Below are 57,671 nucleotides of genomic sequence, written 5' to 3' on the forward strand. Positions count from 1 at the left end.
GGTGATTGTTTCACAGCGTGATTACTCCTGTCAAATTGGCGGCCTATTTTCAAGAATAAAAATCTGCGCAAATCCCATACCAAACGGCAGGGGTAACCAACTTAATTTAAAGTAAGTGCCATTAGGCTAACGCCCCGGTTCTGCTACTTTGCTAAGTAGAATTCGAATCCAGAAGCGTTAGCCACGTCCCGCTGTGCCTTACCCTTTGATCAATAACGGCTGACGATTCGCTTTTTGATAGAGATCTTTCCACTCTTTTGAACCATCATTGGGAACCAGGCGTGTGTCGACGCCGCGTTCGAAGAAGGGCACATTGCCATCGCGGGCCGGGTTGAGGACGAAATTCACTTCGCCCGTATTGCCGAAATACATCTTCCGTCCGTCTTTCCATGTCGTTTCGATCAGGCGCGGCGGTTCCGGGCGGGAAGCCGGTTTTTTGACGCGGAGCTTTTCAATCAGATCACGATCCAGCTCATACCCCAGCCCCGGCTTGTCCGGGATTTGGGCGAATCCGTCTTTGACGACAATCGGTTCCGTCAACAGATTGTGTTTGTAAAGCTGGTGACAATTCACAGCCGGCCAGGTCGCATGACTCAACACCGCGCCGAACTGCAGTGAAAAGGCAGCGGTAATACCCGTACCGACCAACTGCAACCAGAACGGTTTGTCCGCCATCGCAGCGACTGCGCCCGAGGCCAGCAGCGCACTGGCACCATGTCCGATCACGAATCCATCGCAGATATTTTCGCGAATCGCAATCAAAGGCTCGGGAGTACCATAATGCATGGCGATATTCACATCGGTGGCCGCCATCAGCTTTTTGTTGCCGGCGATGTCATCCTGAAAGATCGGCGATTCAAAAATATCGACCTGCGGGTACTTCGCCAGGTCTTTCAGAATCGGCAGGGCACGCTCTGCATCCAGCAGCGTATCGTTGAAGTCCATATCGATTTTGAAGTTCTGCGGCACCACTTTGGTCGCTGCTTCAACCTGCGCCCAGACATCGAACCAGGGTCGCCCCTTGGTTTTGTAGGACATGTAGCCTTGCCTGTAAGCCTCGGCACACTCCAGAGCCATGTCTGCTACAGACGTGTCGATGTTCCACCAGGAGAGAGGCGTCTGCTCGTAAATCTTCTCGCCCAGCAAGGCATGCACCGGGACCTCGGCTGCTTTCGCGACCGCATCGAACAACGCCATCTGCAGGCCGGCACCCAGGTCGTCATCCCACATCATCGTGGCGGCATTTTTGCCTTGTGCTTTCTGGACGGCCTCGTCGGAAGTGGCATTCCACGTGTAATACAGCAGTGTCTCTCCGAAGCCGACGTGCCCCGATTTTAAATGCACTTCGACAATTTCAGTATACGCCCAGTGCGGCAGTTCGCGGGCCATGTTCCGGGCGGGCACTTCGCGAAAGGGAACTTTCACCGTGGTGCGCTCGATACGTTCGATTCGTAAATGTTTCGGCGACGCTTTTTGTTCTGCGGCCTGCACAGAACTGGAAATCAGAGCCAGCACTCCTGTACCTGCGACTCCGGCGAGACTTTTGCCCAGGAAATGTCTGCGGGAGATTCGGTTCGTTGCTGTCGTCTTGTTTTGCGTTCGCACCAGGTGATTCCTTTATTCGGGATGACTGATTGGGGAGGGACATCTTGAGAGGAACCGGAAACGACTCCAGCACCATCGCACATCCATCTTAACATCAATAACCCCCTATACGTCCAGCGCCCCGCGATGTTTTCTGGTATTTCTCGACACTACTGATCATTTAAGTCAACACGCCATTCCAGGTCTGAGATGACACTACCAAAACACGACTCCAGTCGCTAAGATCGCGGAATCGCTCTGATCAGAGCAGGCAGAGCCCCCTGAGCCAGCCGTAACTTACGTCGGTCGCAGACTTAATATCACTCGAGACTCTGATCAGTCACCTGGAAATGATCACATAAGCAGGAAGGTTGCATCCCGTATGGGTAAACAACTGATTCAAACCCATCAGTTTTCAAACGGACTGACGCTGGTCGCTGAAACCATGGACGATGTCCAGTCGGCCGCCTTTTCTATTCTGGTCCCCAGCGGCAGTATTTACGATCCCCCCAACAAGCGCGGCACCGCCAGTATCCTCTCCGAACTGGTCACCCGCGGGGCCGGTCCTTATGACAGCCAGCAGCTTTCGTGTGCCCTTGATGATCTCGGCGTGCAACGACACGAAGGTATCACCAGCGGACACATCACCTTCAGCGGAGCGACGCTCGCCGGCAACCTGGCCGAAACCCTCAAGATCTACGGCGAGATCCTCAAGAACCCGCATCTGCCGGTCAACCAGTTTGACGCCGCCCGCGCCGGAGTCGCGCAGGCGCTGCTGTCAGTCGAAGATGATGCCCGGCAGAAAGCACTCGTCGAGCTCAAACGGCACGCCTTTCCCGCTCCCTGGGGACTGCCCAACGACGGGGAACTGGAACACCTGGAATTCATCACCATCGACGATGTCCGCACGCTGTATGAAAACTGCTTCCATCCCAACGAAACCATCATCGGCGTCGCCGGCAATGTCGACTTCGAACAGGTCAAGCAGATCATCGAAGAACTGTTCGGCGACTGGAAAACCAGTAGCATCAGCGAAGAACCCGCCATGGTCTTTGCCGACGAGAACCGGTTCTTCACCGAACAGGATACCACACAGACGCACCTGGGCATCGCGTACGACGCCGTCCCGTACGGCCATCCCGAATATTACGCCGCCTGGGCTGCCGTCGGCATCCTGAGTGGGGGCATGAGCGCCCGGCTGTTTACCGAAGTCCGCGAGAAACGCGGGCTGTGCTATACGGTTTCCGCCTCGCTCTCCGGCATGCCGGGACTGGGCCGCGTGCTCTGTTATGCAGGCACCACGTCAGAACGGGCCCAGGAAACTCTCGACGTCACCCTCTTTGAACTCACCCGCCTGGGTGACGGCATTGAAGAATCCGAACTGGAACGCTGTAAAGCCCGCGCCAAAAGTTCGCTGATCATGTCGCAGGAATCGACGTCGTCCCGCGCCAGTTCGATTGCCCGTGACTGGTTCTATCTCAAACGCATTACCACACTCGACCAGATCAACGACGAAATTCAGCAGCTGACCACCGACCGCGTGTTGAATTACATCCACGCGCACCCCGCAGCGAATTTCACCGTCTTAACGATCGGCCCCCAACCATTAGAGGTTCCCAGTGATATTTCATAAAGCACAATTAGACAACGGCCTGCAGATCATCGCCGAGCTGAATCCGAGCGCGCACAGCCTCGCCATCGGTTACTTCGTCCGCACCGGCTCCCGCGATGAAACCGACGCGGTGTCCGGCGTGAGTCACTTCCTCGAACACATGGCGTTCAAAGGGAACGAAAAATATTCCGCCGACGATGTGAACCGCATCTTCGATGAGATCGGCGCGAACTACAACGCCTCCACCAGCGAAGAGATCACACTGTTCTACGGCTCCTTTTTGCCCGAATACGTGGAAACCGCGATGGAGCTGCTCTCCACGCTGATCTATCCCACGCTGCGTCAGGAAGATTTCGACATGGAGAAAAAGGTGATCCTGGAAGAGATCGGCATGTACGACGATCTGCACAGTTTCACCGCGTATGAAAAAGTGATGCAGGCCCACTTCCAAGGGCATCCGCTGGGACGCAGCATCCTGGGTTCCGTGCAGTCGATCACCGATCTCACCGCCGAACAGATGCGCGACTACCATGCCAAACATTACCTGGCAGGCAACCTGACGCTGGCCATCACCGGCAATGCCGACTGGGAACAGATCCTGGAACTGGCTCACAAACTGTGTGACCACTGGCCGGCAGGCAAGAGCGAGCGCCCCATCGACGAAGCGCAGCCCAGCACGGGCACGCAGACGATCATCGAGAAAGCCATCCAGCAGCAGCACATCATGGAACTGGGCCCCGCACCCGCGGCGCAGGACAATCTGCGGCTGCCGGCAGAAGTATTGTCGGTGGTGATCGGCGACGATTCCAACAGCCGCCTGTACTGGAAGCTGGTTGATACAGGTCTGGCCGAATCCGCCGAACTCGGCTTCAACGAATACGACGGCAGCGGTACCTGGCTGACCTACCTCTGCTGCGACCCCGAGCTGACCGAAGACAACCGCAAGCTGATCGAGCAGATCTTCGACGACGTGAACGAGAACGGCATCACCCAGGAAGAACTGGACCGCGCCCGCAACAAAATCGCGTCCCGCCTGGTACTAAGAAGCGAACGCCCGATGGGCCGCCTGTCGTCATTAGGAGGCAACTGGGTCTACCGCGGCGAATACTTTTCCGTCGCCGACGACCTGAAACTCCTCAACAACATCACCCTGTCCGACATCCAGAAACTACTGGAGAAATACCCGCTGGGACACAGTACGACCGCGGCGGTAGGGCCGCTGACGAGTGTGGCGGAGTAGGGTATCGGAACACATCAGATCCATTAAAAGCAGGCCTTTGTGCCTGCTTTTTTTACATTAGCTTACGAGTAAATCAGTGAGATAAACAACCGATTCTCCATAAGAAAATTCAAGGAATTATCAAACACTCTGATGTAATTTCATTAGTTCTGTAGCTTACATTGATACGGAGCAGGCAGGGCTTTACACTAAACACATACACACACGTATCACTAATATTTTGGAGCTTCTGTAAGTGATTAAATCAATCAAATTGAAATTCGGATCAGCTCCTGGAAATACACCCGTTGAATTTAATATCGCTCCTATAACAATCTTTGTCGGTCCAAATAATTCTGGCAAGAGTAAAGTTTTGAGCGAAATCAAGGATTTCTGTAATCGTGGAATTTCACATCCAGATAATTTGATTCTTGATCACATCACGTTTGATGAAAACGTTTCTGATCCTAATACTCTTTTGCAAAGTATTAAACGTCCACCCAGACCACGAGATAGTATCGATCCAACGAAAATATATGTAGGAAATGAAAACAGCCAAATTCAAGTTCACGAAGACCGGATCTTATCGGTATTAAAAAACCCAAACTCAGATCCGGATCTGTTCTGTAGAGCATATTTTTGGTACCAAGTATTAAAGATAGACCACCAAAACCGAACGGGATTAATTCGAGATTCCTCTATTCAAGATCCTCAAGGAAAGATCAATGACGTAGCTAATACTTTATTTAATGATGACAATAAGCGAGAAATTCTTCGTGAAATGTTATTTAGAACATTTGATAAATATATAGTCCTTGACCCAACTTTACTTGGTTATCTCCACATTCGTTTTTCTGACGCACGACCTAAAAATCACTTAGAGGAACGAGGATTTCATGAGGAAGCTGTACAATTCCATAAAAGAGCAAAACGTCTTGAAACTTATAGCGATGGAGTAAAAGCATTCACAGGTATTCTCGCCCAAATAATCGCAGGTGATCCAAAGGTAATTATGATCGATGAGCCGGAAGCATTTCTCTCTCCCACATTATCATTCAAACTTGGTAAAGAACTTGCCCTCTCAGCATCTTCTTCAGATAAACGACTATTTGTATCAACACACAGTGCAAATTTTGTGATGGGTTGTATTCAATCGGGCGTTCCAATAAACATCGTGCGACTGACCTATCATAACGACGTACCAACTGCCAGAACCTTACCTAACGAGATGCTCCTTAAACTGATGCGTGATCCACTCTTTCGTTCTACCGGAGTGCTGGAAGGTTTATTCTTCGATGCCGTAATTGTTACAGAAGCCGACTCGGATCGTGCCTTCTACCAGGAAATCAATGAGCGATTATTGCAACCGACTAAAGATCGTGGGATCCCCAATTGCCTGTTTCTGAACGCACAGAACAAGACAACGGTGCACAAAATTATTAAACCACTGAGAGAACTCGGGATACCAGCAGCTGGGATAGTAGATATAGATATCATCAAGAATGGAGGAAAAGATTGGACTGATTTCATGCAGAGTGGTTATCTACCAGAGGCGAGTCATCTTGGCTTAGGGCAAAATCGCTCAGCGATTGACAATAAATGCAAAGCAACTGGAAAGTGTATGAAGAGAGATGGTGGAATCGATATTTTAAATAATGCTGACAAGGAAGCAGCAAGTATCCTCTTCAAACAACTCGCTGATTATGGTTTATTTATTGTTGAAATTGGTGAATTAGAATCTTGGTTGAAATATTTAGGAGTATCAGGAAAAAAAAGGGATTGGCTTATCAATATTTTTGAGAAGATGGGTGAAGATCCTAATGCACCTGATTATGTCGCACCAAAGGCAGATGACGTCTGGGCATTCATGGATGTAATATCAGCATGGTTTAAAAACCCAAAGCGGAAGGGTATTCCTAATTAAAAGAATTCAAACTATGAGATAAATAGTAATGTGCGTATTAAGACTTTCAGGCCCATACAAAGAACTTTCATCTTCAATAGTCAACACATTCGCCGAGTTCACAGAAGCCATTTCAGCACGAAAAGATCGTGAGAGCGGGCGTACGACAGAACAGGATCAATCAACATTCAATTGCACAGTAAGCAACGAGAATGGTGATTGTGTTCCTGCTCAGATCACTGATGCCATCAGCTTTCTCACAAGACATCGGACTGACATCAAGGAATTGCGATCACGAAGTGGTGTTGAACAAGCTATCCTCGACTTTGCCTGGGATTTTCCCCGAGAAAGCACAGGGCAATTCAATCGGTTACCCTTGCTGCTGCTTGAGTTGTGTACTGAGTTACGACTGGAAATCAAGGTTACTGTATATGGTGTAGCTTCTTCACAACTCTGAATAAACTACAACACTGCTAACGACGGGGTAGCACTGTTGGCTTGCCAACAGTGTAAACAGGGGACCGCTCCCACCCGTTATATCTGACTGAAGCCACAAATACTTACCCGTTAATTTCTTTGGATCTGTCAGGTCAAATCAGATTCATCCGCATCGCCAGTCTGTTCGAATCGAAACAGACTCTAAATCAAATTCTCTATCACATTCTGCGTCAACTCCCATCACTGTTGGCAAGCCAACAGTGCCACCCGATTTGCCAACAGTGCCACCCGATTGCGTGAGATGATTGAGAATCGAACTGGATAGATTGCCGTACCTCAATCCCCGCTGACGCCCGCAAACACATATTCCACCGGCTCACCTTCCTTGAAGACAGTCAAGCAGAGGCTGGTTCGTTTGCCCGCCTGGCTTACGGTTGTTGTGCTTTCCTCGCAGAACTCGAAACGAAATGTGTGACTACTTCTGCTTCTCCGGCAGCAACTCAGCCGGGATCTGGTTGACCAGTTTCTGGGCTTTGATCTGCTGTAGACGCTTTAACTCGGCCTGGACGTCGTGGCCCAGTTGCTGGCGGCGTTTGAGGATCTGGATCTCCAGGGGGAGGATATTCACGAAGTAACTCTCCGCGTCGGCGGCACCAATTTTTTTCTCTGCCGCAAGCATCCAGTTCAGACATTTAATCTGCTGCTCCGTGTAGGAGAGGTTCTGATTTGCAATCAGCCATTTCTTCAAACCGCCGGCTTCAGCAAACGGTGATCCCTTCCAGACAGGCTTGGGGTGCGACTTCCCGTCCCGGCCTTTACGGGCATAGCCATACCGGGAATAACCTTTGGGTCGGTCCTGCAACTGGTACACCATATTCCAGTAACAGGCATCGCCTACTGCAAATCCGAGGTAATGATTGCGAAAAGGGATCGAAGGACGTTTGTCGTCCAGATGTTCCACTAACGCCGGGAAAGCCAGTTCCTTGTATTTAGACAGCTTTTGAAAGGCGTCGATGCAGAGATCCCACTCTTTTTCCCGGGCTTTCTCATCTTTGGAATCGATACTCTCATCGAACACCAGTTGCTCAATCAAAGCGCGAATCTGTTTTTCCTGCTGTGGCGTTGCTTTCGCCTTTCGCTGCCCCGTAGTGGCTGCCTGCTGCTTGACAGATTGCGCCGGAACCGATTGACTGCTCACCGCCTGCCTTTCTTCGGGAGGGGCAGCCATCGCCTGGCTTACAACAAACAGGCATTGCGTGAAACAAAGCAGACAGACTGCCAGCCAAAGCGGGGTACAGGAACGTTTCATAATTCTGATCTCCATTTCATGAATGAGCGGTTCTACCCATCATAAAACTTCTCTGAACGACAGTCCAGAGGAAGGAGAATTTCCTGCTGATCGATCAAGTTGACCTTTCAATCCCCGCTCACGCCCACAAACACATATTCCACGGGTTCACCTTCTTCATACACGGTCAGATAAACGGCGTGCCAGCGTTCGCAGAGTTCGTGCAACTTGCCGGACTGTTCGGCTGACTGGATCATGGCTCTGGTGGGTTGGGTGGTGCCGAACAGGGTTTGCAGTTGTTCGTCGCTGAGGGAGGTCGCCGCGCCTGATTGCGGGGTGGGGGAGATGTGCTGGATGTCGAGGATCGAATGTGTGCCGGCTGCGGCGCACTGTGCGAGCAGTTCGTCGATCGTGGCGGGGGGCGTGCTGCTGCTTTCCAGGGCTTCCCGGGCGGCGAAGACGAAGCCTTTCTTGTCGACCTGTTCGAGCAGCCTGCGGACATCGCGGGTCTGCTGCTCGGAGTCAACCGTATCTAAACCCAGGCCGCTGAGTGCCTGGTCCAGTTCCTGGCTGATCTTGAGCAGTTTCTGCAAATCATTGGTCCGCGGTGCGGCTTTCGCCAGCGTGGCGTCGTCAGTCCTTGCGATCAAATCGCCGGGCAGCGTGAACTCGCGGCGGTCAAACACGGCTTGACGCAGCTGCTGCAGACTGAAATTCACATCATGAGTATACGTACAAGAATAAAGCCAGCCGGTCGCTGCCATGTGTGCTTCTCCGTGTTGATTAAAGGCCCGCTCACGGGATTGACACCTGAATCTTAAATACACTTCTCTAAATCGGATTTCAAGCACGGATTTCCGGAAGTACAGAGAATTCATAATTTTATTGCTGCCACGAAAGACACGAAAACGCGCGAAAAACACTCTGGCCAAACACGTCTCCTCTACAGAGGACACTGTGCTGATTCGAGAGAAATCGTTTGCTTCGCATGGCGGGGCAGAGTATCGTAATGGTTCAGTCGCCTGCTCCTGCTTCAAAAGACTCCGGCGTTCACGGTCGCTGGTTGCAGATGTGCGGCGTTCTTTTGAGTTCATTGTTTGAGAGGGAAGATGTGATGCCCAAGGTTGTTTCACGCTGGCCGGCAGTTGGCGGGATGCTGTTGCTCTTGCTCTGTTTCAGTGGCTGCGGTTCTCACAGCGACGATTCCCGGACGGACACAGCGCAGGTCGTCCAGTTGCGTTCTGCTTCTGATAGTAAAATTGAGTTCGAGATTACTCACAGTCAGATCAATGCGGTGTCGCTGTATATTGGTGAGAAGAAATATGGCACTTATGGTAATCCGAATGATTCCCCTGCTGTTCGCCACAATCATTTGCGAACGCTGATCAGTCTGGAAGTCTCAGATAAGTTAAAACTGGAAGGGGGCGAAACAGGGTACGGCTTCATACTCACAACGACTTCGAAAAATGACAAAACGGGCGGGTCGGCATCGTGCACTTCTTATAAAGCGATTACAGAAACCGGGCCGCTACCTTACGGTCGGGTGAAGCTGAGAACACCGGATAACATCGTTCAGACTCCTGACAGCATCGGACTGGCAGATCTGGAAACTCCCACTGGCAGCCTGATTCCCATTTCGATCCGACTTTATTTCCCTCCCGTTCCGTCTGCCGCAGTTACTGCAGCAGTCCGGTAGTTCGATCCATCCCTTCGGGGAGCGGAGAAAAAGTCGTTTTATTGCTACCTCGAAACACACGAAAACCATTTACCGCGGTTGATACCAGCCTGGCTGGTGTGCGGCTCTGGCGGCTGCCTGGTTTTCGTTCCACCAGCGGGTCCAGCGGGCGTGGTTGCGGAAATAGTTGTCGCCAGCGAGTTCGACCAATGTGCTTAAAGCATGGCCTCGGGCGTGCGGTGTATACAGGTTGACGGGCTGATCGATCTGATCACAGGCAACATCGATGAGAAAAGGAACGCCGCGGAAGTCACCCAGCTGACATAAAATACGGGCGGCACTCACTCGAGCATAAATATTCTCTGACTCGTACAACTTGAGATAAGCCTCCGTCACCGCCGGTTGATTGAAAAAGTGATTGGTATTTAACATCAACTCACTGATCGTTGCAAATGTGTCTTCATCTCTGGCAGCCAGTTCGATTGTGGCAGCCGTGAACGCGGCGATATCGATCTGTCCCCATTTCTTCGACCACCAGATTTCGAATTCGACTGGATCCGTCGGCACCGTTTCCTGAAAATGGTTGGCATAGATCTTGCAAATAGGGGCCTGCTGCTCAGGTGTTACATTCTCGAATGTCATAAATTTATCAAGGAAGCGGATACTGATACCAAACACCAGTCCCTGGTGGAGGTAGTAGTCATTGTACAAGCTGTCAATCCAGTAAATGAGTTCCGGATCGTCAGTCTCGGCACGGTAAACCTGCAGTTCCTGATAAGCGATATCAGTACGAGTTGCAGCCAGGCCTCCCAGTAAAAACAGTTTCCGGTCTTTGTCCGTTTCATTCCGGCAGGCAGTAACCAGCGTGCGGAGCAGGGCCTGGGAAAGGAACTCGCTGCGAACTTCAAATTGAAAAGGATTGATTGAATGTTTAAGCTGATCCGGCGTCATCCGGCTCACGGGAGTGAGATCATAGTTTCCCCGTGTCCAGCGAACGTCTCCCAAAAGCGTCACGACATGCTCTGAGCCTTCCATAGTATTTTCCCGCATCTCATCCTGCTCTTCAGCCGACTTCTCGATGTACGCTGCCCAGGCTTCTCTGGTGTGTAATTTCACCCAGACCTGATCCAACAGATCACGGTTCTCAGTCAGTACCTTGCCGGGGGCCAGGATCTGACTTAACTCTTCCAGTTGACCGATACAGTCCCACTGCAGATTTTGAAATCGCAGCCTTTCAAACGACGAAGCCAGATAGTCCAGCGCCAGACGACGCTCTGCAGCGGGGACCGCTTTGTTCTGAGAGATCCGTGCCAGTTCAACGAGATAACCGACAGGGCAGCCCTGAGAGAATTCGAACTCCAGCTCTTCCTTCGCCGCCGGGTCCTTAGCCACTGCCTCATGGATCAGATATCGCAGATCAAGATTGGACTCAGGATAAACCTTACGCTTGATGGGTGATTCCAGATTGTCACAAGAAGACGCGGTACAGAGCAGCGCCAGCAAACCGCAGAGCAGGGTCATACGATGGATCAAGATGTGAGAGTGTATCGACATCCGATTGCTTTCGAATGGGAATTATGGTGTATCCGCGTTCCAGTATAACCGAAGTTGCCAGCACTGTCTTTCAGCGATACGAAGAAAAGGTATTTTAATTGATATCACGAATAATACGAACGGACACGAACATCAGCAGGGAGCACAATCGCTTCCATCTCTTCGATCCCGGTACTAATCAATGAGCATGTGTTCGGGAGATTCATCTCTGTTGAACCGGGTGACATCGGATAAGCTCGACTCGGTCTGTTTTATTTTCAAACCGGAGAGGTAACAGGAAATGTTCATTCAAAAATCGGATGAGAAGGATTATGGGGAAGGGCGCAGTGGGGTCAAGTCGATCTGGCGCGACATTGGCTCGGGAGTGGTCCTGTTTGCGGAAGATACGTCACGGATAGGGCTGTTACTGCGTGAAAAAAGAGCAAAAAGGGCACGTTTTCAGATCACCGGAGATGCGTGCCGCCGTCAAATGTGCTTGAAACGGGGGGCTTTTATAGTGCTGATCTCCCCAGGAGAACGGATCTGTCGTATGCGAAAAAACGTGCTACGCGCGCGACGCTTAGCGATGCAGTCTCGCCAGCGTCGTGCGGACGTCAAGAGGAACTTTGAGTAGTGGGATTTCGGCAGTGAATTGATGAATTTGCTGAATCGATTTATCTGTTGAGGAATACTGATATGATACGCATATGCAATGACTTTGGTTCTGTTCCCTCCAACGACACCCTCTTTTTGGGTTTAAAATTTCATGCTGTACTTACAAATCATTTTTCTACGAACAGGAATCACCTGTCTGGTGTCGTTCCTTCTGCTTGGTCTGGTGGGATGTGGGAAAGGAAATGAGGAGGCACATATGGATCAGAAATCGAAAAGAGAAGTGAATCCGGAAATCAAGCAATTTCATCAAGTCGTGAAAGAGGGGACACTGGCTGAACTGCAGCAGAGATTAGAGTCGGGGATTGACGTCAATGCAGAGGGTGATAGTGGAATGAACGCGTTGATGATCGCGTTGGAAGCCAAAGATCTGAAGAAGATGCAGTTACTGCTGACCAGGGGGGCGGATCCTGAATTGACTGACGATCATAATGCAACGGCTCTTGATTATGCTGTGAGCGAGGATTTTGCAGCGGGCGTGCAGGAGCTACTGGCGCGGGGGGTTGACCGGGGCTATCATCCCAAATATCCACTGAAGAAAATTGATTATGGTGAGGATACATTCGATTTCATCAAGATTAATATGCCGGAAGAACTTAAAGGAGAGATGTCGGAGGAAGAGTGGCTTGAGTCGTTCGAAGAGACGAAAGCCCTGATGGAGGAAATGGGACAGAACCCGACGGTGGAGCCTGCGATTGTCGGTGTTTACAGTGTCGAGGTTTTAAAGCTGTTTCTGGCAGCCGGCGATGATCTGAGCCTGGCGTCACCTGAAATGAAACGCCTGCTGCTGAAGCTGGATGATCAAGCCATGTTCCAGGCAACTCCTGCTGAGTATCTCAAGTACAAATCGCCGCGATTTGGAACGGCAAATCCGGAGCGGATGGACAACCCGTTCTGGTCAGACATGATTCAAATCGGCGGTAACGCCTACCAGGCGCGAGAGCACTTCCAGGATGGAACCGCATTTGAAAAGCCGGGGGTTGTGTGGTGTGCTGATCGTTTCGGTTCTTCGCTGACCCCTGTAAAAGAGGGACGCTATGTGCAGGTGGGCGGCGAGCATGAAGACTATTACGACCCGGATTTTTATATTTACAACGATGTCGTGATTTATGATGGCAAAGGGAGTTTTCAGATTCTGGGATATCCAAAAGACGTTTTCCCGCCCACTGATTTTCACACTGCGACACTGGTAGAAGACACGATTTATCTGATCGGCGGCGCGGGGTATCCTGAACAGCGAAAGCCGGGATTTACTCCCGTTTACCGGTTGCATACGGGCTCGTGGAAAATCGAAGCGGTGAAAACTTCAGGGGAGATGCCGGGGTGGATTTCAAATCATCGTACCCGTTATGAGCCGACGAAGAATACGATTCGAGTCGAAGCGGGAAAATTGAGCATCTTGAACGAAGATGAAGAGCTGGATCTGGTAACTAATCAAAGTGAATACGAGCTGGATCTATCAACACTTGTCTGGCGGAAGCTGAAGTCAGACTGATGAGTTTACTCAACGACTTCACCCAGTTCGCGGAGGTGTTCGAAAGTGAACAGGCCGGTATTGTGACCATCACTGAAGGTGATGCGGTAGGCGTAGTTGCCGGCGAGGCTCATCTTGTCGACCTGGACGGGCTGGGCTTCCAGTGGGGTGAGGATCGGGAGTTTAACCGGGTCGGCGGCGGCCTGTTTTTTCTCATTGCGACAGGTGACGCAGGGGCAGGCTTTGCGGAGTTCTCCGTAAGTGTAGCGCCTGCGCTGACCGTCATCCCAACCGATGAGCAGGGCGTTTTCGCCTTCGAGTTTCTTGAGTTCAACCGGAGTCGGATCCATGGAAGTATATTCTATTTGAAGACTGTTAACAGTGGTCTCTTTAGAGGACGGCTTGACTGTAATGAGCGAGCGGCGAATGCTCAAGCCAGTTGATGAATAATGTCAGCGATCTTTTCGCAAACATTTGTCAGCAATGGTCAGGATCACCAGGCCGATGAAGCCGAAGGAGAGAAACCACAGGGAAACCGTACTCATCCGCTGCACCCATGCTACTTGATTCGCGAGGTCTGCCGGAACGCGAATCTGATCAACGTGAAAGTAGACCCAGGCATAACAGCCGGGGCCGACGACCAGGCCAGCCAGAATGGTCAACCCGATAATTGTGATCAGAAACGGGTAGCGTGATAACATCCAGGCAGATTCCTTATTCGATTTCAGCGGACAACGGTTCGATCTGACTGGCTTAAGGGCACGATATAATACTCGATCCCATTGATCTGGTTGCGTCTCCAGTTTGGGGGAATCGCGGGTTTTTGCGGCAACGTCGGGATCACTCTCGGGGTACCTGACTGGGGCAGATGTATGCGAGGTGGAGAGGGCATTTGTGTTACCGGGAAGCGAAGGGGATTCGGTTTTTGTTCCAGTTCCCTGACGCGTTGTTCGAGTTGTTCGATCCGTTTCAGCATTTTTTTCACATCGAGGTCTGCATCTAAAATCGGTTTCTCTGCCTCCACGGCACTTTGCAGACTTCCTGCCATCAGACACAGCAGCACAACGATCATCGTCAGGTGAACAGACCAGCTTTTCATTCTGAATACTCCTTGCCACTTGGTTTACATAAATAACAACCGGAAGGTACCAGGTTGTCGTCTAGCAATCAGTAGGACGAAATGAGCTTTATGATAGTTCCCTGTAGATTACAGAAAAGGGCTTTCTCAGGATATTGATATATGAGTGATGATAGTATGTTGCAGCCGGCAATCAAGCCCATCTTGTACTGAGAAAAGATGCCTGTTCTATTTCGACTTTTAGTCCAGACTGATCATTCTGGATAAAAATCATTTTTATTTGTCATTCCCTGAAATCAGTTGACGGGGCGGACGTACTTTTTCCCCCCTTATTGGTCATTTCTTTGAGAGCATCACCATCTCTCATTTTCTGCAGTCGAGCCAGTGATTCCCGCAAAGCCTGCTTAGCTTCGGGTGTATCTAACTTGAAAACGAACATCGAATAGCCAACGTGTTTAAAAGGTTCAATGGAACGGAACGCTTCAAATGGATCATGGTCCATGTAGAGTCCATGCAGAAAACCGGCAGACAGCACCAGATATTTCCTCTGATTCAGGTTATCGAGTACATCATCTCTCAAGGGATGTACTTTGATCCCGTACGACTTAGGGAGTGCAGTTCCAAAATAATAAAGTACGCATTTTTCGCGATCTTCCGGGGGAAGTTCAGCGATCATTTTCTGCAAAGCAGGCAGGTCCTGTCCCCAGTCCAGATTGGAGTCCAGCAGGAGGAGATGCCCTGCTGACGGGCCACCGACAAAGGAATTGAAATAAGAGAGAAAATGTGGTTTTACGGAAGCGATTGAGACGACTTGAAATCCAACACAGAGAATACAGAGTAGAATGACCCTGTAAAAACGGTGTTGGTTCCAATGGCAAAACTGGTCGATGGTAAATAGAACCATCAGTGGATAAAGCGTCAAAAGATAACGTTGACCAATATTAATACGGCTGGTCAACAGCATTCCGAGCAGGACAAGGCCAGCGAGCAACCAGATAGCCGGAGCATGATAAGTTGCTGTCTGTGACCTGAGCGGAGAATATTCCTTAGGATCTGCAGAAATTTCGTCTATGAGTGTATTGCTGCTCAATTTCCAGGCGTGATACAAAAAGAACAGACTCAGAATCAGCCCGAGAATTGTCAAAAACAATTCGACTGGCGTACTCTTGAAGAACCAGGTCAATGGAAAATAGTACCACCAGCCAGATTCAGAAACCTCTCCCATCAGGTACGCCACATGGCCTCCCGAATTATGCTGAATCTGGAAGAGAATGCCAGCCAAAGGAGCAGGGTATTTCAGAGTACTATGTGAGACTTCCATAATCTGCTGCGCGACAGCGCCACGCCCCAGCACGCGTACCCATGCCGAATCGTCCGGTGTTTCTGCATAGGGAACGGCCTTTAGCGGCCCACCGAATTGAAACAGATGAAATGCCCAGGTCAACGGTAACAAAAAAACCAGGAATACAGAAAACACGAAGGTCACCTGTTTCATGTATCCCCAGAAGGACCTTCCGGAAAATGGTGACCCAGGTTTAAACGTATTGAAGACCATCACAATCAGCACGCAGGGCAGTAGAAATAAACCTGAATATTTTACAGAAATCGCAACTCCAACAGCCAGCGCCAGCCAGAACAGGTTTCTGAGACTGGGGCGTTTCCAGTAACAGGTGAGCGTTGCCAGCGCAATCAGCGCTGATAATGTGAAACAGGAATCCGTGGTTGCCAGTGAGAAATGGGCGATCATTGTCGGCGAAAACATAATCAGAGCGGCACCGAAAATCCCTGCAATATAACCTCTTCGTCTGTAGAGCCAGAAATAGACCAGAAGCATCGTCGGTATGCCAACCAGCAGCGAATTCATAAACCGAGCTTCAAATATCAGCTCGGCATCAGCAATACTTCCCTTCCAGGGTCTGGGACGTTCATCGCCTTCTGTACTCCAGACAACCGGAAGATAGTTCAGCAGCACCGGTAGGGGCGCGACTCCTGATTGACAGAGCCTTGGGTCAATCGTCCCCTGATTCACACTGGCCAAGGCAGTAGATAAATAAAACGTCTCATCAAAAACCGGACTTTTAGCAACTCGAAAGCTGGTTGTCAGATCCAGAATTAATGATGCAAATAGAACAGGAGTTCCCCAGACCAGAATGAAACGCAAAATCTTTTTGAGAAGACTATCTTTGATTTCTCGATTTCTCATTTAAAACATTCGTCTGACGCAGAGTTAAATTTTTCATACATGCAGTAGGGATAAGAGATTCAACGGTGAACCCGGATTCTTTCTTCGATGAACAAGATAATATCGCCGAAGAAGAGGCAAAATCCAGAATTAATAGACCATGCAACTATAAATCAATAGAGACAATCGGTATTTCCGTCATAATCGGCGAGTACTGAGTTCCTGCATGCAGAATCAGAGTGGTCTATTTCGTGAATAATGGCAGAACCTGTGACAGAAGATAAAGTGGTTGCCAGGCTTTATCCAGTTTTGCTGTAGCGTCTCCAAACCCTATTTGGAACGAGTATAATAGACTGAGAGACGCTATGGTTAAATGTGATGCGTTCTAGCTCAATAATTCCTGTACGACATTTCCATGCACGTCGGTCAGACGGTAGTCACGTCCCTGGAATTTGTAGGTGAGTTTTTTGTGGTCGATGCCCAGGCAGTGCAGGATTGTGGCATTCAGATCGTGTACGGGCAGGGGACTTTCAGTGATGTTATAGCTGAAGTCATCGGTTTGACCGAATGTCATACCCGGTTTCATTCCTCCGCCAGCAGCCCAGACGGTGAAGCAGCGTGGATGATGATCGCGTCCATAATTGGTGGCCGTCAAGGTACCCTGACAATAGACAGTGCGACCAAATTCGCCCGCCCAGACGACGAGAGTGTCATCCAGCATGCCTCGTTGTTTCAGATCCAGAATCAATGCGGCTGTCGCCTGGTCAGTCTCGCCGGTGAGCTGTCCGATTTTTGTGGGGAGGTTAAGGTGATGGTCCCAACCTCGATGATACAACTGAATAAAACGGACGCCTCGCTCTGCCAGACGTCGGGCTAATAGACAGTTGGCGGCATAGGTGCCCGGCTGCTTTGCCTGTTCACCATACAATTCAAACGTCGCGGGAGTCTCCTCTGACAGATCCGCCAGTTCGGGAATGGAAGTCTGCATTCGAAACGCAAGTTCATACTGCGCAATGCGGGTTGCGATCTCGGGATCTCCTTTCTGTTGCAGTGAAAGTCGATTGAGTTCCCCCAGATCATCGAGCATTTCACGGCGGGCCTGTTGATCAATGCCGGGAGGGTTGGAGAGGAAGAGGACCGGGTCGCTGGAACGACGAAACTTGACTCCCTGATGCCGTGTAGGCAGGAAGCCGCTCCCCCACAAGCGGTCATAGAGTGGCTGGCCTCCCGCTCCCGAAGTGAGCGCCACGAAAGTGGGAAGATCTCTGTTTTCGCTTCCCAGTCCGTAAGAGATCCAACTCCCCATACTGGGTCGGCCAGCTTGAATGCTGCCGGTCTGCAGAAAGGTAATCGCGGGATCGTGGTTGATGGCTTCGGTATACATGGATTTAACGACGCAGAGTTCGTCGGCAATTTTTGCAGTATGTGGCAGAAGTTCGCTCATCCACGTTCCGCTGTCGCCGTGTTGGGCGAACTGATACATCGAGGCAGCGATGGGAAAACTTTTCTGGCCGGAGGTCATACCGGTCAGTCGCTGTCCGCGGCGGATGGAATCGGGGAGTTCCGTTTTATGAAACTTCTTGAGACCCGGTTTATAATCAAACAGATCCAGTTGCGAGGGAGCCCCCGATTGACTGAGATAGATAACCCGCTTGGCTCTGGCAGGGAAGTGCAGGCCACCGGTGGGCGTAGACGTTTTTTCTGAGGCTTGCGATTCCTGCAGCAATGAGCTGAGTGCAGCCATTCCGATGCCGGCTGTATTTCTGCGAAGAAAGGCACGGCGATTGAGGGCCAGTGTAATTTCATCTGTGAAGTTCTGCATGAGCTATTCCCGGTTAATCGATTCATCCAGGTTGAGAATCAGACTGGCGACGATGGTACAGGCAGCGAGTTCTGCTGCGTCGTGTTGTTTTTTCTGGCGTGACTCGCCGACAGTCAGGAGTTCCTGCGCCGCCTGGGGATCATTCTCAAAGCGTTTTTGATTGCGTTCCAGGGCGTTTAGCAAAACAGGAATTTCCCGTTCATTCGCCTCGCGGGCAAGGACAATCCGCATAGCATATTGGATACGTGAAGCAGCAGAGAGTTCACGTTGTTCAAGCATGCGTTCGGCCAGTTTGCGAGCGGCTTCGACATAGGTGACATCATTCAACAGAGCCAGCGCCTGCAGAGGTGTATTGGTTCGCGGACGTTTGACAATACAGGTTTCACGCGAGGGGGCATCAAATGTGGCCATCGCCGGAGGGGGAACAGTCCGTTTCCAGAATGTATACATGCTGCGACGGTACAATTTTCTGCCAGTATCCGGTTGATACTGTTGACTGGCAATTTCTTTCCAGACGCCTGCAGGCTGATATGGTTTTACAGAAGGGCCACCAATTTCCGCATTCAACAGACCGGATGTAAACAAAGCCTGATCTCGAATCAGTTCTGCAGGCAGCCTGAGCCGGGCAGCACGAGCCAGCAACTGGTTTTCCGGGTCAATCTGTTGTTTTTCCGCTGATACATGTGATGACTGCTGATAGGTGGCGGATGTGACAATCAACTGTTGCAGGTATTTGACATCCCAGCCGGAGCGAATGAATTCCGTCGCCAGCCAGTCAAGCAGTTCGGGGTGAGTAGGCCATGATCCCTGTGAACCGAAATCCTCGGTTGTTTTCACCAGGCCATTTCCAAAGTACATCTGCCAGTAACGATTGACAATCACTCGCGCGGTTAACGGGTTTTGTGGATCCACGAGCCAGCGGGCCAGACCCAGCCGATTGCGTGGTTGATGATCGGATAATGCCCCCAGGCTGGCAGGGATGTTGGCGGAAACCTGTTCGCCCGGCTTATCGTATTCCCCCCGCATCAGCACAAACGTTGGTTGAGACTGCTTTCGATCCTGCATGACCATGCTGGTAGGTAGGCTGCGGAAATACGACTCGCGTTCTTCTTTGAGAGTCTGCAGATTCAGAAAAGCGGTGCGATAGGTAGCAGGCGAATGAAAAGCCAGAAAATAACGTTGTATCTTCAGAAGCTCAGCGGCAGAACGATCGGCAACGGGAATCTGCAGCAGTTGCTGTACCGGTTCCCGGACGAGATTCAACGTCACCCATTCCTGTGAATGGCGCGTCCGATAAATTCTCAGGTCGTCCAGCAGTCCCTGGAAAAAGCTATGATCGTGTTCCCCACCAAATTGAAGGGGAGAAGGAAAAGAAAATCCCCCCGTGAGAATATTCATCTGAACTTCGAGATCCCAGGAGATCCCGTTGACATACAGTTGAAAGTCTTTAGCCTGAGAATTGCCGGCGTAGGTCAATACGATTTGCGACCAGCTGTTCTGATTCAGCTTCCTGGTCGACCGCAGTCGAATCGCATCATCCAGCCAACGGGGGCCCATATTGAATTTCAGGTGCCCTTTTTCCAGAGCAATCTGAAATCCACTTTCTTCCTGAGCGGGTGTCAGCGATGCCAGCAGTGTGCCAGAGAGTTGACCTGGCTGTACCCAGAACACCAGTGAGAAAGGATCTTTATCACTGAGAACCGGCTTCTGTTTTGTTCCAAACTGCTGCTGCCCATTGAGTGAGAGAGCCTGGCCTTCGATTCCTGGTTTAAATTTCGGTGGTTTTGAATCTGTGGACTGTTCTTCGCTGATCAGATCGCTGGAAGCATTTGTCTTCTCGGCATAAAAGTCCTGCGCCTGTTTGCCAATGACCTGAAGTTTGATCTCGCCATCAAAGGGGATGTGATAAGCCAGATGCTTTTCTGGAAACGACAATTTGAGATCAGCTGCCGACCGGTGCTGTTCCCATGAGTTCTGGAGCTGTTTCAGTTCCGACTTTGCAGCTTTTAAGATTTGCTCCCGCTGTTGAATTTCCTGATCCAGACGGGTTAGTTTCTGTTGCTGAGATTGTGTTGGTGCTTTGACAAACGGAACTGCATTGCCGTATTTGATGGCGCGACCACGCTCGGGAATATTATTGAAAAAAGCGATCAGCTGGTAGAATTCTTTCTGCGAAATCGGATCATATTTATGTTCATGACAGCGGGCACAGCCGACCGTGAGGCCCAGCCAGACCGTTCCGGTTGTCTCCACCCGGTCGACCGCGTACTCCAGCAGGTATTCTTCAAAGATGATACCACCTTCGGAATTCGAACGATGATTGCGATTGAAACCGGTAGCGACTTTCTGATTGAGGGTCGGTTCGGGGAGTAAATCACCGGCCAGTTGTTCAATCGTGAATTCATCAAAGGGCTTGTTGCTGTTGAAAGCGTCGATCACCCATTCACGCCACCGCCACATATGTCGTTCGCCATCTGTCTGATAACCACTGGTATCTGCAAAGCGGGCAGCGTCCAGCCATTCCATCGCCATGCGTTCGCCATAATGCGGAGATTTCAGCAGACGCTGCACCAGAGATTGATAAGCAGTCGGAGAGTGATCCTGAAAAAATGCGTCCTGTTCGGCGAGCGTCGGAGGCAAACCAGTCAGGTCAAGATTCAGACGACGGAGCAAAGTAGAACGATCTGCCCGGGGAGCAGGTGAGAGACCTTCCTGCTCCAGACGTGCCAAAACGAATGCATCGATCGGGTTTTGCACCCAGTCTGTCTGTTTGACAGCAGGAACCTTTGATCTAATCGGCGGAATGAAAGCCCAGTGTTTCTGCCAGCGCGCCCCCTCGTTGATCCACTGTTGAATGGTGGCAATCTGAACTTTAGTAATCTGCTTTTCCGACGAGGTCGGAGGCATACGCAGATCGGGATCTTGAGAAATCAGCCGCGAAAGCAGTTCACTCTCAACCGCTTTGCCGGGAACCACAACACCTGTCTCATCAGTGGTTCCCAGTAAACCATTCTGTTGATCAAGTCGCAGGTCGGCCTTACGTTGTGAAGAATCGGGACCATGACATTGAAAGCAGAGGTCAGAGAGAATGGGTCGCACATCACGATTGAAATCGATTTCCCTGGCTGGCAGCGAGCTTGCTGACGGCGTCAGTAAGAGCAGCATACCAGTCCAGAAAACCAGGCTCCGCATTCGCAGCTTCATCACAGCAGTCTCCGTGTCGATACTTCTGAGAAAAGATGACCACATTCTACCGTTTCAAGCTGATATTGTAGCATGCGCTATCAGCCATCGCCACACCTGAAGCAGGGTTGGAGTTCTGAAATCTGCTGCCGCTCAATTGGACTGATTTTCTGGCTTCTGCATTATCTGTAAAACATCAATTGCGTGCTGCAACGCTTCGCGAGCCTGAGGAGTTGTAAGGTCAAACAGGTAAATTGAATAACCGGCCTGCGCCACGGGTCTGATGCTTCGAAAACCGGAGAACGGATCTTTTGCCTGTGTGTACAATCCCTGCAGATAATTAGCAGACAGGGCCAGATAGTTCCATTCATCCAGGATCTCAGGCAGTTTCTGTCGCATATCGAGGGCTGAAACCCCATAGCCTTGAGGGCTCCCGGTTCCAAAATAATACAGGAGGCAACGGTCTCGGTCTTCTGGCGGCAGCTTATCCAGAAGTGCTTTGAGAGAGGGCAGATCCTGTCCCCAGTCCAGATTTGAATCGAGTAGATAGAATCTCCCGGCAGCGGGTCCGCCGATACTGTCATTGAAGTAGGACAGGTAATTCGGTCGTACAGAAGTAATCGAGATGATCTGGAAACAGATACAAACGGAGCCCAAAGCGTAGAGCAACCAGGCACGAAACTGAAACCAGCGCCAGATCTGATCGATCGTGGACAGAAACAGGAGCGGATAAAGTGTAAGCAGGTATCGTTGCCCCAGATTCAGACGACTGGTCAATGTCATACCGAGTAGCATTCCACCTGCCAGCAACCAGACCAGGGGAGCATGGCTGGTCGGTTCACGCGTCTCTCCCTGTCTGTTTGGAATCTGATCTTCCGGCGGTATGGCCGCAGGACGATGTCGGACTGATTTCCAGGTATCAAACAGCAGATAGCAGCCTAAGCAGAATGCGAATAGTGTGAGCAGTAATTCGACAGGAGTACTTTTCAGGCTCCAGGCGACAGGAAAGTAATACCACCAACCCTGCTCAGAAACCGCGCCCATCAGATAGGCATCATGACCTTCCGCATTATGCAGGAACTGAAACAGGACACCGGCAAAAGGAGCAGGACGTTTCAATGTTTTGTGCGAGACTTCCATAATCTGCTGAGCAACCGGGCCACGTCCCAACACACGTACCCAGGCAGAGTAGTCGGGGGTTTCCTCGTAAGACACGGTCTTTAAGGGGCCCGAAAAGCTGAATAGATGAAAGGCCCAGGTCATAGAAATCAACAGGATCAGGAACAGGGTAAACCCCCAGACAACCTGCTTCAATAGAAGCCAGACAGTTTCCCTGGTCATTGACACCTGACGTGATAAGCCAATCATCGTCATCACCAGCAGCGTACAGGGCAGAAGAAAAATGCCTGAGTATTTGGTGGAAATCGCCAGCGAAACCGCCAGTGACAGCCAGCAGAGATTTCGCGCTGTCGGAATTTTCCAGTAGCGGGTCAATGTGATTAAGGCAATCAATGCGGTCAGTGTGAAACAGGCATCGGTGGTCGCCAGCGAAAAGTGCGCGATCATCGTAGGTGAAAAGGTGACTAAAGCTGCCCCCAGGAATCCAGCGGCATAACCCCGCCGCAGAAAGAGCCAGCAGTAAATCAGCAGCATCGTCGGAAAACCAACCAGGAGTGAGTTCAGGAATCGGGCACGTTTGATCAACGGGGGATCGGTGACTTCTCCCTGCCAGATATCGCGGCGGGGTTCACCACCTGCCCGCCAGGCGACAGGCAGATAATTGAGCAGGACCGGCACAGGAGCCACTCCCGCGCCACTGATCCGTTCATCCAATGATCCCTGATGAACCGTGGCTAAAGCGGTCCCTAAGAAATAGGTTTCATCGTACGTCGGGCTTTTTGAAGATTGAAAAGCCATCGTCTGTTTAAAAATCAATGCTGCAAATAACAGGGGCGTCCCCCAGACCAGAAACTGCCTGCCTGTCGTTTTGCGATCTTTTTCATTGCTGACTTGAGTACGCACAAATACAATCTCAGTAACTGGAAATATTTCAGTAACCAATGCAGGTATCAAATCGCTGTTCTACGGATTTATCTCTGATAATAATTTCACGAAGTAAAATAGTGTAGCATGTCAGACAAAACTCGTCCTCAGATATTTAATGTCTTTCTGAAATTCGAAGTCGATGAGGAAATCCATGAAGCAGAAGCCCAACTTTACTACAATTTTCTTAGACTGACACACGCAAATATGCTATCACCCATGGAGATTCGAATTCAATATAAAACAAATATGCATCGATTCTTGCGGTCCTGGTTCTCACTTTCCTGCGGAGGATCCATCGATGTTTCGTACCAGAACATTAAATGGATTGATGACGAAGAGGGTCAATCCTAGCTGCGTTTCATCTCCGTCGTGACTTCTGAGCTGACCATCTTCATTAAACCAGTGATTGAAGCAGATCAGGTAACTTTCCATGACTGGCTGCACCGCGTCGAAAAACGCCTGCTAACATGATGTAAGCAACTCACTTCCGCTTCTTGACATTCGTCGACCTGAGCCATAGACTCGGGATTTGCTTTTCAACCTCCCTGCCAATACCGGTAAAGTACTTGCTCTTGAGACTGCTGCATGTCCCGTCTGGTGCGTTTGATCCTGATTCTGCTGCTATTGATATCGGTTCCCGGCATGGCTTATGTCTGGTTGATGCCGGTGGAATATTTTCAGACCTGGATGATTGAACGGGCTAACCCGGATCAATATTCTCAGTTTGCGGCCCATGAACAGGGCCAGGCAATGACAGTACTTCTGCGAATTCTGTTTCCCCTGTTAGTGATCTTGACGACCGCGGGATTTATTTTTTACCACCGAGTTGTCGCCCTTGCCGATCATAGCTGGCAAACCTTGAAACAGTTAACCTCACTGCAGCAACCCGGGCGAACCTACCTGTTTCGGGTTCTGTTAATCAGCTGGTTCATCCTGGGTCTTGTCCATTTTGCTGGGGGTGTCAGCCAACGGATCGAAGACTGGCCGTGGTACCACTTCCGTCCCGGCAGCGATATGATGGCTAACATCAGCGATTCCAACCGGGATGTCATCCGTTTTGCCAAACAGGCAACCGAAGAAGATGCCCGCATTCTTGTATTGAGCGACCAGAAACTGTTTTTCCTGTCTTATTATCTGCTGCCGCGAAAACTGTTTCATCCTCTGCATCCTGAAAGTGAATTTGTCATCCCGAAAGAATTTCAGCAACGACAGTTGAAAGCGTATCGACTCTCCGAACTGGACACGGATTATCTGAACAAGATCGCTCCGGATTACATTCTGGAATACTATGAGGGAGGCGATTATCTGGAGAAAGAGCGTCTGATGGAGGACCCCCATTGGTTAGCGTTCATGCAAAGTCAATATGGTCCCGATTATGAACCATCTTTTAATGTCCGTTTGAGAAAATTTCAGAAACCGGAACCGCAGTTCAACGCTGCCCCGCAGAAACAGGAGGCGACTCCTTGACTGACCTGTTGCTGATTCTGCTGTCTGTAGCAGGGATCTGGGGCGTGGGGCTTGCTGTGGCTCAGCTGCTGCTCAGCCCCGTCCTGCGGTCGACTCAAACACGAACCTCCCTGACGGAACTGTTGGGGCTGGGTCTTGTGTTCGGCTTTGGCGTTACAGCGTTCTTTTATTTTCTGTGGGGCTGGATCGGTTTCGGTTACTCCACAGAATTGGCCGGTTCCTGGATGACTCTGGGGCTGCTCCTGGGTGCAGGAATTCTGCTCATGCACTTCCGTGCCTTGCGAAAGGATTCTAGCGAATTCGAAGCCTCCGCTGCTGACGAAGATTTCAAAAAACTATGCCTGGCAATTCTATTATTTCTAGGATTGACCACGGTAATTCAGTCACTGATGACTCCGCAACGCTTCTGGGATGAACGTGCCATTTTCGGTCTCAAATCGATTGTCCTGTTTCAGGAAAGATCACTGCAGAACGAGGCGTTGCTGCATCCTGATTTTGTGCAATACCACCCGAAATACCCGTTATTGATCCCATTAAATGAAACACACTTCTATCTACTGTTGGGAGAAGTCAATGACCGCTGGTCAAAGATCATGTTTCCGCTGCTGTACCTGGGAATGATTCTCTGTTTTCAAGGTGTTTTGCAGCGAACCTCTCGACAGTCCGCACGTGCCTGGCTGTTTACCTTGATGCTCGCAACCATTCCTTCCATGGTACCCTGGAAATATGGATTTATTTCAGGTCAAGGCGATGGTCCCGTCGCCTGCTTTCATACGGTGACTCTGCTGTATCTCTGGAGCTTTCTAACAGAACTCAGAAGATCAGAATCCGACACTGCAGTGCTCAAAATCCTGCCTCTGATCGCGGGACTGGCAGCCGGGATGACGATCTTTACCAAAGACGAAGGGATTGCTTTTTTTCTGATCGACCTGATTGCATTCACTATGGTCAGCCTGTTGTACTTCCGTGGCAGGCTGCTGTCCATGTCGCTTGCTGCGGGCAAATTCGGTTTGACAACGCTAATCATAATCGCGCCCTGGCTGATTTATCGCAGGCATCTGCCTGCGACTACCGAGATGACATATTTCAGCAGAATGCAGATCACGAATCTGACTGAGGGAGTCACAGCGCTGCAGTGGGCAGTCACACATCTTTTGAAATGCATGTTCCTTGAGGCGTGGAGATGGGGACTTCAATGGTGGGTGTTAAGCATTTCTCTCTTTGCATTTCCTGTCAGAGCACTCAAACCTCAGCAGTTATTTCTGCTGCTTAACCTGGCGGGAGCTCTATCGGCTTTAATCATCGCAGGCATGATTGCACCGACACCGGTCCAGGAACACATTGGCGGTTCCAGTCTGCGATTCCTGTTACAGATATCGGGAGGGGCGATGTTGTTTATCGCCGGTCAATGGATTGAAGAACCCGAGTAAACAGAGCAATCCCGCTTACGTCAATCGGAACAGTTCTCACGATACCAGCGATAAAGCTGGCGAAAAGGAGGCGTGAACTGGTTTTCATCTTCTGACAGCATGTGGTCAATCTGCGAGAGCCCAAAAAACTCGCCACGTTCAATTTCGTGCGGATCAAAGGTAAAAGGCCCATCCCAATATGTTCGAAAGAGTACGGTATGTTCATAGGCGTTGTCGGGAGTTCCCGGGAATTTCCTGAGCCGTTCCAGTGGCGTATCGATGCCAATCTCTTCCCGCATTTCCCGCTGGGCCGATTCGAGATAGTCCTCCCCGGCACTCAGGTGTCCGGAAGCAGATGAGGTATAGCAGTGGGGGTACTCATCTTTTGTAGCAGAGCGAAACTGGAGCAGTAACGCTCCACTGGAATTGAACACGAAGACATTCGCGGCCCGATGCAGCAGCTTGCGTGCATGGACTACAGAGCGGGGGAGTTGCTCAAGAACCCGATCCTGCTCGTCGACGACATCAAATATTTCCTCGGAGGGCATGTGAACCTGGTTTCCAGAAGAGATTCGGGGATTGACTGGGACGAACCATACCACAAGCATGCGATCATGGGAGCGCACACGCTCGTCAGAGAGAGAGAGTATCTAATCAGTATCAGCCAAAGCAAAATAACAGGGCTAAATTGAATTCTCGGAGAAGTAGCTTTCTTCGAAACTTTCCTGCCCTTCGCCGTCATAATAGCTGACAACGTAATTAGCCATGCCAATGGTCAGAATATCGCCTGGGTAAAGTGGGGCTTCGTGAATGATTGCCGAATTCACAATCGTACCATTCGTGGACTCAAGATCTTTGACCCGAACCGCGTTATTGTGGAATGTCAACTCGCATTGATGTCTGCTGAGCATGGGATCCAGGATCCGTAATTCGCAGCTGTTGCTTCTTCCCAGTACGACTGGTAGTTCTTCTGTACCAATCTCAATGTCCGGCAAATCAGGATGATCGCTGATAAGATGAACTTTCATAGGGTGAGCCTTTAAAGTAATGGGCAGAATCAGAACCATTGTGACGATTCATCCAGTTCTGCCGTTGGGCGGGTCAAATTGGGGTAGGGTCAAATGGGGACAGTACAGGTACTACAAAACAAATATTTATTTTACATCCGTGAGTACTTATGGGTAATTCTACATACAAGATTCTTTGTATGCAATGGGAAACAGTAAAAAGATAGTAAAATCTGAATTTCCCTCAGAATACGGTCAATCGAAGATTCCGCTACCAGTGTGGAATCTGGGAGTTCAAACCAATTTCTGTCGGGATGTAACTGTTTTCAAGGAATTCAGAACGAAATCAAACAGCATCGATGGTAAAATTCTATCGGGCCAATTGTTATTGAAATCACGTACTGACAATCATTCATGATCAGGAAAGGTCATTATCTACAATGGGGAACTTTGTAGGTTCATTTATCCTGCTGCAGGATACTGTCGATCAGAAAACGCACTGGTTGGCCCACTGGAATTACGAACGTCAGGAATTCATGCTGCCGGGTGATAAGAAACGACCTTATGAAACGTTTCAGCATTGCCTGATTTCCGAGCTGGAGAAGACGTTCGAACTAGTTCCGTTTGAGGATTTTATCCTTTCACAGGAACCACTGACACACCTGGCTTTCAGTGAAAAGTCGACGTTAAGTGATTCATCTGGACATTATATCGTCGAGTTATTTGATTTTCAGGAACTCAACTCAACTGCCCGGAAATCGCTGGAAAACGATCTGCGAAACCGCTGGATTAACGAGCAGGAAATCGAAATCGGTTCTACCATGGATGGCTTCCCGGTCTCGGAACTGTTTCGTTTACTCTACCACAAAGCGAATCTTGCCAGACGCCTCTCCTGATCTTGCCAGGTTACCTGCCTCTCCTCTCCCCAACTTCACTTGGACTTCCCTACTCGAAACGCTTTCAGACAATTGATTCTCTTGTGAACTAATAGTATTATTTTTAATTGAGATCTGACTATAATACTGTATATGGTCGAGGGATCGTTATGTTCTCGCAAGATGCGATTGAAAGCACTGTTCGTTTTACTTATTTCGGGCCGAGCATTTTGCCGGAGCCTCAACCTTGGAGAGATCAATGAGAAACCTCAAATCGCTGACTATGCTGGCAGGTATGCTGGCTTTAACCTGTTCCATGAGCCTTGCCGGGCAAGCCAATAAAAAATCAGTCCCCCCCGTATTGAATCGCACTGTCAAGACACTGGAAGGGAAAGAGGTCGACCTGAGTAAGTACAAAGACAAAGTACTGCTGATCGTGAATACTGCCAGTAAATGTGGTGCAACTCCTCAATACAAAGACCTGCAGGCCCTCCATGAAAAATATAAAGACCAGGGACTGGTCGTTCTCGGCTTTCCCTGCAATCAGTTTGGCGGCCAGGAACCTGGAACTGCTGTGCAGATTTCAGAATTCTGCAGCAAGAACTACGGCGTCACTTTCGACATGTTCAGCAAGATTGATGTAAAAGGCGAAAATGCCGACGCACTTTATCAGTATCTGACCTCAAAAAATACGAACCCCAAAACAGCTGGTCCTGTCAAATGGAACTTTGAAAAGTTTCTGATCAGCCGCGATGGTGAAATTGCAGCACGTTTCAAAACCCGTGATAATCCGCAGTCGGAAGAAGTTACTACAGCGATTGAAACAGAACTGAAAAAGAAATAATCAAACTCTGATCTCACCATGAGGGGATGCATCCGATGGGAATGCATCCCTTTTTTTATCAAGTGATCGCTATGAATTACAATTTTTTCGCGCCACAACAAATTTGCTTTGGCTGGGGACGCTTTCAGGAAACAGGAGATCTGGCGGCTTCTCTGGGAACACGAGCTTTTATCATTAATGGTTCACGTTCACTGGAGTCGTCAGGAGTTATCGAAGAATTACGTCAACTGCTGTCCCGTGCCAGTATCAAAAGTGAATTCATTCGCACTATTTCCAACGAACCCGAAGTATCGGACGTGGACCAGACGACCAATCTTCTCAGGCACTGGGGAGCCGGTGCAGGGGACTTTCTAATTGGGATCGGCGGTGGTTCAGGCATCGATCTGGCCAAAGCAGCCTCTGCCATGATCACAAACCAGGAAAGTGATACTGTTCTGGACTATCTGGAGGGAGTGGGGCGGGGCCTGAAATTGACCGAATCGCCTCTGCCTCTCCTGGCAATTCCCACCACCGCGGGAACAGGGAGTGAAGCGACAAAAAATGCCGTCATTTCCAGCTATGCACCTCCCTTTAAAAAAAGTCTGCGTGCCGAGGAGATGATACCTGATATTGTACTCTGTGACCCTCAACTTGCCTGTTCGGTTCCTCCGGAAATCACAGCCCGAACCGGGATGGACGCCATTACCCAGTTGCTGGAAAGTTATATCTCCTGCCGTGCACAACCGATCCCACAGGCACTTTGTCTGCAGGGGCTCAAACTGGCGATCCCGGCATTACCCGAGGCAGTAGAGAACGGCAATTCCCGCAGGGGGCGCGAAGCAATGGCTCATGCCGCGTTACTCTCAGGGATCGCTCTGGCCAACTCCGGACTGGGGATGGCCCATGGAGTGGCTCCTGCATTAGGCATCCATTGTAAGATATCACACGGTCTGGCTTGTGCGATGATGCTGCCCGCTACTTTACAAGCAAATTTATCAGTCCGACAACAGGAATACGGAGAGATCTACCGGTTCCTTTATCCAGACCAGACTCTTTCTGTAGAACAGGCCGCAGAATCCCTGATCACCGAGATTCAGCAACTGAATGACCGAATTCATATTCCACGCCGTCTTTCAGAGGTTGGTGTCTCCCAGGCGCAAATCCCCGATCTGGTGGCCAGTTCGCGGGGAAACAGTATGAGTGGAAATCCCCGTCAAATCCCTGACGGGGAACTGACACAAATCCTGGAATCTCTGCTGTAAAACCTGAGATTTCCAGCTTCGCTCAGATGATGCAGGCTCATTCCAATCTGGTCCAGAATTCGCTAGAATATTTGCTTACTGTTCGCACTCACGGAGAAGAGTTTTTATGAAGACGATGTCGATAAATCTGATCGTACTCATCCTGCTGATAATGTTTCCGATGTATACCGTTCAGGCAGCCCCTCCTGAATATCATACGGTAAAAGCGAAACTGCTCAAACCACGACAGGGAATTGGCAACACGGTTGAGAAACTGAATTCGGGAGCAGAAGTTCGCGTAGCCTATCTGGGTGGATCAATCACCGCCGCGAATGGCTGGAGAGTCAAAACAACCAAATGGCTGCAGTCAGAATTTCCCAACGCGAAGATTCATGAAATCCATGCTGCCATAGGTGGTACCGGCAGCGATCTGGGAGCTTTTCGCCTCGAGCATGATGTGCTGCAGCATCACCCCGATCTGGTGTTCATTGAATTCGCCGTGAATGATGGAGGTCGTCAGCCTGAAGCGATCTGGGAATCGATGGACGGCATCGTTCGGCAGATCTGGAAATCCAATCCACAGACAGATATCTGTTTTGTGTATACATTTCGGGTGAATTATGAAAAGGAGCTGCGCAAAGGAGATAACCCACGCGCCGCTTCTGCCATGGAACTGCTGGCCAACTATTATGGAATTCCTTCAATCAATGTGGCTTTAAAAATTGCGGAACTCGAACAGCAGGGCAAACTCAAATTTACATCCGAAACCCCAGTCTCAGCAGGCGTCGTCCTGTTTTCCAATGATGGTGTGCATCCTCTTGATCAGGGACATGACATCTACACAGAAGTGATCGCAGATGCGATCAAACAGATGGAAAGCACTTCACAACCCCTCGATCACAGTTCCAAACTCAAACAACCTTTTGTTACGGGACACTGGTCTGATGCCAAAATGATTCCCCTGGAGCCATCCATGCTCAGCGGTAACTGGAAGAAACTACCGGCAGATAATATTCTGCAGAAACGATTTGGGGGACGGATGGGACAAATCTGGGAAGCAGATACTCCCGGCAGCAAGCTTACATTTCGTTTTCGTGGTTCACAGGCAGCCCTGTATGATTTACTCGGCCCGGATGGCGGACAGGTCCAGATCACCGTGGATGGCAAACCACATGAGAAACTCACTCCCCGTTTTGACAGTTATTGTACCTACCATCGTATCGCAACTTTGAGACTGGCAGAGGGCCTGAATCCAGAGCAGATCCATACTGTGACGGTCGAAATCGATGCCGAACAACCTGATCGGAATCCGGTTGCATTTCGCCTTAAAAACCCCGAAGAGGAATTAAAAGCCGCCAAATACCAGGGAACCAGAATACGAGTTGGTAAAATCATGCTACGCGGCGAACTGGTCCCCTGACAGGTCGATTTACCACTTAAGTTCCTTATCTCAGAAGAAAGTAATTTGTCATGATCATCGCAGCCGGTTTGAGTCCGGCCTGGCAGCAGATCCTGGAAGTGAACTCCCTTGAGATCGGAGAAGTCAACCGGTGCCAGTCAGCTCACTGGTCAGCCTCCGGAAAAGTGATTAATGTGGCGATCGCTGTCCGGCATCTGGATATTCCCTGCGAAACGATTTTTTCGGCTGGAGGATACACCCGGGATTTGATCGAAGCAGACCTGATGCGTCTTCAGGTTCCCTGTCGTATTCTGGATCAACAGAACCCGACACGAATTTGTACGACGGTATTGGATCGTTCGACGGGACAGACGACCGAACTGGTGGAAAATGCAACCGCGGTTTCAGCAGCAGAAGTGTCTATGTTTGCTACTGAATACTGCCAGCACGCCTCTTCTGCGGATGTCGTTGTACTAACCGGATCATTACCGGCAGGTGCTTCTGCATCCCTGTATCATGATTTGCTGGCAGAGACAGACTGCCCGGTAATTCTCGATGCACGGGGACCAGAGCTGGAAGCGGCATTAACTCAATGCCCTTTTCTGGTAAAACCCAACCTGGAAGAACTGGAGCAGACATTGGCTTACTCCCTTTCCAGCACCGATCAGATGATTAAAGGGATGCAGGAAATCAATCAAAGAGGGGCGACCTGGGTTGTGACCTCACAAGGGAAAGATGCCTTATGGGCGACCTCGGAACAACAGGTTTATCGCTTCACTCCCGCGACAGCGAAAGTTGTGAACCCCATCGGTTGTGGAGACAGTCTGGCAGCAGGCATCGCCTGTGGAATTCACGATGGTCGCAGTGTTCCAGATGCCATTCGCTGGGGGATGGCAGCGGCAGCCGATAATTTGACCCAACTATTACCCGCACGTTTGTCCAAAACCAGTGTGCAAGCATTTTTCGATCAGATCGAAATGGAGCAGCTTGTCTGATGGCAGACACACAAACTTCTGCTCAATGCCTGCTGGAAGCACGTCAGATCGGACGACAGATTTCAGACGGTCACTGGTTGATTCGAAATCTGTCACTGAGTGTTTACCCGGGCGACCGGATTGCCATATCAGGCCCGACGGGATCGGGAAAATCCGTTTTTCTGCGGTCACTGGCGATGCTGGATGAGATCCAGGAAGGGAGTATCCTGTTTCATGATGAGCCCATCAGAGATAAACAGCTACCCGAATATCGCAGTCGAGTTGTCTATCTTCAACAGCGACCGGTTTTAATCGAAGGGACAGTAGAATCGAATCTGCAGTTTGCCTTTCAGTTTCAGGTCAATCAGCACAAAGACCATAATCCGGATTCCGTTCGGAACTTTCTGGAATCCTTCGGCAGACCAGAGTCATTTCTCAAAAAAAAGTCGTCATCGCTGTCTGGTGGAGAAGGACAAATTGTGGCATTGTTACGTGCCCTGATTCTGTCTCCCCAGGTTTTACTGCTGGATGAACCAACTTCCGGACTGGATCCGGAAACCACCCAGCAGTTTGAATCGATCATTCTACAATGGATCAAATCTTCAGAAGTATGCCCGGCGTTTGTCTGGATTACACACGATCGAAGTCAGGCTCAGAGGCTGGCTGATAAAGTCATGATATTTCCTGCAGGCGAGGTGTCGAACAATGTCAATTCAGAATCCTGAGATCTCATATTTTCTGAATGAAGATCTGCTTATAATTTGTGAATCTGATTGGAAACGAACCTATTATCAATTTTGCTCAAATTCTGACCGCCTTATAATAGACTCTAACAGTTCTTTCAGATCAGAATCGGATCTGAAAGTTCCTGGATTAAAATAAGACCGGAATGATTCCTGTTAGATAATCTCTCACAATGTATTAGGAGACAATCGATGCCAATTGAAATTCTACACCACGCGGATCAAAACTACGTGGAATTAAAACTGTCTGGTAAACTGGTCAAAGAAGACTATCACAATTTCACCCCCAGTATTGAAACATTAATTCAACAGCATGGTGCCTTACACATGCTGGTTGTTCTGGAAGATTTCCATGGATGGACCATGGGCGCGCTCTGGGAAGATACTAAATTTGATATCAAACACTTCAAAGACATCGCACGTCTGGCGATTGTTGGCGACAGTAAATGGGAAGAAGGAATGGCCACATTCTGTAAACCATTTACTAAGGCAAAAATCAAATATTTCAATATCACCGATCTGGATGCTGCAAAAACCTGGATCGCAGAATCTGCCTGACATTATTGAAAATCAACTCACGGCTGTGAGTGATCACCTGCGTCTTGCAGGAGTTGAACCAGAAATTCAGTCGTCCATTCCTGATCTACGGGGATGGCGACTGACTGTTTTAGTTCGTTCTCACCCAAAGGATCTAATTCGTCCAGTTGCAGTTGGAGAACTTCTGTTGTCGCGTCAGAGGGATCATTCCCATTTTTTTCTCGCTGCCTGATCCGGGATTCCAGCTGTGCTCGACTTGCCGAAAAGACCACCAGCTGAAACGGTATTTCCAGTTTTTCTGACAAGTCGTAAAATAAAATTCGCTGCCAGAATTTAAGCGATGTGGCGTCGACAATCACGTTCCAGCCCGATTCCAGGATCAGTTGCGCCAGAGCGACCAACCTTTCATAAACAAGTCGCGTTGTCTCTGCAGAATACAGATCGCTGTCCGGAATCTGCCGTTCGTTCTGCAGTCGTTTGCGTTCGATATCAGAACGAATTCGAATCGCTGACATGCCTTCCAACAGAAGTTCGCTGCCATAGGACTTGCCACTACCAGAAACTCCATGGGTCAGCAGCAGTCTGGGTTTCGGATTCATGACATAGTCTTTCGCGAGTTCCAGATACGACTGGAATTCCTCGCGTACCTCCTTAGCCACTAAATCCGATAGTTCCGGCTGACTCAATCTGATCGCAGCAACTTTCGCACGAACCATCGCCCGGTAAGATAGATAAAAACGCAAGAGTGGAATGCCGGCATAATCTCCCGTCAGTTCCAGATAACGATTCAGAAACTGCATGGCGAAGTCGGCTCGCCCCCGATCTTCCAGATCCATGACGACAAAGGCAACTTCGCTCAAGACATCAACCCAGCGTAAACCCGCATTGAATTCCAGGCAGTCAAAGAGGGTCACTCCCCGCTCACTTAGAATCATATTTCCCAAATGCATATCGCCATGACATTCACGGATATACCCACGCACCTTGCGTTCCTGGAACAGTGGATAATATTTCTGAAAACAGTGTTCATTTTCAGCACGGATCAAATCCAGCAGTTTCTGTACTGTGTCTTCTGTTGAGAATAACTCATTGACATGTCGAAAATTTTCTTCCACCGGGGCGAACACTTTTTCAGGCGTCCCCCATTCCAGATCTGCACCGGCAATGGCAATCTTCGCATGGAATTCGGCAACCTCTTCCGCCAGTTGATTGATATGGTCCGCCGTTAAACGGTTTTCTTTGATGGCATCGCTCAACAGACGGTCTTGTGGAAACTGCATCATCTGGACGGCAAAATCGATAATCTCTCCGTTCCCATTGAACTCAGGCTTATCTTCAGAACCAGTAATCGGGATCACTTCCCTGTAGAGATCGGGTGCCAGGCGTCGATTCAGACGGATTTCTTCGTGACAATATTTTTCCCGCAGTTCCAATGTGGAAAAATCAACAAAGCCCAGGTCGACCGGTTTTTTCAGCTTATAAGCATAAGGACCAGTCAGCAGCACCCAGGAAATATGGGTTTCCAGCATTTGAAATGATTCCACTGGATGATCATATAACGATTTATTCTGAAGTGCCTCGATCAACATCCTGCTTCTCTCCGATAACACACTGATCCATTTACCAATTCCTGATTTATCAATCATAACAGATTGGGACAGAGGACTAGAAGTCTGTAAGCGGAGCGAATGTGGGAATTGAATTTTGGGAAAGAACCAGACTGCTCAGGAATTGCTTAAAGCGGTTTTTTCACAATCAGTGTATAAAACGGAACTTTGAGAAGAGGCATAAATGGGAGACTTCCCTGCGATTCGTTGAGAGAAATCAATTCAAAGCGATCCAGCAGATAGGGGAGGTGATCTGAATTCAGAAAGACATTGTCACTCGCAAACCAGACAGGCCAGAAATTTCGTTGAAACCAGCCATGCGACTTCAAGTTGTCCTGCGGGAATTTCCTGGCGACATAGAAATCAACAATCCCCAGCATTCCTCCTGGTCGTAGGAGATCCCAGGCATGGTTCAGTGCCTGAAACCAGTCGGGAATCATGGTGAGTGAGTAGGAAAAGGTCACCAGATCCACGTGAGTTTCAGGAGGCGTAAAGGTGGTCGCATCATGACAAACTGCTGTCACATTCGACCAGCCTCGATCTGATATTCGTTGAGAACAGACATCCAGCAGAGGCTGACAGAGATCAACGAGATAAGCACGTTGAAACTGATGAATTCGTTGGCCCCATAATTCTGCATTTTCGCCAGTTCCTGTCCCCAGATCGACCCAGACCCCTGCTTCGGGTACAGGCATGCTTTCAAACAATTCACTGCGACCATGTAATAGTCGTTTACGGAACTGATCGTAACCGGCTGCCTGTCCCTGATAGAACGAATTCAGTCTCTCGGCGTGAGTCTGACCATCAATACGCGAGGCCAACAGTTGCCACACGGTTTTGACATCGTTCAGCCGCGCACTCAAATAGCTCATAATTAGCTCTCTCCCTGAAAGCCATCCTGTTCATTACTGTTTGAGACTGTCAGATCAACAAATCTGCAATATAGAAACTGCCATAGGTATTCACCCGGTCCTGCTCATGCAGTTCAGTTGCGAGCTGATTCTGGTATTGTAATAGCTCACCGACTTCCCGTTGTTGTCCATGATGCTGGACTTGAATGGGGTCAACAAAGTCCACTTGTATTCCCGCACTCCGCCAGAGGATCCTGCTCTCTGGTGCCGCTTTGTCGAGAATCGCCTGCCATTCGCTTTGTAATAATTGAGGTTGTGCGCCTGCCATCCAGTCCATGTGATCCAACAGTATAAAACGGGAGATGGTTCCGGGATGCTGCCGTAGAAAGCCTTCCACCGTATTAGTAGTCACGGTGAGTCGATCTATCAGCCCCGCTTTGAGGCGTGCAAAATTATGCGGCTTAAGATATTCGGGACAGCACTCATGGTCATAGCTGCCTGTCAGATAGACACGCCAGAAATAGTTGTCCTGCAGCGAGCGACTGGTAAAAACAGTTTCGATGCGATCGATAACAAACTGAACAATCCCGCCGGCATAACATTGATCGATCTGCGTACGTTGCGGGCGGGGTACTCCCAGCATGGACAAAGTCAGGTCTCGCCGCATCCACCATTTGATCATTCTGGTCCAGAGCAGTTCATTAATATTACGAGACTGATAAATTGAACTCTGTTCTGAAACGTCGCGAGCCGCCAGTAGCGAATTGATATCATCACGAATTTTAGCGATGCGGTCGATGTAACAGTTTACAAACCAGGCAAACAACCCGGAGGAACCGCGAAAATAGAAACTGGACCGTTTTCCCTCACCGGAAAAAAACTTCCCATGTCGGTCCCAGTATTTCTGCGCGGTCAGTGATAAGTCTGCTCGCAATTTTTGAGCGTACAACGTCTGCCAGTCTTTCGAGAATCCACGACCAAACAGATCAAAAAATGCTTCATAATCCAGGTTACGAATCGCTGCCAGCTTCAATTCCAGAAGTGCATTCTGCTTAGGATTCACATCCACGGCATGCACCTGGCGAGGTTTGTCCAACAGATAATCTAACGCATTACAGCCAGCGGAAGTGATTACCAGAACTTCGTCATCGGGCCCCAGTTCCAGTGCCGCGCGATCGAGTCGAGGATCTTCCCAGCAGGTATTATAAACCAGATTGCCCTGATGCACGAATTGAAAACCTTTACTGCTGATTCGTTCAGAAATCATAAACTTACTCCGGTTAACATATAAAAAAGAACTGATCAGCGGCGGATCAGTTTAAGAGGATGACATTTTTTCCAGAAACGGCTGACAAGCCCCGGCACCTCAGCTTCAACAAAAGTCTTTGAATTGATTCTCTCCGGACGTGCTTGAGGAACAGACTTCTGGACAGGAGCAATTTCCTGATCGAAAAAAACGATTTCCAGTTCGCCGTCACTGTATTCAATCAAAGCGCTGCAGTGTTCCACCCAGTCACCTGTATTACAGTAGTTAATCCCGTCGATATCGAGAATATTGGGGGCATGAATATGACCGCAGATGATTCCCTCACACCGTTTCAGTCGGGCATGATCGGCCAGCTTCCTCTCATAATCGCTGATAAACCGCATCAGGTGCTTCACCTGAGATTTCACAGCAGAGGAGAGGGCAAATTTTGTCTGGCCCTGACGATTGAACAGACGGTTGAACAAAGTATTAGAGGTCAGTAACACGTCATAAGCAAATGAAGCCAGCACCGATAGCCATTGCGCACCCGTTTCAAACTTATCGAACTGATCGCCGTGGATAATCAGAAAGCGCCGTCCATCTGCTGTCAGATGGACGAATTCATCAGAGAGTGATACGAAACCAAACCGCTTGCCGAAATCACGTAAAAAGTTATCATGATTTCCAGGAGTATAAAATACTTCAGTCCCTTTACGACTGAGTTCTTCAACCCGGTCAAAGATCTGATTATAAATTTCAGGCCAGCGCCATTTTTTGCGCAACTTCCAGCCATCAATCAGATCGCCTACCAGATAGAGAGATTCAGGCTGGTGGGAATTCAGAAATTTCAGAAATTCATCTGCTCTCGAATGCATACATCCCAGATGCACATCGCTGACAAAAATCGTTCGAATCGTACGAGATACTGTTGCAGCGGGCTGGTTCTGGGACACGATCATATCATCCTCCTTAATGACATTACTCCGCGATCTCGGCGGTTCGCTTCCTGACTGTCACAGTTCTGACTGTGTTCTTTTTTGATTTGTTCCTCGTTCATTGTTGCGGCGGATCTTATCAAGCTTTTATTGGCTGATGATGAATGCGAAGTTAAGGTCTTGAGAATTCACACTTCTCTTAAATTGCTGGTCAATGCAGATTGTGTTAAGGTTTCCGCATCAATTGATGAAGCAGGATCGGTCACCATTTCAGAGAATCCCAGACTGAACTAGCCAATCCATCCGAAAGTAAGCTGATCAGGAAGTCGACATGTATGACTTAACCCCACTGAATATTTTTCTGGCAACACTGCTGGTGATGATCAATGGGATCATTTCTTTCTGGTTGAGCCTGAATCTGGAAAAGCGTCTGTTCCTGGCTTCGATTCGCACCGTGATTCAACTCCTGCTGATTGGCATGATTCTGGAATGGATTTTCGAGTTATCGTGGTGGCCCGTTATTCTGTTGCTGATGTTCAGCATGACACTTATTGCCAGCCTGACCGCAGTGCAACGTTCGCAAAGACGCTTTCCGGGCATCTGGCTTAACAGCACTATCGCTGTCTTTGTCAGCTCCTGGCTGGTGAGTGGATTTGCATTAACAGTCGTAATCCCTCCGCACAGCTGGTCAAACAATCCGGCTCAGTATCTGATCCCACTCCTGGGAATGATCCTGGGGAACACTTTAAACGGAATCTCGCTGGGCCTGGACCGGCTGAGTGAAGAGCTCGTGATGCGCAGAGGAGAAGTGGAACTCCGACTCTCTCTGGGAGCCACTCGCAATGAGGCTGCCAGAGAAGCACTGCAGAATGCCGTAAGATCAGGCATGACTCCCATCATTAATTCGATGATGGTCGTCGGGCTGGTTTCATTGCCCGGTCTGATGACAGGACAGATCCTCGCAGGAGCCAGTCCGTTGGAATCAGTGAAGTATCAGATCGTGATCATGTTTCTGATCGCATCGGGAACCGCATTAGGAACCGTGATCTCAGTACTGTTGGGGTATCGACGTCTGTTTAATTCCAGACATCAGTTTCTGTTCGAACGGATCACACGCGTCGAAAAATAATCCGGTAAACGACCAGAAGAAACACGATCGTGTTTAAGAGAAATGCAGCTTGTCGAACAGTTGTCGGAGCGTCTGTTCCGGATAGAGCACGAACGAGATCTCACGACTTTGAATCACTGCATTGGCCTGCATCTGTTGACGAACCAGTTCCAGGTCACCATTAATTTTTTCACGCAGAGGCAGAGTCAGTTCAGACAGTTCAGCATCAACTTCCCGTAGTTCACGAAATCGCAAACGATTCAGTCGACGGCGTTCGGCCTGAGCAAGCGACACACTGTGTTGTTCGGCTGTACGCTGAGCCTGAATCAAAGCCTGCTTTCGCTCAACTAATGAGGCCGCCTCTACCTGCTGTTCCGTTGTCAAATGCCGATCAGAATTGAAGTCCAGATCCCGCAAGATCCGCTGCAGACAGGTCTCATCGCAGTGCTGGACATCAAACGGCTGGCAGAAGGGCAGAAAACGAGTGGCTGACAAAGTCAGGTAGCGAGGCGGAGTCAGATGAAAGAAGCGTGTAAAAATCCGATCTGTCATCTCATCATATTTAGCACCACCAATGCCATGCACAAACAGGTCCCCCAGAAATAACCGCGCAAACAGGGTTGTCGTCAATGCACGGGTCCGCAGGCGAATTCCCTGCTCAGGCAACTGTTTGAGAACTTCGATCGCTGCCGACAAATCACAGTCTTCCTTCATCGGAAGTGCGGCAATAATATCAGTTCCATTTGAGAGTCGAATCTGCTCCTGATCACGTTTGACGAACAGCTGATGACGACGTGTCTCTCCGGTCTTCCAGATCCAGAACGGCGATTCAATCCAGCCATCTGATTCCGACAATTCCGGGACGGGATGTGTTTTACTCCGCACTCGATTGACTTGACGGTACTCACTGAGAACTTCGTTATGTGTCATCCGAAAAGCCCGGGCATTTTTAAAGAGATGACAGGCAAACCATAAAAACGGTCCGGTCTGACACATGCGGCTGATAGGGAGTTCCAGATTTTCGATTCCCCACATCTGCTCCTGCGCATGACGTGCTGCTGCCAGACAATCTGCCAACCGGTCAGATTTCTGCATGTGATCTATTGCTGCAGGCCAGATATTCCGAAGCAGGGGAGCGGGAAGTTCAGGCCAGGACTTGAGCGCCGCATCGACTCGAACTGGAAATGTGCGAAACAACTCTTCATTTTGAATTGTTGTCTCTTCCCATGGTTTCTTCTGGATTGATTCATCAAAGGAAACATCAGAGAAATACGGGTTGGCTCGTGTCCCTTGAGGTACTTTAATAGCAGTTGAACTGACCAGATCGTTATCGACGATCAGATTCAAACTCAAACCTGCCATCTGTTGTGCCGCTTTTCCGATCAACAGATTCTTTATCCAGACACCGGGATGATACAGAGCCGGCTGGTGACCTGTAATAAACAAAAATTGCTGATCAAGATCGCGGGGCAGGTCAACTGGAGAGCCAGTCAGCTCGGACGTGTACCGGGCCGCCTCTTCCAGAACAGCCCGTCGTGCCCAGGCCCGTAGACTGGAAATGATCTTTCCACTGCGGTCTCGGGAGCAGCCATGAAACATATCCCGGTTTGCTTCTGCATCACCTACGATCTGAGTCAGATCAGGGCGGGCAAACACAACATCATCATATCGTGGAACCCGCAGATCCTGTCTCACCCATTCTGGTTCCGGGACTGACTTCGTACCGGAATCAAATCGGGAATCAGGATTCTGACAGGGAAATGGAGTCACTGAAGACATTTCAATGCTTTAATGGAGTGCTGAATTTGATCTAGTTCATATCATGTCTGGCACACGACCAGATCTTTCAAGGAGAGAAGCGCTCACTCGAAATTCGTTTTCGTGTCGCATCTCACAGCCATCTGACTGGTGCTTACCAGGGTCTGTACTGCTGAAGGGCTGTTGAGAGTGCTTTAGTTTGACTAGTCTCTAACTGAATGTCGAGTCCTTATGGATAGATTTCAAGTGGAAAGTGGCTGATGCGTTCTAACCCTCACCTCACAAACAGCGCCTTCTGATTTACTCACTATAAGAATCGGTACGATCGTTACAATTCCCCGACGCGCAACAGGTCATGCCTGCTGCCTGCATTTCACGATCAAGTACTTCATCATAGTATGCCTTTCGCCTGATCGCATCATCCAGTGAACCACCAAAGCTGCGTTCCTCTTCCAGGTAAACCAGGGGAACAGCGAATTCAACAATTTTCATCGCATGTGCTGCTGCCTGGACCCAAAGTTGCAGAGGCATCGCGTATCCCAGATCCGTTACTTTGAACAGCGACAAGGCCTCCACGCGATATGCTTTCAAGCCACAAAAGGCATCCGTAATGTTGAAACCCAGTTGCGCGTTAATCCGATTTGTCACCGCGACATTGATCTGACGACGATCTTCCGGGGGGATACTGTCACCATTAAATGACTTCAGGTAGCGACTCCCAGAGAAGATATCAATCGGGTCCGATTCAAAGCGATCGCGCATCTGCTGAACCAGATCGGGAAGCAAGCCGGGTTCATGCTGGCCATCACAGTCAATCGTCACCAGTACATCATATTCATTCTGATGTTCCACCGCATAATCAAAGGCACTCTTCAAGGCGGCTCCATACCCCCGGTTTTCCGGATGAGTGATCACCGTAATTCCAGCAACTTTTTTCAGGATCTCGGGAGTCCCATCAGAGGATCCATCATCAACGACCAGAATCGTTTCTGCGTACTTTTTGACTTCGGTCAGCACATCCACTACATGGCATTCTTCATTGAAAACGGGTAAAGCAATCAACGCTTTCCGGTTCATATCGCAGATCCTTGAAAATCAGGAGTTTTCTATCGAAATTGACAGCTCGGTTTCATTGTAGACCGCAGCCCTCTAAGGTCAACTATTCTGCCCGACAGAAGGCCGGACCCCGCTGACAACTCTGTGAAAAGTTCATAGCCTGTTGGTTGTGAGAATGGTTTAATCTTCTACAATGGAGAAAGAGGATGTATTTGCACAGTCTTAGATTGTCCTCATTTTAATGAGTTCGACACACCCCGCAATATACATAAAGTCACCAACACCTTAGACTAATTACCCGGAAACACAAAGGAGTTCTCGAATGTCTTATTCGCTTCCCGATCTACCCTATGCTTATGACGCGCTGGAACCACACATTGATGCAAGAACAATGGAAATTCATCATACCAAGCACCATCAGGCTTACATTTCAAAAGCCAATGCTGCTCTGGAAGGCCATAGCGATCTGGCTGCCAAGTCAATCGAGGACCTGATGAGTGACCTGAGTGCAGTCCCCGAAGATATTCGTGGTGCGATTCGAAACAATGGTGGCGGACACGCCAACCACAGCCTGTTCTGGACCGTGATGTCTCCGAGCGGTGGCGGTGCCCCCAGTGGTGATCTTGCTGCTGACATCGACTCAACCTTCGGCAGTCTCGATGCCTTCAAAGAACAGTTTTCTAATGCTGCTGCTACTCGATTTGGAAGTGGCTGGGCCTGGCTGTCCGTCGATGGTGGAAAACTGGTCGTAGAAAGCACTCCCAACCAGGACACTCCGCTGTCTGAAGGGCGTACTCCGATTCTGGGCCTCGATGTCTGGGAACACGCATACTACCTAAACTACCAGAACAAACGTCCTGACTACATCTCGGCATTCTTCAACGTCATCAACTGGGATGAAGTTGCTAAACGCTACGCGGCAGCGAAAGGTTAAGTTACCGAAAGCGGTTTTTGCTGAATTTTGGTTCGACATTCGACCGCTGAACTACCGATATAAAAAAAGCGGCCTTCATATTTTGAAGGCCGCTTTTCATATCGGGAGAAGATTTTATGTCAAACCGCAACTGCTTTTTTGTCGTCCTGGCTGTTCTAGCCTGTACACAGACTGGCTGTCGGACTATCCCCGATTATCATCAACCCGCTGGTTTCAGCAGCACATACCATCAGCGAATCTACCCTGAAACCGCCTATGCTTCACTTGCAGATGCTTCGACTCGCGAAAAGCTCAAGGACCCTGGTGTCTTTTACCCTACCGATGTGAAGGTCAAACAGCCGAAATACGTTGCTCCCCTGGCTGAGATCAGAGAACGTATTTCAGATGAGGATCTAAGTAACGAACGAAGACAGCTACAACTGGACAGTTTAAAACGGGCCGATGATTATATTAATCAGGAACCCATTTTCAACCAGAATTTCCCAGCTCCTGGTAACTGGTAATTCCCAGCTGTTGACCGCTTTCTGACCATTGCATTGTAAAGATTACATATTTCAAAAAACTGAAATGCAGCTCCAGCTTCTGATTTTGACACAATGCTTAGAACGAGCTATCTTTCCAGTCTGCTGAAATGAAGATTTAGCTGCGTGGGAATCTTCATATGGATACAGTGCACATGGGAAGGAACCCAAACAGTGGTAAATGGTCAGCGTGTTGTTGTGTTTGACGGCTTAAATGAAACAGAAGAGGTCCTCAAGGCCATTCTGGAACCCCGGGGATGCAGTGTCGATCGAGTACGTCAACGAAATTCGAATGACCTGAATTCCAACTGTGAAATTCCCAGCATTGTTGTTGTCCACGATGATGACCTGAACGAGTCTAACACATCGCAACCCGGCTGGAACCAGGTCCCTAAAGTTGTCATAGGTTCAGTCAGAAAGTCTAAAATCACAAGTGCCGGCCAAACGACCCGCTTCCTGATGCAGCCTTTCCAGTACGCAGAACTGATTGACTCCATTGAAAGTCTGCTGCAGCAATCACCTGCCAGTGACTGATGCCCGGAAATTTCTTAAGCTGGATCAACCCTGAATCCTCAGTTGGGATTTGAACAGGGCTCCCGCCTGCGGTATGATCCTATGCAGGATCAAAGTTCAAAGCCATTTAGCTTTGCCTCAGGCGCACCATGGTGTGGCTCTCAATCGAAGTCTATCACAGGTCGTGCGAAAACGATGTCTGATCGCTTTCTGATGTTGCTACCCACCAGCACGTCATGAATTCATAATTCACGTTAAACCACATGTTTTTCGTATGAACTCAGAAGCAAAACAGCAAGGTAATCAGTATAAATGGAAATCAGCTTCAGCGGGCGCCACGCATTTCAGCAGACAGAGAAACCCTCATCTCCGGGGGGATCCAGTCTTTGACTGGGAAACAATACCATGAAACGGTTAACAGGAAATGATGTAGCCAAAGCGACGTTACTGGTCATTCAGGGCGTTGATCTGGGTACACGCTTTAAACTTGGCACTGAACCAGCCGGAGTAGGGCGGGGAGTCCGCAATGAAATTCGTATCCTGGACACCGAAGCCTCCCGCCAGCATGCCCTGATTTCTTATAAAAATGGCTCCTATGCCATTACTGACCAGAACAGTTCGAACGGGACCATGGTCAATGGCACTCAAATCCAGACTTCAAAACTGAATAATGGCGACCACATCCAGATTGGTCGCAGCCTGCTGCTTTTCTCCAGTCAGTCACTGGATGAAGATTCCCGATATATGGCAGAGCAAATTGACCTGATCAGTAACGAGGATTCGAACCCGTCCAGTATCACTCATGAAGTCAACCACCGGTTTGATTCGGTCGTTCTCGACACAGCCGATGTTTCCGGAGTGATACAACAACACGAAATCCAAAACGATCTGCAGGCGCTGTACCGGGTCGCCGAGGCATCCGTCAGCCCGACAATTTCTCAGGAAGAGCTGCTCAAACGAATTCTTGATCTTACCATCGACACAGTCGGAGCAGACCGGGGCTGCATGTTGATCACAGATCCGCATTCCGGGGAAATCCTGCCTCAGATCTACAGTAGCCGTGAAGAAAAAAAATCGGGTCCCCGAATGCCTGTGTCGCACAGTATTGTGGATTATGTACTTAATAAAAAACAGGGGGTTCGCACTTCCGATGCACAACGCGACCAGCGGTTTGAAGGGGGACGCAGTATCCTTCAAGCTGGTATTCGTGAGGCGATGTGTGTCCCGATGCAGGGGCGGCATGAGCTGATGGGGGTCATTTATGTTGATACGACGACTTCACACCCCGAAATGCTGTTGAAAAATGGTGCCGTCGAAAAATTCAGCGAGGAGCATCTGCGACTGCTGGTGGCCATCGGAAGACAGTCTGCCCTGGCGATCGAAAACTATCGCTTTCAGAATGCCATGTTAAAGGCAGAACGTTTTGCGGCGATGGGACAGACCATCGCCACCCTGAGTCATCATATCAAAAACATTCTACAGGGAGTCCGCGGCGGCAGCTATCTGATCGACATGGGACTCAAAAAATCCGAAGAAGATCTGGTTCGCAAAGGCTGGAACATCGTCGAGAAGAATCAAAACAAAATCTATCACCTGGTGATGGACATGCTCACTTTCAGCACTGAGCGCAAACCGGCTCTCGAACCTGGTTCGATTAATACACCCGTCAATGACGTGTTCGAATTAATGCAGGCGCGGGCGGAGGAATGCGGTGTGCAGCTCAAATGCGAACCGGCTGAAGACCTGCCGGAATCCGTCTACGATCACGAAGGAATTCATCGTGCGATTTTAAATATTGTCATTAATGCCATCGATGCCGTAGAAGGATCTGAGCATGGCATGGTACTGCTCGAAACCACCTATCTGCGCAAAGCGGACCAGATCCTGATCATGGTCTCAGACAACGGTCCGGGAATTCCCCAGGATCAGATCAACAAAATTTTCAATCTGTTCGAATCAACCAAGGGAGCCAGGGGAACCGGGATCGGCCTGGCAGTCAGCCAGAAAATCATCCGAGAACACGGGGGAGAAATCAGCATTGAAAGCGAAGCTGGTAAAGGCTCGCGTTTCACATTGTCCGTTCCGCGACTGGATGAAGATCACCCTCCAGCTGCAAACTGAGACACAGAAATTCAGACAGCTCTCAGAATGCCCGTTTAAGGCGGCCGGATTTATCCTGGCTCTGCTTGCCTTCAATGATCTTCTGTAATACAGCAGGATCAGCGCCCAGCGGTTGTTTTAGTGCGGACCAGGTTGCCGCCTTACATGTGGGTAGCAGTTGAAAATGAACTGGCTGCAATTTGACCAGGGGAGGCAGTTTCTGATCCTGTAAAATGACCCCTCCGCGCATCGACAACTCATGCTGATCGGCGTCTGCACCAAAGAGACTTTTCATGTCTGCTGAAAACTCCTTTCCTGCGCCCGGAGAACCGCCGGTTGCCCGATCGGTCGCATTGAATCGCTCCACCATATACCCGTTCGAAGTTCCCCACCACTCGATCCCCTCATGGCCCGATGAAGATTGTGGAGTTGAGATCAGCGATGCCGTGTTAGAGAAATCAGAGCGAGAAGCTGAGCTTGACGGAGCAGGCAGGAACAATGACTCTTCCGCAATAATCTGAATTGCAGATCGACCAGAGTTACTACTTCCCGATTCTTGTTTGATGGCAAAAACTGACCCCCGCGGGGCAAAAGTACTTTGATTCAATCCTACATGAATTCCGGGTGAATCGCCCGCTTTAGCTGGGAGAGCGAATATGTCCTGCTGGCTGAGAAACAGGCTATTGTTGACTTCCAGATCCAGCTGATTGGATCCGGATTGAATAATAGTACTTGAAGCAGTTAGAAATGAATGGTCAATCTGAATCTGATTGGATTTACCCTTGGAATCTGGTTCAACATAAATTGCGGACTGAAACCGGTTATTATTCAGTAACAGAGCAGACAGAGCGCATTGATCCAGCCCCAGCCGACTATTCTGACATGACACAAAATGCCGAGGCACAACACCTTTTCGATCCGGGGAAATTCGAAACGCCCCTCCTGACACTACCAGGGTTGAATTTTTTAAGCCGAAGAAAGCTTCTATCCCTGATTTCGAGCGTGACTTTGCAGTAGAGGGAATTAATTTTAATTCAACAACCTGTGGGCTCTCAGCACTCTTGTGCTCAAAAACCAGCTGGATCTGTTTATTCTCCAGAGTGACAGGTGACATGTAACAGTTGCCCTGACCACTTAGATTCACCCGTGTGGGCCCGGAAATCGCTGGACTATTGAGGAAGTCGCTAAGATTCCCTTTTGTCATATCGAACGTCACGGCTTTTGCTTTGGCAAACTGAGTCTGAATTGCCTGTTCAATGTCAGGCTTCCCCAGCACGGCTTTGATTCGCCTCTGTTGACTCGCTGTCAGGGTGGTAAGTCTAGCAGGATCACATCCAGCAGTGACGCCATCCGCTGATATGGCGTATACATTTTTCTGTTTGGAAAAATCCAGTAAGGGTTTAATAAATGCGGGGGTCAGTAAGTCATCCAGTTCTGCAGGCAGATTTGGCTGAAACATGTCGGCAGCAACATGATTTCCCCAACTCTGCTGCCAGGTTCGATGAGAATCGATTCGAAATAAATTCTGTGCATTTCCCTGTTCTGTAGAGCGAAGATAGGAAGGCCAACCCCAGAGGAGAGTATTTTCCAACTGTACCTTGATCTCATCAAATCGACTTGCACTCTGGCTTCTCAACTTATCCTGAGGCCAGTTTTCGAGATTCAGCATTGTGGCCTGTTTATTTTTTTGACTCCCAATCAAAACGGAATTGATTACAACAATATCAGTTTGACTACTGGCAAGTGCCGCTTGTTCAGACTTTTCCCCTTTTTTCTTTTCCTGGGGACCAGTTAATGCGAAGATTGTCTGGTCGGAGAGCAGGGTACTGGAAAATATCCTGGTGGTGCGGGGAACCTTGCGCTCCTGCAAAATCAGACCGGGGGTCAGAGCCAGCTCCAGACTGTCCAGTTCCAGACAGGGTGCTCCTTTGGATGAGAGGAAGCAGTTAGAGATCAGGACATCCGCATAAATCTGATCCACGCGAACCGCTTCGAGCTTCCGCCCCATGATCACAGAGTTTTCCAGAAAAATACGCGACTCACCTTCAGGTCGTCCTGTCGTTGTACGTGGCGCTCCCGTGGAGTTGATCAGTCGAATTGTTCTATCAGTTGTCCCGGTCAACGTGAAAGAACTGTCCTGGAATGTGAGATCACTCTGCTTTAAATCCAGGATATTGCAAACTCCGGAACCGGTAAGCCCGGACACATCACACAGCAGGTCCACTCCCTGAAAACGCAGTAAGCCGGAAGAAAACGAAAACTGGTTCACCTCAGCCTGTGTCTCGTTTTCACTTTTCGTCTGCATCAGAATTGTTGGCTTCTGATCTGCATCCGCCATGATAATTAATTGAGAAACATCCTGTAATCGATGAGGATTAAACAAAAATGGTCCTGTTCCGTAGAGACGGATTACCGCACCTCTGGAAGTTACCTCACTCAGAGCTTGATTTAAACTGCCCCAGACTCCAGACTCATTTTTACCCTGTACCACTTTTAAAACAGGTAAGCGAGGATCCAGGTTACCTGCATTCGGTCCAGAGAGTGCAGAAAACACTGCCCCCCAGTCAGGCAGATATTTTTTTTCCTGTCCCCGGACAGGCATGCCTTTCCAGGACTCTGCAGCCCCTCCTTTTTGATTTGATGAATCTACTGCAGTTTTCGCATCCGTAACAGCAACCTCTTCTTGAGTAGAGTCTTCTACCGGTTGTTCCCCCGTTGCTGCATTTCCGGGCTGATCTTCAGCATTCGCCAAATTACCCTGCTGATTCTGCTCTGCTGTGGCAAAAGGATTACTGGCAGGTCCCTGTTGTGGTCCGTCCGCCGATGAGTCCAGAGCATTGATCGCCCACCAGATCAGGAGAATCAGTATCAAGACTCCCCCCGCCAGCATGGCAATCTGTCTGTAATCAACGGCGATCTGACCTCCTGCCACCGGCTCGTCCACCGCAGTTACATTTGTAGTTTTCAAAGACTTTTTCGGTGGACGACCTGAATATCCCTGGCTTTTCCGAGCTCCCGTTTTTTCTGGAGTTTGTTTTTCCCGGCTTGCGGGTCTGGTTCCTTTACGTGGTGGAGAGGCAGCGGGGGAATCCTGTTTCGAAGAACTCGCAGTCTGGCGCGTTTTCATTGCCGAATCAGAAATGACAGAACCTTCCTCTTCCTCCTGTGGCTCCTGACGTTTCCCGGAAGATCGCCTGCGTTCAACCTGCTTTTTACCTTTTGCTGGTTTAGCTGATTTGGCAGGTCGCTTGAGTCCCGGTACGGTCACATCTGATTCGAATTCGACTTCTCCCGCGAGTTGCTGAAGATCGAAACTGGTGCTGAGTCGATCATGAGTCTCACTCTCTTCATCTTCCTGATCATCAGTCGGACTGCTGTAATCGGGCATGAATTGATTAATCAGGAAATCACTGCTGTCTGCTGCTGGAAGATCATCTGTCCCAAGTGCAGGTTGCTCTCCATCCGATTCATCGTTAGCCAATGCTTCCAGAACATCATTCCCGACATTAGAGCGTTTCAGATTCGAGTTCTTTAAGTCTTCCAGAAGTTCAGCCGGGGTCTGGTAGCGATCCGCCTGTGGTTTGGCCATCATCCGATGAATGATGGCGACAATCCCTTCCGGCACACGATCATTGAGCTCCCGAGGATCGGGCGGAGGAGTGGTAGCATGGGCTGCGAGTTTATTGGTCAGGCTTCCTTCAGAAAAAGGGGCTCGGCCAGTCAGCATGTGGTACCAGGTACAACCGAGCGAATAGATGTCGCTGCGGATATCAGCTGCCTTACTGTCACGGGCCTGCTCGGGAGCCATGTAATCAACGGTTCCGACAGTCGTACCGGCCCGTGTAATACTGGTTTCAGTATTATCATCAATGGAACGAGCCAGTCCCAGATCAGTCAACTTAACAACGCCATCCAGACGAATGAGAATATTGGCAGGCTTGATGTCACGATGCACGATTCCCTGCTGGTACGCATGTGACAGAGCCTCTGTCACCTGTGTAATGATTTCAAGTGACCGGCGAATTGGGATTCGTTTTCGCTTATTAATGAGATTATGAAGATCTGTTCCCTCGACATACTCCAGCGCGATATAAAGATATCCATCTTCTTCACCAGCATCATAAACTGAGACAATGTTTTCATGACGGAGATGCGCAGCCGCCTGTCCCTCCGCTTTGAACCGTTTGACCAGAACGGGGTTTTCGGCTTTATCACGTGGTAGAATTTTTAATGCAGCAAGACGATTCAATCTGGTATCGCGAGCCAGAAAGACGGCCCCCATACCTCCCGCACCGATCTCTTTCTCGATTTTGTATTTGCCCAGTGTTTCCAGTTTGGGCACGCGCGCGGACTGGCGTTTTTTTTTCTCAGGAGTATTTTCATTCCGCTTGGCCATTGCCTGCCCCAGAAATGTCTGAATCGACAGATTCAAAAAACGCCTTACGTGAGTTCGAACGCTTTCGGAAATTGTTAAGAACTGATTTGGAACCACCTAAACCCGAATGACAGAAGAACATATATCATAAGCTGTTGGCAGGGGAGAGTCAAAATAGACCCTGATTCTTTTCAACCTTCCTCCATAAGAAAATAAGGACTGCACATCACAACAGCAGACACCCTGGAATCTGATTAAATCGAATCACTCCAGTCCAGGCACTGTACGAGCCCGGATTTCAAACCACAAACACACCATTGACCAAACGGATCGCAGGCAACTTCAATCGCTTCATCAGGAATGACTCCCCCCCAAATCAGCTTACCATCCTGATTTAACCAGTACAGTTCCTGCTCAATCGTTGCGGAGACGATACGATTCCCTGAAAAATCACAGGCCAGAACTTTGGGAGTGCCTTCAAAAATCAGAGTCCCTGCAGATTCACCATCATGATCAAAAATTAAGATTCCATAATTGAATCCTGCCAGATACAGTCGCTGGCCATCTCCCGAAATTGAAATCCCCCCACAATTAGACCAGTGCTTTTCGGTCCAGATACAATTTCCCTCAAGATCATAGCAGCAGAGAAACCCGTTTTCCGCAGCCCCTATCAATCTAGGTTCTGTGACCTGAAATTCGAGATAACTCAAAGGACGCATCGTTTCAAAACTGGCAACTTTCTTTTTCTGCGAGTCAATCAAAATGGTCTTACCGCTGGCCAGACTGACTGCCAGATAGTCTCCGTAGGCATCCATGGTGATAGCCAGGCATTCCACCGAAAAAGAGATCGCCCACAAGACATTCAGATCACGATCAAAGCAGCAGATATTATTATCTGAGTAGATCGCAGCCCCTAATTTGCCACGATCACTCCAATGGACCAGTTGCACATCCTTGATGCCACGATTCAAATGCAGAAACTGCCCCTGTCGATCCAATAAATAAAGGCCGCCCGAAACATCGGCGGCCAGTATTTCTCCGGTTTCCCGTGCCAGATCCAGCGCAAGTAAAGGAGCTTCTGTTGAGAATGACCACCGTAATCCGGGGGTTGTTCCTTTTCCCTGTGTGAGCCAGGCGGCACGTTCATCCATCATGGTGTTACAGCATATTGCCTTTGTAGTATTTGTAAGCCGCGTTTGATATCAGAATCTGCAGCGAGTTTCTGCTCTCTCGAGGCACCATACATGGCTGTCTGCAGTTCGTCTTTTTCAACCGTGATTGTCGGTTTGATTCCGATCTTACCATAAGTGTTACCTTGAGGCGAATAGAATTTGGCAGTTGTCAGGCGTAAACCCGTCGAACCACGGATCGGGAAAATACTTTGAACAGACCATTTCCCATAGGATTTGCGTCCTACGACTGTCGCACGACGATGATCCGTTAATGCACCCGCCACGATTTCGCTGGCACTGGCACTGTTTTCATCGATCAGTAATACCAGAGGAAGTTTCCAGGTACCAGGACGATGTGCCGTATAACTCCAGTTCTGGTCGGAAACGCGTCCTTTAGTAGAAACGAGTTTCCCTTCTTCCAGAAAACGATCCAGCACCTCCACAGCAGCAGACAGTAATCCTCCTGGATTACCACGCACATCCCAGATGAGCGACCGCATGCCTTCACCGTGAAGTTTATGCAGGGCAGCATCCAGTTCTGCAGCAGAAGTTTTTTGAAAACCGGTCATTTTGATATAAGCGATTCCATTTTCCTTATCGAGCATTTTGACGACAGGAAAGCTTTTCACCTGGACTGCTTTTCTTATAACCCGTGCAGTACGTGTCCGGTCACTGCCGGGACTTTCCAGTTCCAGAACAACCTGGCTGCCTGAATTTCCCCGCAGCAGATTCGCGGCCTGGTCGGTTGTCATGTTCCGGCAGTCATTTTGATCAATGCCTACGATATGATCTCCCGATAACACCCCGGCCGCTTCGGCAGGGCTGTCTGGCAGTACGTTCAACAACAGCATGCCTTCTCCGATCTCGGCTTTCATTTCGATCCCGATACCGACAAATTCGCCTTCGATATTATCGTACAGGTCTCCCAGACGTTCCGGAGTCAGAAAGCTGCTGTAATCATCCAGGGCATTACAGCCACCGAACATGTATTCAGAAATCACAGCAGTATCCCGTAAGCCCAGATTCTGATAAGACACGGTGCAGACTTCGATAATCAGCTGATGTGCCCCGTGATGACTTGAGACAGATTTATTCCAGTAATTTTCTCTCAGAATTCGACGGACCGTACGAATCTTCTCTGGTGGCACTCCCTTCAGATGAGCTTTGATAAACTGATCATTAGCCAAAGCCAGATAGAGACTTTCCGTACCATGAGCCACAAAGGAGGTCGTACTGAGCGGATCGACGAAGTGTGATTGAATTTTGGATAAGATTTCGTCGAAGAGAATAAAAGCTTCCCTGCGGGACTGAGACAGGAGCACCTTTGAAAAGCTGTCATCCATATAACGACGGTCGATACCAAAATGAATTTTGGCACGTCGCAGACCATATTTGATATTGTCGTTCTCAGGCCACTCCTTCAGAGCCTCTTCATAATGCTCAATTGCCTTGATCCATTGTCGATTTCGCTCAAACTCTTCCCCCTTGGCAATCGTCTGGCTTTGCGAAACTGGAATAACAATGGGAAGTTCACCGGGATCAGCACCAGCATGATTTGAGCCGGCTGCCAGTAAACATCCCAGTAAATAAACCCACAAATGATTCGAATGGAATCTCTTCAGAAGTCGCATCTTGGTTGTAGAAAACATGGTTCCCCCTCTATAACCGGCGTTTTATCCTGTTGCTGATGGCCGCCACAAGCAGGGCTCATCGAAAGCAGGCAGGTAAACAGTCGCCGGTTCGCGCTACACAAAGTATGCACAGCGTTTATTTAAACAAGTATCTTGCCGATATGTTTAACATAAGCCACAAAAATCCGATGGTCAAACAATCGTTTTCGTGAAGATGCTCTACGACCTGTGTAATCGATTCATTTTTAAATGACCATTTGAAAATCGAATCAGGCAGAGTACGACCGGTGGAGGGCGGGTTGTCTTAACTCGTTATTACAACACGCGCAGCTGGAACCGAAGCGTTTATCCAGCTTCGCCAACCCCGGCAACCCGGATAATCAGAACCGGGAGGAGCAAGATCAGGAAAAAAGCAAAGAGAGTCTCAATTTCATTCAACTCGTCAGTTAGAAGCGCAACGTTCTTCACCCCAGAGAATCGCCAGTTGCAGGAGGACATCCACTGCCTGCTGCATTTCTTCCACTGTGGTCCATTCCAGGGGCGAATGCGGATTATGCTGTCCACTGGAAAGATTGGGGGTGGGTAATCCTTTTTCAGTCAACAGACTGCCATCCGTTCCCCCACGAATCACATTCAAATTGGGTTCAAGGCCAGCGGCGCGAGTCGCTTCGATTGCTTTTTCCAATGCACGAGGCTCTTTAGACAAACCATCACGCATATTACGATACTGTTTATGAATGTTGATCGTAATCTCTGCTTTGGGATATTTCTGGCGCAGTAGTTCGGCCAGTGATTCCAGCAGTTTGGCATATTCCGCAAGTTTTTCTGTTTCAAAATCGCGTAAGATCAAGCGGGCAGACGCCTCAGAAACACTGCCCTCTATATGGTAGGGATGAATAAAGCCTTCTCGCCCCTCAGTGGTTTCCGGACTTAACGTTTCTGTAGGCAACTGAGCAATTAATTCGCATAAAATGCGATTGGCATTCACCATCACACCTTTTCCGACAGAAGGATGAGTATTGATACCTTTGACAACAATCACAGCCTGATCTGCGGAAAACGTTTCGGAATCAATGCGGCCACTACCATCACTGTCCAGAGTGTATGCACAGCAGACGCCAAATAAATCCAGATCCAACTTTTCTATCCCGCGACCGATTTCTTCATCGCATGTAAAACACAGCCGAATCGGGCCGTGTGCGATTGAAGGATCCCCCATCAGTCTCGCTGCTGCGGCCATCATCACTGCCACCCCCGATTTGTCATCCGCTCCCAGGAGAGTCGTACCATCGGTGGTAATCACCGTTTTCCCCTGCATCTCCTTAAGACGAGGTTCTTCACTCACTCTCAATACGCGCGAACGATCTCCAGGCAGCACCAGATCTTCACCATTATAATTTTCATGCACAATCGGTTTGACGTCCGTGCCTGAGAACTCGGGGGAAGTATCCACGTGTGCCACCCATCCGATCGCGGGAACATCCGCTTGAATCGTGGAGGGAATCGTGGCCATCACAATTCCATACTCGCTGATGGTGACATATTCCAGTCCCATCTGCTCACACTCTTCAAACAGCATCCGACTCAGAACCAGTTGTTTTTTTGTACTCGGAAAGGTGGGACTGGTCTCATCCGATTGGGTATCGATTCGGACATAACGTAAAAAACGATCAAGTAATGAATCCATAAGAATCTATCTTCTAATATTAAATGGGTCGTCCGTTTCACCTAGGAACCGGGCTGAAGTGAAGCGAGTTTAAAAGAGACGAATTCAATGGTCCGATATCCGCTCCGTTCATAAAGTAGACCAGTTTCTCCATCTCCCATTTCAGCGAGACTGGAATACGCAGCAGAACCTGATGCCACCAGCCGCGCAGCAATCCAGGTCCTTCCTTCATCTTCACTGAGCCGCACCACCATCTTCTCCCGTTTTTTACTGGCGGGATTACTGAAAAGAATCTGTCCTGGTTTACCCGCAGAAGGAAACCGGACTCGAATCAAACTGGCCTGACAGACGGGGTCGATCAATGACTGATCCAGCGTCACATCAGACCAGGTTTTGCCGCTATCACTGGAATACGAAATCGCGCGACGATTTTCACCGTGATAGCTCCGCATATTCATTAATAACCGACCATCAGACAGTTCGACGACAGCACACTCATTTGTTTTTTCTCCGATCGGCTCGCTCAACTCCCATGTCTTCCCGTGATCGTCCGAGAAAATTGCATGCGATCGACGTACAACCTTTCCCTGCAGTGACGCATTATGATCACAGGGAATGACCAGACGTCCTTTCAATTTTCCCCGAGTCAACTGAATCCCATTACCGGGGCCTGTCGCATACCACGTCCATTCCGGCTTCTTGGTCGATTTGCTGATTTCATAAGGTTGCTTCCAGGTCACCCCGTCATCATCGGAATAACTCATATAAACGCGACGCGTATCGCGACCTGATTGATCTTTGATCTGATTTGCGTGGTCTTTACCGTGATTCCATGTCAAAGGCAGCCAGATACGGCCCGTCGACTGATCTACTACAGGGCAGGGGTTACCGCAGGTATTTTCGCCATCATTCCAGATCACTGATAAATCAGACCAGGTTTTTCCTCGATCCTGACTCCTTTTGAGAACCAGATCAATGTCGCCACTGTCTTTTAAATTATTCTTACGGCCTTCTGCAAAGGCGAGCAGTGTCCCCTGAGAAGTGGTCAGTAACGCTGGGATTCGGAATGAGTGATAGCCAGATTCACCTCGCTCAAAAACGATCCTGCGAATCACTGGATCAAGTGGAGCAGGCGATTTCAGAGAGTTCTCCTCAGCAGAACAGGGAAGAGTTAAAACCATGATGACCAGGAACAGTAGAAGCTGCTGCCGATGTAACATATTTTGAGTCACTCCCGATCCAGAGTTGTCTGATTTCAATTTAGACCAGAAAATGAGTATATCGCCACTGTAAATGCATCACAATCAACGAAATTCGAGGCATTTTCGGATGAAGGGAGCGGTTGACTTGCGATCAATCAGGATTTTGTTAAGCTTTCGACTTCCTAGGGGATGTTTTACCTATAAAGTGAGATACCTAAGCAAGTTAGCACTGAAAATGACTTTTCCTGCAATCGAACTTTTTGTAGGATAGCCCCATCTGGCAAAGCCGTGGGGTAACCCAATCTGGCGGTGTAGCTCAGTCGGTTAGAGCAGCGGAATCATAATCCGCGTGTCGGGGGTTCGAATCCCTCCACCGCTACTTGTGTCATAAGAAGACACATTGAGATAAATGAAAACGGCTGAGCCTTTATCAAAAGACTCAGCCGTTTTTTTGTGTGGTTTTGCTGCCATAGAATGTTTGAGTTGCTTCTATTTAGCAGCAAACGATCAGATATTTAAGCACTCTTCCCCCGATGCCCGCTAAAAGACTCACTTAGTCAAAAAGAGATCTTTGAATAAATAACATGGCGATTTTACACAACATAAATGATTTACTTCTGTTATTTTACGTGCTACATTCACTTTAGATAGCCGACTTTGCAGGGCTCCTGGAAAACGGCGTCTATCTCGAAATCTCCCTGCAAATTTGCATTTTTCCTGGAATTCTTACAACCATGATCCTTCTCGTCCGTCTATCCCTGGTGGTTCTTCTGTTTTCCAGCAGTATTTTGTTTTCCGGTTGCAATTCAGAA

The 57,671-nt window shown here is 49.3% G+C and carries 45 protein-coding genes and 1 tRNA gene (1 of these 46 cut by a window edge); 22 read left to right on the plus strand and 24 right to left on the minus strand.

What is annotated here, in order from left to right; translation table 11 throughout:
* Positions 1-198: 198 nt before the first annotated feature.
* Positions 199-1,605, minus strand: coding sequence for a mandelate racemase/muconate lactonizing enzyme family protein (locus Pan161_RS03945; protein ID WP_145224287.1), 1,407 nt, complete (start codon positions 1,603-1,605; stop codon positions 199-201).
* Positions 1,606-1,966: 361 nt separating this feature from the next.
* On the opposite strand from Pan161_RS03945, the gene Pan161_RS03950 reads away from it, so the two are divergent.
* The 3 genes from Pan161_RS03950 to Pan161_RS03960 all read left to right on the plus strand — a co-directional run bounded on the left by Pan161_RS03950 (position 1,967) and on the right by Pan161_RS03960 (position 6,339).
* Positions 1,967-3,217, plus strand: a complete 1,251-nt coding sequence (locus tag Pan161_RS03950; RefSeq protein ID WP_145224288.1) for a M16 family metallopeptidase — start codon at positions 1,967-1,969, stop codon at positions 3,215-3,217.
* Positions 3,204-4,436 (plus strand): M16 family metallopeptidase, encoded by a 1,233-nt coding sequence (locus Pan161_RS03955; RefSeq protein ID WP_145224289.1) that lies wholly within the window; start codon positions 3,204-3,206, stop codon positions 4,434-4,436. Before Pan161_RS03950 ends, Pan161_RS03955 begins: the two co-directional genes overlap by 14 nt.
* Positions 4,437-4,671: 235 nt before the next feature.
* Entirely contained in the window at positions 4,672-6,339 is a 1,668-nt protein-coding gene (locus Pan161_RS03960) for an ATP-dependent nuclease (protein WP_145224290.1), read from the plus strand.
* Positions 6,340-7,231: 892 nt separating this feature from the next.
* Here the strand turns inward: Pan161_RS03960 and Pan161_RS03965 are convergent.
* Together Pan161_RS03965 and Pan161_RS03970 are read right to left on the minus strand one after the other, a co-directional pair.
* The gene (locus Pan161_RS03965; RefSeq protein WP_145224291.1) at positions 7,232-8,065 is read right to left on the minus strand and encodes a hypothetical protein; all 834 of its coding nucleotides are present in this window, start codon (positions 8,063-8,065) and stop codon (positions 7,232-7,234) included.
* Positions 8,066-8,172: 107 nt separating this feature from the next.
* Positions 8,173-8,976 (minus strand): hypothetical protein, encoded by an 804-nt coding sequence (locus tag Pan161_RS03970; protein WP_145224292.1) that lies wholly within the window; start codon positions 8,974-8,976, stop codon positions 8,173-8,175.
* Between the two features lie 77 nt (positions 8,977-9,053).
* Between Pan161_RS03970 and Pan161_RS03975 the strand changes: the two genes are divergently transcribed.
* Positions 9,054-9,740, plus strand: coding sequence for a hypothetical protein (locus Pan161_RS03975; protein WP_145224293.1), 687 nt, complete (start codon positions 9,054-9,056; stop codon positions 9,738-9,740).
* A 69-nt stretch (positions 9,741-9,809) separates the two neighbouring features.
* Here the strand turns inward: Pan161_RS03975 and Pan161_RS03980 are convergent, their stop codons facing one another.
* The gene (locus Pan161_RS03980; protein WP_145224294.1) at positions 9,810-11,273 is read right to left on the minus strand and encodes a hypothetical protein; all 1,464 of its coding nucleotides are present in this window, start codon (positions 11,271-11,273) and stop codon (positions 9,810-9,812) included.
* Positions 11,274-11,553: 280 nt separating this feature from the next.
* On the opposite strand from Pan161_RS03980, the gene Pan161_RS03985 reads away from it, so the two are divergent.
* Together Pan161_RS03985 and Pan161_RS03990 are read left to right on the plus strand one after the other, a co-directional pair.
* Positions 11,554-11,886: a hypothetical protein gene (locus Pan161_RS03985; RefSeq protein ID WP_145224295.1), complete on the plus strand. Its 333-nt coding sequence runs from the start codon at positions 11,554-11,556 to the stop codon at positions 11,884-11,886.
* A 237-nt stretch (positions 11,887-12,123) separates the two neighbouring features.
* Positions 12,124-13,419 carry an ankyrin repeat domain-containing protein gene (locus Pan161_RS03990; protein ID WP_197995683.1) on the plus strand — a complete coding sequence of 432 codons (1,296 nt, stop codon included), beginning with the start codon at positions 12,124-12,126 and terminating at the stop codon, positions 13,417-13,419.
* A 5-nt stretch (positions 13,420-13,424) separates the two neighbouring features.
* Here the strand turns inward: Pan161_RS03990 and Pan161_RS03995 are convergent, their stop codons facing one another.
* From Pan161_RS03995 to Pan161_RS04025, 7 genes are all read right to left on the minus strand, one after another.
* On the minus strand, positions 13,425-13,748 hold the full coding sequence (locus Pan161_RS03995; protein WP_145224297.1) for a DUF971 domain-containing protein: 324 nt from the start codon (positions 13,746-13,748) through the stop codon (positions 13,425-13,427).
* 102 nt (positions 13,749-13,850) lie between these two features.
* Positions 13,851-14,099 carry a hypothetical protein gene (locus tag Pan161_RS04000; protein WP_145224298.1) on the minus strand — a complete coding sequence of 83 codons (249 nt, stop codon included), beginning with the start codon at positions 14,097-14,099 and terminating at the stop codon, positions 13,851-13,853.
* Positions 14,100-14,122: 23 nt separating this feature from the next.
* Positions 14,123-14,497 carry a hypothetical protein gene (locus Pan161_RS04005; RefSeq protein WP_145224299.1) on the minus strand — a complete coding sequence of 125 codons (375 nt, stop codon included), beginning with the start codon at positions 14,495-14,497 and terminating at the stop codon, positions 14,123-14,125.
* Positions 14,498-14,759: 262 nt separating this feature from the next.
* Positions 14,760-16,679 (minus strand): ArnT family glycosyltransferase, encoded by a 1,920-nt coding sequence (locus tag Pan161_RS04010; RefSeq protein WP_145224300.1) that lies wholly within the window; start codon positions 16,677-16,679, stop codon positions 14,760-14,762.
* 364 nt (positions 16,680-17,043) lie between these two features.
* Positions 17,044-18,480 carry a DUF1501 domain-containing protein gene (locus Pan161_RS04015; RefSeq protein ID WP_145224301.1) on the minus strand — a complete coding sequence of 479 codons (1,437 nt, stop codon included), beginning with the start codon at positions 18,478-18,480 and terminating at the stop codon, positions 17,044-17,046.
* A gap of 3 nt (positions 18,481-18,483) precedes the next feature.
* Positions 18,484-21,684, minus strand: coding sequence for a DUF1553 domain-containing protein (locus Pan161_RS04020; protein ID WP_232103751.1), 3,201 nt, complete (start codon positions 21,682-21,684; stop codon positions 18,484-18,486).
* 132 nt (positions 21,685-21,816) lie between these two features.
* Positions 21,817-23,685: an ArnT family glycosyltransferase gene (locus Pan161_RS04025; RefSeq protein ID WP_145224303.1), complete on the minus strand. Its 1,869-nt coding sequence runs from the start codon at positions 23,683-23,685 to the stop codon at positions 21,817-21,819.
* Positions 23,686-24,294: 609 nt separating this feature from the next.
* Here Pan161_RS04025 and Pan161_RS04030 point away from each other — a divergent pair.
* Complete coding sequence (locus Pan161_RS04030) at positions 24,295-25,176, plus strand: hypothetical protein (protein WP_145224304.1); 882 nt, start codon at positions 24,295-24,297, stop codon at positions 25,174-25,176.
* The gene (locus tag Pan161_RS04035; RefSeq protein WP_145224305.1) at positions 25,173-26,606 is read left to right on the plus strand and encodes a hypothetical protein; all 1,434 of its coding nucleotides are present in this window, start codon (positions 25,173-25,175) and stop codon (positions 26,604-26,606) included. The genes Pan161_RS04030 and Pan161_RS04035 overlap by 4 nt, the downstream gene beginning before the upstream one ends.
* Before the next feature lie 20 nt (positions 26,607-26,626).
* Here Pan161_RS04035 and Pan161_RS04040 read toward each other — a convergent pair whose 3' ends face one another.
* Both Pan161_RS04040 and Pan161_RS04045 read right to left on the minus strand, forming a co-directional pair.
* Positions 26,627-27,133 carry an NUDIX hydrolase gene (locus Pan161_RS04040; RefSeq protein ID WP_145224306.1) on the minus strand — a complete coding sequence of 169 codons (507 nt, stop codon included), beginning with the start codon at positions 27,131-27,133 and terminating at the stop codon, positions 26,627-26,629.
* 135 nt (positions 27,134-27,268) lie between these two features.
* The gene (locus Pan161_RS04045; RefSeq protein WP_197995684.1) at positions 27,269-27,613 is read right to left on the minus strand and encodes an FHA domain-containing protein; all 345 of its coding nucleotides are present in this window, start codon (positions 27,611-27,613) and stop codon (positions 27,269-27,271) included.
* 419 nt (positions 27,614-28,032) lie between these two features.
* Between Pan161_RS04045 and Pan161_RS04050 the strand changes: the two genes are divergently transcribed.
* The 7 genes from Pan161_RS04050 to Pan161_RS04080 all read left to right on the plus strand — a co-directional run bounded on the left by Pan161_RS04050 (position 28,033) and on the right by Pan161_RS04080 (position 34,205).
* The gene (locus Pan161_RS04050) at positions 28,033-28,488 is read left to right on the plus strand and encodes a hypothetical protein (RefSeq protein ID WP_145224308.1); all 456 of its coding nucleotides are present in this window, start codon (positions 28,033-28,035) and stop codon (positions 28,486-28,488) included.
* Positions 28,489-28,726: 238 nt separating this feature from the next.
* Positions 28,727-29,311: a glutathione peroxidase gene (locus Pan161_RS04055; protein ID WP_145224309.1), complete on the plus strand. Its 585-nt coding sequence runs from the start codon at positions 28,727-28,729 to the stop codon at positions 29,309-29,311.
* A gap of 71 nt (positions 29,312-29,382) precedes the next feature.
* A complete protein-coding gene (locus tag Pan161_RS04060; protein WP_145224310.1) occupies positions 29,383-30,552 on the plus strand; it encodes an iron-containing alcohol dehydrogenase in 1,170 nt (389 codons plus the stop codon).
* A gap of 106 nt (positions 30,553-30,658) precedes the next feature.
* Complete coding sequence (locus Pan161_RS04065) at positions 30,659-31,951, plus strand: SGNH/GDSL hydrolase family protein (protein WP_145224311.1); 1,293 nt, start codon at positions 30,659-30,661, stop codon at positions 31,949-31,951.
* Positions 31,952-32,001: 50 nt separating this feature from the next.
* Positions 32,002-32,925, plus strand: coding sequence for a 1-phosphofructokinase family hexose kinase (locus Pan161_RS04070; protein ID WP_145224312.1), 924 nt, complete (start codon positions 32,002-32,004; stop codon positions 32,923-32,925).
* Positions 32,925-33,629 (plus strand): ABC transporter ATP-binding protein, encoded by a 705-nt coding sequence (locus Pan161_RS04075; RefSeq protein WP_145224313.1) that lies wholly within the window; start codon positions 32,925-32,927, stop codon positions 33,627-33,629. The genes Pan161_RS04070 and Pan161_RS04075 overlap by 1 nt, the downstream gene beginning before the upstream one ends.
* Positions 33,630-33,839: 210 nt before the next feature.
* The gene (locus Pan161_RS04080; RefSeq protein WP_145224314.1) at positions 33,840-34,205 is read left to right on the plus strand and encodes a SpoIIAA family protein; all 366 of its coding nucleotides are present in this window, start codon (positions 33,840-33,842) and stop codon (positions 34,203-34,205) included.
* Between the two features lie 17 nt (positions 34,206-34,222).
* Here Pan161_RS04080 and Pan161_RS04085 read toward each other — a convergent pair whose 3' ends face one another.
* The 4 genes from Pan161_RS04085 to Pan161_RS04100 all read right to left on the minus strand — a co-directional run bounded on the left by Pan161_RS04085 (position 34,223) and on the right by Pan161_RS04100 (position 38,847).
* Positions 34,223-35,713, minus strand: coding sequence for a bifunctional aminoglycoside phosphotransferase/ATP-binding protein (locus tag Pan161_RS04085; protein ID WP_197995685.1), 1,491 nt, complete (start codon positions 35,711-35,713; stop codon positions 34,223-34,225).
* A 206-nt stretch (positions 35,714-35,919) separates the two neighbouring features.
* Complete coding sequence (locus Pan161_RS04090) at positions 35,920-36,663, minus strand: class I SAM-dependent methyltransferase (RefSeq protein ID WP_145224316.1); 744 nt, start codon at positions 36,661-36,663, stop codon at positions 35,920-35,922.
* A gap of 49 nt (positions 36,664-36,712) precedes the next feature.
* Positions 36,713-37,909 (minus strand): DUF3419 family protein, encoded by a 1,197-nt coding sequence (locus Pan161_RS04095; protein ID WP_145224317.1) that lies wholly within the window; start codon positions 37,907-37,909, stop codon positions 36,713-36,715.
* Positions 37,910-37,944: 35 nt separating this feature from the next.
* The gene (locus Pan161_RS04100; protein WP_145224318.1) at positions 37,945-38,847 is read right to left on the minus strand and encodes a UDP-2,3-diacylglucosamine diphosphatase; all 903 of its coding nucleotides are present in this window, start codon (positions 38,845-38,847) and stop codon (positions 37,945-37,947) included.
* Between the two features lie 307 nt (positions 38,848-39,154).
* Here Pan161_RS04100 and Pan161_RS04105 point away from each other — a divergent pair, with 307 nt between their 5' ends.
* A complete protein-coding gene (locus tag Pan161_RS04105) occupies positions 39,155-39,952 on the plus strand; it encodes an ABC transporter permease (RefSeq protein WP_145224319.1) in 798 nt (265 codons plus the stop codon).
* Between the two features lie 33 nt (positions 39,953-39,985).
* On the opposite strand, the gene Pan161_RS04110 is transcribed toward Pan161_RS04105, so the two are convergent.
* On the minus strand, positions 39,986-41,710 hold the full coding sequence (locus Pan161_RS04110) for a hypothetical protein (protein WP_145224320.1): 1,725 nt from the start codon (positions 41,708-41,710) through the stop codon (positions 39,986-39,988).
* A 279-nt stretch (positions 41,711-41,989) separates the two neighbouring features.
* Complete coding sequence (locus Pan161_RS04115) at positions 41,990-42,766, minus strand: glycosyltransferase family 2 protein (RefSeq protein WP_145224321.1); 777 nt, start codon at positions 42,764-42,766, stop codon at positions 41,990-41,992.
* Between the two features lie 301 nt (positions 42,767-43,067).
* Here Pan161_RS04115 and Pan161_RS04120 point away from each other — a divergent pair, with 301 nt between their 5' ends.
* The 4 genes from Pan161_RS04120 to Pan161_RS04135 all read left to right on the plus strand — a co-directional run bounded on the left by Pan161_RS04120 (position 43,068) and on the right by Pan161_RS04135 (position 46,834).
* Positions 43,068-43,679, plus strand: coding sequence for a superoxide dismutase (locus tag Pan161_RS04120; RefSeq protein WP_145224322.1), 612 nt, complete (start codon positions 43,068-43,070; stop codon positions 43,677-43,679).
* A gap of 116 nt (positions 43,680-43,795) precedes the next feature.
* On the plus strand, positions 43,796-44,182 hold the full coding sequence (locus tag Pan161_RS04125) for a hypothetical protein (protein ID WP_145224323.1): 387 nt from the start codon (positions 43,796-43,798) through the stop codon (positions 44,180-44,182).
* 192 nt (positions 44,183-44,374) lie between these two features.
* Entirely contained in the window at positions 44,375-44,734 is a 360-nt protein-coding gene (locus tag Pan161_RS04130; protein ID WP_145224324.1) for a hypothetical protein, read from the plus strand.
* A 384-nt stretch (positions 44,735-45,118) separates the two neighbouring features.
* Entirely contained in the window at positions 45,119-46,834 is a 1,716-nt protein-coding gene (locus Pan161_RS04135; protein ID WP_145224325.1) for an ATP-binding protein, read from the plus strand.
* A gap of 22 nt (positions 46,835-46,856) precedes the next feature.
* On the opposite strand, the gene Pan161_RS04140 is transcribed toward Pan161_RS04135, so the two are convergent.
* The 5 genes from Pan161_RS04140 to Pan161_RS04160 all read right to left on the minus strand — a co-directional run bounded on the left by Pan161_RS04140 (position 46,857) and on the right by Pan161_RS04160 (position 56,877).
* Positions 46,857-51,245 carry a serine/threonine protein kinase gene (locus Pan161_RS04140; protein ID WP_145224326.1) on the minus strand — a complete coding sequence of 1,463 codons (4,389 nt, stop codon included), beginning with the start codon at positions 51,243-51,245 and terminating at the stop codon, positions 46,857-46,859.
* 197 nt (positions 51,246-51,442) lie between these two features.
* Complete coding sequence (locus tag Pan161_RS04145; protein ID WP_145224327.1) at positions 51,443-52,342, minus strand: WD40 repeat domain-containing protein; 900 nt, start codon at positions 52,340-52,342, stop codon at positions 51,443-51,445.
* A complete protein-coding gene (locus Pan161_RS04150) occupies positions 52,339-54,009 on the minus strand; it encodes a S41 family peptidase (RefSeq protein ID WP_232103613.1) in 1,671 nt (556 codons plus the stop codon). The genes Pan161_RS04145 and Pan161_RS04150 overlap by 4 nt, the downstream gene beginning before the upstream one ends.
* 424 nt (positions 54,010-54,433) lie before the next feature.
* Complete coding sequence (gene pepT, locus Pan161_RS04155; RefSeq protein WP_145224328.1) at positions 54,434-55,678, minus strand: peptidase T; 1,245 nt, start codon at positions 55,676-55,678, stop codon at positions 54,434-54,436.
* Between the two features lie 41 nt (positions 55,679-55,719).
* Positions 55,720-56,877: a sialidase family protein gene (locus Pan161_RS04160; RefSeq protein WP_145224329.1), complete on the minus strand. Its 1,158-nt coding sequence runs from the start codon at positions 56,875-56,877 to the stop codon at positions 55,720-55,722.
* A 287-nt stretch (positions 56,878-57,164) separates the two neighbouring features.
* On the opposite strand from Pan161_RS04160, the gene Pan161_RS04165 reads away from it, so the two are divergent.
* Positions 57,165-57,238, plus strand: a tRNA-Met gene (locus tag Pan161_RS04165).
* Between the two features lie 355 nt (positions 57,239-57,593).
* Positions 57,594-57,671: the 5' portion of a hypothetical protein gene (locus tag Pan161_RS04170; protein WP_145224330.1), read on the plus strand. 1,113 nt of this gene lie beyond the right edge of the window; the window shows 78 of its 1,191 coding nt (coding positions 1-78); its start codon is at positions 57,594-57,596; the stop codon falls past the right edge of the window.

The organism is Gimesia algae, assembly GCF_007746795.1.
GTDB lineage: Bacteria > Planctomycetota > Planctomycetia > Planctomycetales > Planctomycetaceae > Gimesia > Gimesia algae.

Bases quoted from the DNA above. Each gene is read 5' to 3' on its own strand.
- Pan161_RS04075 (WP_145224313.1), top strand. From the start codon at position 32,925: ATGGCAGACACACAAACTTCTGCTCAATGCCTGCTGGAAGCACGTCAG.
- Pan161_RS04160 (WP_145224329.1), bottom strand. From the start codon at position 56,877: ATGTTACATCGGCAGCAGCTTCTACTGTTCCTGGTCATCATGGTTTTA.
- Pan161_RS04040 (WP_145224306.1), bottom strand. From the start codon at position 27,133: ATGCCCTCCGAGGAAATATTTGATGTCGTCGACGAGCAGGATCGGGTT.
- Pan161_RS04100 (WP_145224318.1), bottom strand. From the start codon at position 38,847: ATGATCGTGTCCCAGAACCAGCCCGCTGCAACAGTATCTCGTACGATT.
- Pan161_RS04080 (WP_145224314.1), top strand. From the start codon at position 33,840: ATGCCAATTGAAATTCTACACCACGCGGATCAAAACTACGTGGAATTA.
- Pan161_RS04095 (WP_145224317.1), bottom strand. From the start codon at position 37,909: ATGATTTCTGAACGAATCAGCAGTAAAGGTTTTCAATTCGTGCATCAG.
- Pan161_RS03975 (WP_145224293.1), top strand. From the start codon at position 9,054: ATGGTTCAGTCGCCTGCTCCTGCTTCAAAAGACTCCGGCGTTCACGGT.
- Pan161_RS04020 (WP_232103751.1), bottom strand. From the start codon at position 21,684: ATGAAGCTGCGAATGCGGAGCCTGGTTTTCTGGACTGGTATGCTGCTC.
- Pan161_RS04055 (WP_145224309.1), top strand. From the start codon at position 28,727: ATGAGAAACCTCAAATCGCTGACTATGCTGGCAGGTATGCTGGCTTTA.
- Pan161_RS04070 (WP_145224312.1), top strand. From the start codon at position 32,002: ATGATCATCGCAGCCGGTTTGAGTCCGGCCTGGCAGCAGATCCTGGAA.
- Pan161_RS04120 (WP_145224322.1), top strand. From the start codon at position 43,068: ATGTCTTATTCGCTTCCCGATCTACCCTATGCTTATGACGCGCTGGAA.
- Pan161_RS04125 (WP_145224323.1), top strand. From the start codon at position 43,796: ATGTCAAACCGCAACTGCTTTTTTGTCGTCCTGGCTGTTCTAGCCTGT.
- Pan161_RS04030 (WP_145224304.1), top strand. From the start codon at position 24,295: ATGTCCCGTCTGGTGCGTTTGATCCTGATTCTGCTGCTATTGATATCG.
- Pan161_RS04015 (WP_145224301.1), bottom strand. From the start codon at position 18,480: ATGCAGAACTTCACAGATGAAATTACACTGGCCCTCAATCGCCGTGCC.
- Pan161_RS03985 (WP_145224295.1), top strand. From the start codon at position 11,554: ATGTTCATTCAAAAATCGGATGAGAAGGATTATGGGGAAGGGCGCAGT.
- Pan161_RS04150 (WP_232103613.1), bottom strand. From the start codon at position 54,009: ATGTTTTCTACAACCAAGATGCGACTTCTGAAGAGATTCCATTCGAAT.
- Pan161_RS03990 (WP_197995683.1), top strand. From the start codon at position 12,124: ATGGATCAGAAATCGAAAAGAGAAGTGAATCCGGAAATCAAGCAATTT.
- Pan161_RS03950 (WP_145224288.1), top strand. From the start codon at position 1,967: ATGGGTAAACAACTGATTCAAACCCATCAGTTTTCAAACGGACTGACG.
- Pan161_RS04000 (WP_145224298.1), bottom strand. From the start codon at position 14,099: ATGTTATCACGCTACCCGTTTCTGATCACAATTATCGGGTTGACCATT.
- Pan161_RS03965 (WP_145224291.1), bottom strand. From the start codon at position 8,065: ATGAAACGTTCCTGTACCCCGCTTTGGCTGGCAGTCTGTCTGCTTTGT.
- Pan161_RS04010 (WP_145224300.1), bottom strand. From the start codon at position 16,679: ATGAGAAATCGAGAAATCAAAGATAGTCTTCTCAAAAAGATTTTGCGT.
- Pan161_RS04045 (WP_197995684.1), bottom strand. From the start codon at position 27,613: ATGAAAGTTCATCTTATCAGCGATCATCCTGATTTGCCGGACATTGAG.
- Pan161_RS04085 (WP_197995685.1), bottom strand. From the start codon at position 35,713: ATGCTGGAAACCCATATTTCCTGGGTGCTGCTGACTGGTCCTTATGCT.
- Pan161_RS04050 (WP_145224308.1), top strand. From the start codon at position 28,033: ATGGGGAACTTTGTAGGTTCATTTATCCTGCTGCAGGATACTGTCGAT.
- Pan161_RS04145 (WP_145224327.1), bottom strand. From the start codon at position 52,342: ATGATGGATGAACGTGCCGCCTGGCTCACACAGGGAAAAGGAACAACC.
- Pan161_RS04105 (WP_145224319.1), top strand. From the start codon at position 39,155: ATGTATGACTTAACCCCACTGAATATTTTTCTGGCAACACTGCTGGTG.
- Pan161_RS04090 (WP_145224316.1), bottom strand. From the start codon at position 36,663: ATGAGCTATTTGAGTGCGCGGCTGAACGATGTCAAAACCGTGTGGCAA.
- pepT (WP_145224328.1), bottom strand. From the start codon at position 55,678: ATGGATTCATTACTTGATCGTTTTTTACGTTATGTCCGAATCGATACC.
- Pan161_RS03980 (WP_145224294.1), bottom strand. From the start codon at position 11,273: ATGTCGATACACTCTCACATCTTGATCCATCGTATGACCCTGCTCTGC.
- Pan161_RS04060 (WP_145224310.1), top strand. From the start codon at position 29,383: ATGAATTACAATTTTTTCGCGCCACAACAAATTTGCTTTGGCTGGGGA.
- Pan161_RS04065 (WP_145224311.1), top strand. From the start codon at position 30,659: ATGAAGACGATGTCGATAAATCTGATCGTACTCATCCTGCTGATAATG.
- Pan161_RS04115 (WP_145224321.1), bottom strand. From the start codon at position 42,766: ATGAACCGGAAAGCGTTGATTGCTTTACCCGTTTTCAATGAAGAATGC.
- Pan161_RS04135 (WP_145224325.1), top strand. From the start codon at position 45,119: ATGAAACGGTTAACAGGAAATGATGTAGCCAAAGCGACGTTACTGGTC.
- Pan161_RS03995 (WP_145224297.1), bottom strand. From the start codon at position 13,748: ATGGATCCGACTCCGGTTGAACTCAAGAAACTCGAAGGCGAAAACGCC.
- Pan161_RS04005 (WP_145224299.1), bottom strand. From the start codon at position 14,497: ATGAAAAGCTGGTCTGTTCACCTGACGATGATCGTTGTGCTGCTGTGT.
- Pan161_RS04110 (WP_145224320.1), bottom strand. From the start codon at position 41,710: ATGTCTTCAGTGACTCCATTTCCCTGTCAGAATCCTGATTCCCGATTT.